The 57,671-nt window shown below is 38.8% G+C and carries 42 protein-coding genes, 3 tRNA genes, 3 rRNA genes and 1 pseudogene (2 of these 49 cut by a window edge); 18 read left to right on the forward strand and 31 right to left on the reverse strand.

Going from position 1 to position 57,671, the window contains the following annotated elements; genetic code table 11:
• Positions 1-167, reverse strand: the beginning of a protein-coding gene (locus A5482_RS07405) for a PEP-CTERM sorting domain-containing protein (RefSeq protein WP_069791572.1). 583 nt of this gene lie to the left of the window's left edge; only the first 167 of its 750 coding nucleotides appear in the window; the start codon lies at positions 165-167; the stop codon falls past the left edge of the window.
• 889 nt (positions 168-1,056) lie between these two features.
• Here A5482_RS07405 and panD point away from each other — a divergent pair.
• Positions 1,057-1,479, forward strand: a complete 423-nt coding sequence (gene panD / locus A5482_RS07410) for an aspartate 1-decarboxylase (RefSeq protein WP_069791571.1) — start codon at positions 1,057-1,059, stop codon at positions 1,477-1,479.
• Positions 1,480-1,611: 132 nt separating this feature from the next.
• Complete coding sequence (locus A5482_RS07415; protein ID WP_069791570.1) at positions 1,612-2,583, forward strand: protochlorophyllide reductase; 972 nt, start codon at positions 1,612-1,614, stop codon at positions 2,581-2,583.
• A 124-nt stretch (positions 2,584-2,707) separates the two neighbouring features.
• On the opposite strand, the gene gltD is transcribed toward A5482_RS07415, so the two are convergent.
• On the reverse strand, positions 2,708-4,192 hold the full coding sequence (gltD, locus tag A5482_RS07420; RefSeq protein ID WP_069791569.1) for a glutamate synthase small subunit: 1,485 nt from the start codon (positions 4,190-4,192) through the stop codon (positions 2,708-2,710).
• Positions 4,193-4,693: 501 nt separating this feature from the next.
• Here gltD and A5482_RS07425 point away from each other — a divergent pair.
• The gene (locus A5482_RS07425; RefSeq protein WP_069791568.1) at positions 4,694-6,703 is read left to right on the forward strand and encodes a ribonuclease catalytic domain-containing protein; all 2,010 of its coding nucleotides are present in this window, start codon (positions 4,694-4,696) and stop codon (positions 6,701-6,703) included.
• A 77-nt stretch (positions 6,704-6,780) separates the two neighbouring features.
• Here A5482_RS07425 and A5482_RS07430 read toward each other — a convergent pair whose 3' ends face one another.
• From A5482_RS07430 to A5482_RS07470, 9 genes are all read right to left on the reverse strand, one after another.
• Complete coding sequence (locus A5482_RS07430; RefSeq protein ID WP_069791567.1) at positions 6,781-8,370, reverse strand: 2-isopropylmalate synthase; 1,590 nt, start codon at positions 8,368-8,370, stop codon at positions 6,781-6,783.
• Between the two features lie 166 nt (positions 8,371-8,536).
• A 5S ribosomal RNA gene (gene rrf, locus A5482_RS07435) occupies positions 8,537-8,654 on the reverse strand.
• A gap of 59 nt (positions 8,655-8,713) precedes the next feature.
• Positions 8,714-11,492 (reverse strand): 23S ribosomal RNA (locus A5482_RS07440).
• Positions 11,493-11,609: 117 nt separating this feature from the next.
• Positions 11,610-11,682: transfer RNA gene (locus A5482_RS07445), tRNA-Ala, on the reverse strand.
• A 5-nt stretch (positions 11,683-11,687) separates the two neighbouring features.
• Positions 11,688-11,761, reverse strand: a tRNA-Ile gene (locus A5482_RS07450).
• A gap of 74 nt (positions 11,762-11,835) precedes the next feature.
• A 16S ribosomal RNA gene (locus A5482_RS07455) occupies positions 11,836-13,325 on the reverse strand.
• Together the 16S, 23S and 5S rRNA genes with 2 tRNA genes alongside form the textbook arrangement of a ribosomal RNA operon.
• A gap of 578 nt (positions 13,326-13,903) precedes the next feature.
• Positions 13,904-14,197, reverse strand: a complete 294-nt coding sequence (locus A5482_RS07460; protein ID WP_069790931.1) for a type II toxin-antitoxin system RelE/ParE family toxin — start codon at positions 14,195-14,197, stop codon at positions 13,904-13,906.
• Positions 14,182-14,370 (reverse strand): hypothetical protein, encoded by a 189-nt coding sequence (locus A5482_RS07465; protein WP_015224124.1) that lies wholly within the window; start codon positions 14,368-14,370, stop codon positions 14,182-14,184. The genes A5482_RS07460 and A5482_RS07465 overlap by 16 nt, the downstream gene beginning before the upstream one ends.
• A gap of 69 nt (positions 14,371-14,439) precedes the next feature.
• A complete protein-coding gene (locus A5482_RS07470; protein ID WP_069790932.1) occupies positions 14,440-14,886 on the reverse strand; it encodes a PPC domain-containing protein in 447 nt (148 codons plus the stop codon).
• Positions 14,887-15,259: 373 nt separating this feature from the next.
• On the opposite strand from A5482_RS07470, the gene A5482_RS07475 reads away from it, so the two are divergent.
• Positions 15,260-15,970 (forward strand): PHP domain-containing protein, encoded by a 711-nt coding sequence (locus A5482_RS07475; protein WP_069790933.1) that lies wholly within the window; start codon positions 15,260-15,262, stop codon positions 15,968-15,970.
• 110 nt (positions 15,971-16,080) lie between these two features.
• Here the strand turns inward: A5482_RS07475 and acsF are convergent, their stop codons facing one another.
• The gene (gene acsF / locus A5482_RS07480) at positions 16,081-17,142 is read right to left on the reverse strand and encodes a magnesium-protoporphyrin IX monomethyl ester (oxidative) cyclase (protein WP_069790934.1); all 1,062 of its coding nucleotides are present in this window, start codon (positions 17,140-17,142) and stop codon (positions 16,081-16,083) included.
• A 365-nt stretch (positions 17,143-17,507) separates the two neighbouring features.
• Between acsF and hemF the strand changes: the two genes are divergently transcribed.
• On the forward strand, positions 17,508-18,533 hold the full coding sequence (gene hemF / locus A5482_RS07485; RefSeq protein WP_069790935.1) for an oxygen-dependent coproporphyrinogen oxidase: 1,026 nt from the start codon (positions 17,508-17,510) through the stop codon (positions 18,531-18,533).
• A 527-nt stretch (positions 18,534-19,060) separates the two neighbouring features.
• Positions 19,061-21,571, forward strand: coding sequence for a phosphoenolpyruvate synthase (ppsA, locus tag A5482_RS07490; protein ID WP_069790936.1), 2,511 nt, complete (start codon positions 19,061-19,063; stop codon positions 21,569-21,571).
• Positions 21,572-21,789: 218 nt separating this feature from the next.
• On the opposite strand, the gene A5482_RS07495 is transcribed toward ppsA, so the two are convergent.
• Complete coding sequence (locus A5482_RS07495; protein WP_446684741.1) at positions 21,790-24,288, reverse strand: DNA gyrase/topoisomerase IV subunit A; 2,499 nt, start codon at positions 24,286-24,288, stop codon at positions 21,790-21,792.
• Positions 24,289-24,801: 513 nt separating this feature from the next.
• Here A5482_RS07495 and A5482_RS07500 point away from each other — a divergent pair.
• Together A5482_RS07500 and A5482_RS07505 are read left to right on the forward strand one after the other, a co-directional pair.
• The gene (locus tag A5482_RS07500; protein ID WP_069790938.1) at positions 24,802-25,545 is read left to right on the forward strand and encodes a PEP-CTERM sorting domain-containing protein; all 744 of its coding nucleotides are present in this window, start codon (positions 24,802-24,804) and stop codon (positions 25,543-25,545) included.
• A gap of 418 nt (positions 25,546-25,963) precedes the next feature.
• The gene (locus tag A5482_RS07505; RefSeq protein ID WP_069790939.1) at positions 25,964-26,344 is read left to right on the forward strand and encodes a hypothetical protein; all 381 of its coding nucleotides are present in this window, start codon (positions 25,964-25,966) and stop codon (positions 26,342-26,344) included.
• 89 nt (positions 26,345-26,433) lie between these two features.
• Here the strand turns inward: A5482_RS07505 and A5482_RS07510 are convergent.
• From A5482_RS07510 to A5482_RS07555, 10 genes are all read right to left on the reverse strand, one after another.
• Positions 26,434-26,506 (reverse strand) — tRNA-Ala (locus tag A5482_RS07510).
• 33 nt (positions 26,507-26,539) lie between these two features.
• Complete coding sequence (locus tag A5482_RS07515; RefSeq protein ID WP_069790940.1) at positions 26,540-27,241, reverse strand: HAD family hydrolase; 702 nt, start codon at positions 27,239-27,241, stop codon at positions 26,540-26,542.
• An 80-nt stretch (positions 27,242-27,321) separates the two neighbouring features.
• On the reverse strand, positions 27,322-27,786 hold the full coding sequence (locus A5482_RS07520; RefSeq protein ID WP_069790941.1) for a phosphoribosyltransferase: 465 nt from the start codon (positions 27,784-27,786) through the stop codon (positions 27,322-27,324).
• A gap of 71 nt (positions 27,787-27,857) precedes the next feature.
• Complete coding sequence (locus tag A5482_RS07525) at positions 27,858-28,499, reverse strand: methyltransferase domain-containing protein (protein WP_201150063.1); 642 nt, start codon at positions 28,497-28,499, stop codon at positions 27,858-27,860.
• 57 nt (positions 28,500-28,556) lie between these two features.
• Complete coding sequence (metH, locus tag A5482_RS07530; RefSeq protein ID WP_069790943.1) at positions 28,557-32,132, reverse strand: methionine synthase; 3,576 nt, start codon at positions 32,130-32,132, stop codon at positions 28,557-28,559.
• 95 nt (positions 32,133-32,227) lie between these two features.
• A complete protein-coding gene (locus tag A5482_RS07535) occupies positions 32,228-32,491 on the reverse strand; it encodes a Txe/YoeB family addiction module toxin (RefSeq protein ID WP_069790944.1) in 264 nt (87 codons plus the stop codon).
• Positions 32,488-32,751, reverse strand: coding sequence for a type II toxin-antitoxin system Phd/YefM family antitoxin (locus tag A5482_RS07540; RefSeq protein ID WP_069790945.1), 264 nt, complete (start codon positions 32,749-32,751; stop codon positions 32,488-32,490). Before A5482_RS07540 ends, A5482_RS07535 begins: the two co-directional genes overlap by 4 nt.
• 332 nt (positions 32,752-33,083) lie before the next feature.
• Positions 33,084-33,929, reverse strand: coding sequence for a hypothetical protein (locus tag A5482_RS07545; RefSeq protein WP_242411950.1), 846 nt, complete (start codon positions 33,927-33,929; stop codon positions 33,084-33,086).
• A gap of 190 nt (positions 33,930-34,119) precedes the next feature.
• A complete protein-coding gene (locus A5482_RS07550) occupies positions 34,120-35,316 on the reverse strand; it encodes a DNA methyltransferase (RefSeq protein WP_242411951.1) in 1,197 nt (398 codons plus the stop codon).
• Positions 35,317-35,538: 222 nt separating this feature from the next.
• Entirely contained in the window at positions 35,539-35,766 is a 228-nt protein-coding gene (locus tag A5482_RS07555) for a type II toxin-antitoxin system HicB family antitoxin (protein ID WP_069790946.1), read from the reverse strand.
• An 84-nt stretch (positions 35,767-35,850) separates the two neighbouring features.
• Here A5482_RS07555 and A5482_RS07560 point away from each other — a divergent pair.
• Positions 35,851-35,946 (forward strand): annotated as a pseudogene (locus A5482_RS07560) (type II toxin-antitoxin system RelE/ParE family toxin); the annotation flags it as partial.
• 26 nt (positions 35,947-35,972) lie between these two features.
• A complete protein-coding gene (locus A5482_RS07565; protein WP_069790947.1) occupies positions 35,973-36,254 on the forward strand; it encodes a HigA family addiction module antitoxin in 282 nt (93 codons plus the stop codon).
• Between the two features lie 123 nt (positions 36,255-36,377).
• Here the strand turns inward: A5482_RS07565 and hemC are convergent, their stop codons facing one another.
• A complete protein-coding gene (gene hemC / locus A5482_RS07570; RefSeq protein WP_069790948.1) occupies positions 36,378-37,340 on the reverse strand; it encodes a hydroxymethylbilane synthase in 963 nt (320 codons plus the stop codon).
• A 165-nt stretch (positions 37,341-37,505) separates the two neighbouring features.
• On the opposite strand from hemC, the gene A5482_RS07575 reads away from it, so the two are divergent.
• Entirely contained in the window at positions 37,506-38,990 is a 1,485-nt protein-coding gene (locus A5482_RS07575) for a SulP family inorganic anion transporter (protein WP_083260432.1), read from the forward strand.
• Positions 38,991-39,091: 101 nt separating this feature from the next.
• Positions 39,092-41,599: a primosomal protein N' gene (priA, locus tag A5482_RS07580; protein WP_069790949.1), complete on the forward strand. Its 2,508-nt coding sequence runs from the start codon at positions 39,092-39,094 to the stop codon at positions 41,597-41,599.
• 83 nt (positions 41,600-41,682) lie between these two features.
• On the opposite strand, the gene A5482_RS07585 is transcribed toward priA, so the two are convergent.
• Positions 41,683-42,582, reverse strand: a complete 900-nt coding sequence (locus tag A5482_RS07585) for an IS5/IS1182 family transposase (RefSeq protein ID WP_069790049.1) — start codon at positions 42,580-42,582, stop codon at positions 41,683-41,685.
• Between the two features lie 239 nt (positions 42,583-42,821).
• Positions 42,822-43,106 carry an HU family DNA-binding protein gene (locus tag A5482_RS07590; RefSeq protein ID WP_069791918.1) on the reverse strand — a complete coding sequence of 95 codons (285 nt, stop codon included), beginning with the start codon at positions 43,104-43,106 and terminating at the stop codon, positions 42,822-42,824.
• 373 nt (positions 43,107-43,479) lie between these two features.
• Between A5482_RS07590 and A5482_RS07595 the strand changes: the two genes are divergently transcribed.
• Positions 43,480-44,595, forward strand: a complete 1,116-nt coding sequence (locus tag A5482_RS07595) for an NAD(P)/FAD-dependent oxidoreductase (protein ID WP_069791930.1) — start codon at positions 43,480-43,482, stop codon at positions 44,593-44,595.
• Positions 44,596-44,609: 14 nt separating this feature from the next.
• Here the strand turns inward: A5482_RS07595 and nadA are convergent, their stop codons facing one another.
• Positions 44,610-45,575 carry a quinolinate synthase NadA gene (gene nadA / locus A5482_RS07600; RefSeq protein WP_446684742.1) on the reverse strand — a complete coding sequence of 322 codons (966 nt, stop codon included), beginning with the start codon at positions 45,573-45,575 and terminating at the stop codon, positions 44,610-44,612.
• A gap of 166 nt (positions 45,576-45,741) precedes the next feature.
• On the opposite strand from nadA, the gene A5482_RS07605 reads away from it, so the two are divergent.
• Entirely contained in the window at positions 45,742-45,912 is a 171-nt protein-coding gene (locus A5482_RS07605) for a hypothetical protein (RefSeq protein ID WP_201150107.1), read from the forward strand.
• A 94-nt stretch (positions 45,913-46,006) separates the two neighbouring features.
• Here A5482_RS07605 and ggpS read toward each other — a convergent pair whose 3' ends face one another.
• Complete coding sequence (gene ggpS / locus A5482_RS07610) at positions 46,007-47,488, reverse strand: glucosylglycerol-phosphate synthase (protein WP_069791916.1); 1,482 nt, start codon at positions 47,486-47,488, stop codon at positions 46,007-46,009.
• A 742-nt stretch (positions 47,489-48,230) separates the two neighbouring features.
• Between ggpS and A5482_RS07615 the strand changes: the two genes are divergently transcribed.
• Positions 48,231-48,554, forward strand: a complete 324-nt coding sequence (locus A5482_RS07615; protein WP_069791915.1) for an ArsR/SmtB family transcription factor — start codon at positions 48,231-48,233, stop codon at positions 48,552-48,554.
• Between the two features lie 197 nt (positions 48,555-48,751).
• On the forward strand, positions 48,752-49,912 hold the full coding sequence (gene arsB, locus A5482_RS07620) for an ACR3 family arsenite efflux transporter (protein WP_069791914.1): 1,161 nt from the start codon (positions 48,752-48,754) through the stop codon (positions 49,910-49,912).
• Here arsB and pgsA read toward each other — a convergent pair.
• The 3 genes from pgsA to A5482_RS07635 form a co-directional block, all read right to left on the reverse strand.
• Complete coding sequence (gene pgsA, locus A5482_RS07625) at positions 49,909-50,427, reverse strand: CDP-diacylglycerol--glycerol-3-phosphate 3-phosphatidyltransferase (RefSeq protein ID WP_069791913.1); 519 nt, start codon at positions 50,425-50,427, stop codon at positions 49,909-49,911. The genes arsB and pgsA overlap by 4 nt on opposite strands.
• A 7-nt stretch (positions 50,428-50,434) precedes the next feature.
• Positions 50,435-51,154 (reverse strand): sugar transferase, encoded by a 720-nt coding sequence (locus A5482_RS07630; RefSeq protein WP_083260501.1) that lies wholly within the window; start codon positions 51,152-51,154, stop codon positions 50,435-50,437.
• A 564-nt stretch (positions 51,155-51,718) separates the two neighbouring features.
• Positions 51,719-53,296, reverse strand: a complete 1,578-nt coding sequence (locus A5482_RS07635) for a cation:proton antiporter (RefSeq protein WP_069791912.1) — start codon at positions 53,294-53,296, stop codon at positions 51,719-51,721.
• A 67-nt stretch (positions 53,297-53,363) separates the two neighbouring features.
• Here A5482_RS07635 and A5482_RS07640 point away from each other — a divergent pair, with 67 nt between their 5' ends.
• Positions 53,364-54,128: a metallophosphoesterase gene (locus A5482_RS07640; protein ID WP_069791911.1), complete on the forward strand. Its 765-nt coding sequence runs from the start codon at positions 53,364-53,366 to the stop codon at positions 54,126-54,128.
• Between the two features lie 313 nt (positions 54,129-54,441).
• Positions 54,442-57,671, forward strand: partial view of a CHAT domain-containing protein gene (locus A5482_RS07645; protein WP_446684743.1) — the 5' portion only. The gene runs 988 nt beyond the window's last position; only the first 3,230 of its 4,218 coding nucleotides appear in the window; its start codon is at positions 54,442-54,444; its stop codon lies beyond the right edge, outside the window.

Here is a 57,671-nt window from a genome sequence, read left to right on the forward strand (position 1 = left end):
TGAGACAATGAGAAAAGACCACATAAATCCTCTCCATTACCCGCCCGACTAAAATCATCAATAACAAAAAAAGCAGCAGCATCAGCGCCCCTAGCCGTTAACCCAATCATAGTAGCGGGGGCAATCAAACCGCCAACTAAAAGAGTTGATAGAGTAGATTTTTTCATAGTATTCTTTTGAGAATTATAAATCTTATTATTTACTAACTTATCCTAGCTAAGTCTCGAGGTTTTGTCAACAGATTTTCCATGAAACTTTGATAAACTTAAAAACACCATAATTTATATTATTTTTTAATTAAGTTTAATTGCTCTGAGGGAGAGTTAAAATTAGTTTTTCTTTCTGCTTAGTGTGAGTAATTATTGATATTTGACTTTAAATTAGTAAAATCAGCTTAGTAGTATGTGGCACAGAGGTTATAGCCTAGCGTTAAACAAAATATATCCTCACTAAAAATCAGTTCTGAGTTAAAAAGTAAAGCTATCTAAACCCTTTATCTGACAAGACATCAGCAACTAAAACTTTTTCAAAATTAGTGATTTCTTCTCTAACCTCCACACAGTGCCAAATTAAGAGATCTTGTAACTAACGTTACATTTTTTATAGTTGTAAAAATAGAACAATTAACCTACAATGATTTAAGTAAAATACTTTAATAATTGTTGTCACGTAAAAGAATATTTTGTGATTAAGATCAGTAGCTATAAACATACTTAAGTATGTAAAATTCACATGAAGTTTCTACTACAAAATTACCTTTTATTGAGTATCTTAAGGAAAATAAAATCTTAACGGATAAAATAATTTTGAAAAGTTATCGGCGAAAAAACACTAAGTTTGACAATTTAAAGCTACCGAATGTCTAAAATTTGGCAACAGATAGTACAATCTTTTCTTTTCTAACTAAATCACTTACGTATAAGTTTGCGACAGTATTAGACTAATTTTGAGAATTTCGAACTTAATTATCCATCTTCTTGGGAAGATTGTCGAGAGACTGTAGCATAGTTATGGATAACTTTTTTATGTTTTGAAGCCAAACTTATACTATTTTTTATGAAAACTATTAAATTAATGCACGCCAAGCTGCATCGAGTGAGGGTGACGGAGGCGAATGTTAATTATGTGGGCAGTATTACCATTGATCCTGAATTAATGGAAATGGTGGGTATTTTACCCCTAGAGGAAGTGGAAATTGCTAATTTGAATAATGCCCAAAGATGGTCAACCTACGCTATTCCGGGTACTAAGGGTAGTGGGGAAATATGCCCTAATGGTGGTGCTGCTTTGTTGTGTGAAAAAGGGGATATTTTAATTATCTATGCTTATGAACAATGTGAGAGAAACTATATCTTAGAAAAAGGACATCAGGCAAAGGTGTTAATCGCTGGAGAAAAGAATGAGGTAGCGGACTTTTTTATTCAAACCTTAAATTATGATAACGGCAAGTTTGAATTTGAACCCCGACTAGAGAAATAAAGAAATATTAAAAAATATGACCCCTAGCTTAAAGAAACTTAGAACAAGAAAATATAGTTCTATGGGATTATTAAAATAATTAATGATTAAAAATTTATAAACTTATCGGCGATCAAATTAAGGCAAATAAATATGGTAGAAGCTCAAAAATCAACAGTTATTATCACTGGGGCATCATCTGGGGTGGGTTTATATGGTGCAAAAGCCCTCGCAAAAACAGGAAAATGGCACGTCATCATGGCTTGTCGTAACCTCGAAAAAACCCAGAAAGTAGCCAAGGAAGTGGGCATCCCCGAAGACAGTTATCAAATTATTCACCTCGATTTGGCTTCCCTCAACAGTGTTCAGAAATTTGTGGAGGATTTTCGGGCTACGGGTAGAAATCTCGATGCTTTGGTGTGTAATGCGGCGGTATATTATCCCCTCCTCAAAGAGCCAATGTATAGCGAAGATGGTTATGAAATCAGCGTGGCAACTAATCATTTAGGGCATTTTCTTCTTTGTAATCTCATGTTAGAGGATCTCAAAAAGGCTGCTAATCCTCACCCACGGTTAGTAATTTTGGGTACTGTTACGGCTAATCCAAAAGAGTTGGGCGGAAAAATTCCTATTCCGGCACCTCCAGATTTAGGAGATTTAAAAGGCATGGAGAAAGGATTTAAAGCCCCTATTTCTATGATTAATGGCAAAAAATTTAAGTCAGGCAAAGCCTATAAAGATAGTAAGCTTTGTAACATTCTCACCATGAAGGAGTTGCACCGTCGCTATCATGATTCTACGGGGATTATTTTCAATTCTTTTTATCCCGGTTGTGTGGCTGAAACAGCTTTATTCCGTAATCACTATTCCCTATTCAAAAAAATATTCCCTGTTTTCCAGAAAAATATCACGAAGGGTTATGTGACTGAGGAGTTGGCAGGAGAAAGACTTGCCATGGTGGTAGGGGAAGAAGATTTTGGTATATCTGGAGTTTACTGGAGTTGGGGTAATCGTCAAAAAGAAGGACGAGAATCTTTTGCTCAGGAGGTTTCTGATGAGGCAAGTGATAAAAGTAAGGCTCTTAAGTTATGGGATTTGAGTGCTAAGTTAGTGGGAATTAATTAGTTAGCGTAAAATAATTGTTTAAGTAGGGGCAAGGGGTTTAAACCCCTTGTTAGTTATTAGTTAGGCGCAAGGTTCAAATTCTTTGTTTAATTTAAAAAAAGTTAAATTAGATAGAATGTGGAACTTACTGAGGTAAATCACTGTAGCCCATTAAGAAGCGATCGCACTTTTGAGCCACTCCACGACCTTCGTTAAAAGCCCAAACCACAAGACTTTGACCCCGACGACAATCCCCAGCAGCAAACACATTGGGAATGCTGGTACTATAATCATCATAGTCAGCTTTGATATTGCTACGGTGATCTTTTTCTAAACCCATTTGCTCTAACAAAAACTGTTCAGGGCCTAAGAAACCCATGGCGAGCAACACCAGTTGGGCAGGGGTTACTTTTTCGGTTCCCTCGATGGGGTTAGGGATAAAACGTCCATCTTCGTTGCGTTGCCACTCCACCTGCACAGTGTGAACAGCTTTTACGTTACCATGGTCATCCCCTTCAAATTTAGTGGCTGTGGTGGTATAAAAACGAGGATCTTCTCCAAACTTGGCGGCGGCTTCCTCCTGTCCATAATCGAGACGATAAATTTTTGGATATTCAGGCCAAGGATTATTTTTTGCCCTCATCTCTGGGGGTTTGGGCATAATTTCTAGTTGAGTTACTGCGTTACAACCATGACGAACGGATGTACCAACACAGTCTGTACCCGTATCACCTCCGCCGATGATAACCACGTCTTTTCCTTGGGCAGAAATCAACCCTTCTGGGTTTGCGTCTAAAAGTGCCTTGGTGTTAGCGGTGAGGAAGTCCATGGCGAAATGAATACCTTTTAAGTCTCTGCCTTCTATGGGTAAATCCCTCGGCTTTCCAGCACCAATACAGAGGATTACCGCATCATTATCCTGCACCAACTGCTCTGCGGTTATATCTTTGCCGATTTCGGTATTACAAACAAATTTGATTCCTTCTTCTTCTAATATCCTAATACGGCGCATTACCACCTTTTCCTTATCGAGCTTCATATTAGGAATACCATACATGAGTAGTCCCCCGGGGCGATCGCCCTTTTCATACACCGTCACCCAATGTCCAGCCCTATTTAACTGAGCAGCAGCACTCAATCCCGCAGGGCCAGAACCCACCACAGCAACCTTTTTCCCAGTCCTTTTTTCAGGGGGATGAGCCGTCACCCAACCTTGCTCCCAACCATGATCGATAATACTACACTCGATATTTTTGATGGTAACAGGGGGGTTATTGATACCTAAAACGCAAGAACCCTCACAGGGAGCAGGACATACCCGCCCCGTAAATTCAGGAAAATTATTAGTTTTGTGAAGACGCTCTAAGGCTTCTTGCCATAAACCACGGTAAATCAAATCATTCCACTCAGGAATTAAATTATTCACAGGACAACCACTAGCCATGCCACTGATTAGCTCTCCTGTATGGCAAAACGGCGTACCGCAATCCATACATCTGGCACCCTGATTTTTTAGGTTTTCTTCGGGTAGGTGCAAATGAAATTCATCCCAATTTTTAATTCTCTCAAGGGGATCTTTATCTACTGGTAATTCCCTTGCAAATTCTAAAAATCCTGTTGGTTTACCCATATTTTTTGTCTTAAATGATATTTTTTCTTAATGATTGAAATAGATGTCAAAGAAAATATTATTAGATTAGTTATTAATAAGAAATAGAAAAATTTAGTTACTTTTAATGAAGAAGGAAATAAAATTAGTTTAGTGATAAATATATTTTTATCTCTTATTTTTCTTCTGTATTCATTTGATAACGACTAACGTTATGTCAAGAAAAGCAAACATTATTTAAATTTTGAATTGTTTTTCCCTTATCTTATTAATTTCATTTTGTTAATAAATTTGCTAGTCTTTTTTCTGTGACAAGTATATTGATCTTACCCTAATGCTAGAGGATTCATTTATATTTAATATTTCTTTAAAGAATATTTTTAATTTTTATTAACTATTCTTAATAATTTTACTTATTTGCATCACCTATTTTCTCTCACAATAGGTTTTACTTTACACATTTGCCTAATAATCTTAAACTTAAGTATGTTGCTGATCAAATCATAGTAAGAAGGGTTCAGGGTGGAAAAAGGAACGCTAGTAGAATTTAAGGTTAATGGCGATCGCCGTTTAGCTGTTATCGAAAAACCAGAGGGAAAAAAAGATTGGATTGCCATTGATAAAAATGGTACTAACCATAAAGTTAGACCCCAAAAAATTGATTACCTTGTAAAGGGAGAATCCTTCAAACCTTCAGATATTGAGAAATTTAGCCAAGAAGTAGAGAAATATTTAGATCCTTCTAGCCTAGAAGTGGCTTGGGAATTGTTGATGGAAGAATCAACCCCCATTACTCCCCCCGAATTAGCAGGGTTAATTTTTTCCGAAGAAACCCCCCTCCTTTGTTACGCATCTTACTTATTATTGTCTGACGATAAAATATACTTCAAGAAGAAAGGAGATGTTTATGAACCTCGCCCCACCACCCAAGTAGAGGAAATTAAGCATCAAATTGATATTGAAACTCAGAAAAGGAAAGAAAAAGAAGAATTTTTTGAACGGTTAAATCAAGCCCTAAGAGGGGAAGATACTACATGGACAAATAACGATTTAATTAAACTGGACTTTGTGGAAAGATGGGTATTACAACCCGATAATCCGCCCAAACAAGCCCAAGAGATTTTAGAAAACATCGGTAGATCAAAAACTGTCCAAGAAGCATGGCAGTTATTGATTGACCTGAAATTATGGAGCGAACATGAGAATTTATTCTTGCGCCGTAGCTCTTATCCTAACAACTTTCCTTTAGAGGTAGCAGAAATGGCTCAGTCAATTATCTATGATATTTCTAAAGGAATAGAAATCCCAGACCTTCAGCCTCGCTTAGATTTGACCGCTCATAAGGTATATACCATCGATGATGAAAGCACCAAGGAAATTGACGATGGTTTGAGTGTGGAAACCCTAGAGGATGGTACTTTACGTTACTGGATTCACATTGCAGATCCCACTAGGTTAATTACTCCCCATGATGATTTAGATTTGGAGGCTCGCAAACGCAGTACCAGTTTATATTTACCCACTGGAATGATCCCCATGTTCCCCCCTGTATTGGCGACAGGCCCTATGAGTTTGGTTCAAGGTCAAATTTGCCCTGCCCTTAGTTTTGGGGTAACTCTTGATGAAGCAGGGGGCATTAAGGACTATGAAATACATTCTACCCATATCAAGCCTACTTACCGTCTCACCTATCATGATGTGGATGAGATGTTACACCTTGATATACAAGCAGAACCAGAAGTTAAGCAGTTGGCGGAGGCTTCTAAGTTGCGATCGCAATGGCGCCGAGATAATGGTTCGGTAATGATTTCCATGCCCGAAGCTATTATTAAAGTAAAAGGGGAGGAGGATGTTACCATCGAATTATTAGATGATTCCTATTCCCGTACCTTGGTAGCCGAAATGATGATTCTCACGGGGGAAGTGGCAGGGCGTTTTTGCCAGGAGCATGATATTCCCGTACCTTTCCGTGGACAACCTCAGCCTGAATTGCCCCCCCATGAAGAATTAATTCTCCTTCCTGCAGGCCCGGTGCGATCGTCTGCTATCCGCCGTTGTATGCCCAAAAGTGAAACTGGTTTATCTCCCATCCGTCATTCCAGTTTGGGGTTAAATACTTATACTCAAGTGACATCTCCCATTCGTCGCTATACGGATTTACTAGCTCATTTTCAAATCAAAGCCCATTTACGGGGTGATGAGTTACCTTTTGCAAGGGATGAGATGCAGTCAATTCTCTTTAATGTCACTTCCACTTCTTCTGAGGCGGTATTAGTAGAAAGACAAACCAACCGTTATTGGACTTTGCAATATCTCAAGCAACATTCTGATGAGGTTTGGGAAGTGTTAATGTTGCGTTGGTTACGGGAAGATGATCGCCTTGCTCTCATTCTTTTTGAAGACATAGGTTTAGAATTTCCCTATAAGTGCGATCGACCCACAAAAGTAGGGGAAACCTTTATGCTAGAAGTGGCATACTGTGACCCCCACCGAGACGAAGTTCGCTTTAAAGAAGTAGTTAACCCCTCATAAACTATTTAATAAAAATCCCTCAGAATTGAGGAATTGCGGGAGTCGGGTGGGCATTACCCACCATTTTCTTTAATAAACTACTTCACCTCAATCAGCTGTTTTGCCTTAATAGTCGCATAAAGACGATTCAAAGCACTAATATAAGCCCGTGCAGAAGCCACAATGACATCCGTATTCGCCGCATAACCAGAATAGGTACGTCCTTCATGTTTAAGGCGAATCGTCACCTCTCCCATGGCATCAATTCCAGCAGTCACAGACTTAACAGAATATTCCGTCAACTCATTGGGAATGTTCACCACTCTATTAATGGCCTTATAAACCGCATCCACAGGACCAGTTCCAATGGCAGCATCGCTCAACTCCTCACCATCAGGATTTCTTAAGGTAATAGTCGCTGTGGGAGAAGAATGATCACCACAAGACACCTGCACCAACTCTAAACGGAATAATTCAGGGGGCTGTTGAATTTCATCATTAACAATTGCCTCCAAATCCCAGTCCGTAATTTCTCGTTTTTTATCAGCTACTTCTTTAAAACGTAAAAACGCCTTATTAAGATCATTCTCTGACAAATCAAAGCCCAATTCATGCAAACGAGAACGAAAAGCATTACGTCCAGATAGTTTACCCAAAACAATCTGATTAGTCGTTAAGCCTATGGACTCCGCATCCATAATTTCATAGGTAAGACGATTTTTCAAAACACCATCTTGATGAATTCCCGACTCATGGGAAAAAGCATTAGCCCCCACAATCGCCTTATTAGGTTGTACCAACATTCCTGTGAGATTAGACACCAAACGAGAGGTTTTGTAAATTTGTTTCGTATCAATATTAGTTAAAGGCTCATTAGACTCAGGAGGTCTGCCCAAAAATGGATTATAGTATTGACGGCGAACGTGGAGAGCCATTACCAACTCCTCTAAAGCCGCATTTCCAGCCCTTTCCCCAATGCCGTTAATGGTACATTCTAATTGTCTTGCACCGTTTTTAACAGCTTCAAGGAAATTTGCCACTGCCAAGCCCAAGTCATTATGACCATGGACAGAAATAATTGCTTGATCAATATTGGGTACATTATTTTTAATACCCCTAATCAAAGCACCATATTCACTAGGAGTGGTGTAACCTACCGTATCAGGAATATTCACTGTGGTAGCCCCAGCCTTAATAGCCAATTCCAACACTTGATACAAAAATTCTGGATCGCTACGCCCTGCATCTTCAGGAGAAAATTCCACATCATCCGTAAAGGTTTTTGCATAGGCAACCATATCAGGAACCATTGCCAATACATCTTCCCTCGTCTTTTTTAGTTTATATTCCAAATGAATATCTGAGGTAGCCAAAAAAGTGTGGATTCTTTTTTTGTAGGCAGGTTGAAGAGCTTCTCCTGCACTTTTAATATCTCTTTCCGTTGCCCTTGCCAAACCACAAATAGTGGGTCCATTTTCTGTCCCTACAGCCTGAGCAATTTTATTGACAGCTTCAAAGTCCCCCAGACTAGCATGGGGAAAACCAGCCTCAATGACATCAACACCTAATTTAGCTAACGCACGAGCAATTTTTAATTTTTCTTCTACGTTTAAACTCGCCCCAGGAGACTGTTCCCCATCACGCAAAGTAGTGTCAAATATAATAATTCTGTCAGGCTGGTTTGTCATATCTTAAAACTGTTCAACTCGATTATTTTGCCAATATGTCTTATTCTATGATATACGAAAAAAAGAGTTTTAGCCTATTTCGAGCTACAAGGTCATATCAAAGTCGAATATAAAATTAAGCAAAAAAAAGCCGCCATGTGATGGGGCGGTTTTTTGTGATTATTAAGGCAGGCATAGAACTATTGTCCCAAGGGGCTACCCCCGTAGTATCGTCGCTGCTGCTGTGTTTCACCCACGAGTTCGGGATGGAGTCGTAGTGGTTCCACAACGCTAGATACACCTGCCAAGATTATGAGGTTAAAAACCCTCAAGACTGCATAGATAATTATAAGTAAGTTTGGAATAGGTCAAGCTGACGGTCTGTTAGTACACTTCGGCTCCATACATTACTGCACTTCCACCTTGTGCCTATTAACGGGTGTTCTTCCCGTGACCTTACACCAGAATACTCATCTTGAGGTGGGCTTCCCACTTAGATGCTTTCAGCGGTTATCCACTCCGTACATGGCTACCCAGCGTTTACTGTTGGCACAATAACTGGTACACCAGCGGTACGTCCTTCCCGGTCCTCTCGTACTAAGGAAGGCTCCTCTCAATATTCTCACGCCTGCACCGGATATGGACCGAACTGTCTCACGACGTTCTGAACCCAGCTCACGTACCGCTTTAATGGGCGAACAGCCCAACCCTTGGGACGTACTTCCGCCCCAGGTTGCGATGAGCCGACATCGAGGTGCCAAACCTCCCCGTCGATGTGAACTCTTGGGGGAGATCAGCCTGTTATCCCTAGAGTAACTTTTATCCGTTGAGCGACGGCCCTTCCACTCAGCACCGTCGGATCACTAAGACCGTGTTTCCACCCTGCTCGACCTGTATGTCTCGCAGTCAAGCTACCTTCTGCCTTTGCACTCTTCGACTGATTTCCAACCAGTCTGAGGTAACCTTTGTACGCCTCCGTTACCTTTTTGGAGGCGACCGCCCCAGTCAAACTACCCACCTGAAACTGTCCTCATTTAAGAGTTAGAATTCTAGCCTTCTGAGAGTGGTATCTCACCATTGACTCTATTATCCCCACAAGGATAATCTCATCGTCTCCCACCTATCCTGCGCACAGCAGGCCCGAACACAATTCCAAGCTATAGTAAAGCTTCATAGGGTCTTTCTGTCCAAGTGCAGGTAGTCCGTATCTTCACAGACAATCCTATTTCGCCGAGCCTCTCTCCGAGACAGCGCCCAGATCGTTACGCCTTTCGTGCGGGTCGGAACTTACCCGACAAGGAATTTCGCTACCTTAGGACCGTTATAGTTACGGCCGCCGTTCACCGGGGCTTCAGTCGCTAGCTTCATCCTAAGACTGACCAACTTCTTTAACCTTCCGGCACTGGGCAGGCGTCAGCCCCTATACCTCCTCTTTCGAGTTTGCAGAGACCTATGTTTTTGCTAAACAGTCGCCTGGGCCTTTTCACTGCAACCACCTCTCGGTGGCACCCCTTCTCCCGAAGTTACGGGGTCATTTTGCCGAGTTCCTTAGAGAGAGTTAACTCGCTCCCCTTAGTATTCTCTACTTGCATACCTGTGTCGGTTTCGGGTACCGGGATTCTACATTCAACACTATTAAAGCTTTTCTTGCCACTATCCTTACACTCTCGCAACCGAGGTTGCTTCCAATCCACTTAGGATGAGTTTATCTTTCATGGGTCCCTTTAATAGCTCCTGTAAAACCACGCAGGAATATTTACCTGCTTGCCATCGACTACGCTATTCGCTTCGCCTTAGGTCCGGGCTAACTCTCCACGGACGAACCTTCTGGAGAAACCCTTATGCTTTCGGGGTTGAAGATTCTCACTTCAATTTTCGCTACTTAAGCCGACATTCTCACTTCTCTATCGTCCACATCTGCTTGCCGCTAATGCTTCTCCCAATAGAGAACGCTCCCCTACCACTCAATATGAGTCCATAGCTTCGGTGAAAGACTTAGCCCCGTTCATTTTCGGCGCAGGAGCGCTTGACCAGTGAGCTATTACGCACTCTTTCAAGGATGGCTGCTTCTAGGCAAACCTCCTGGTTGTCTTTGCACTCCCACCTCCTTTATCACTTAGTCTTTACTTGGGGACCTTAGCTGATGGTCTGGGCTGTTTCCCTTTCGACGATGAAGCTTATCCCCCACCGTCTTACTAGTGCTACAATCATGGGTATTCTGAGTTTGTCTCATCTTGGTACCGCTCTCGCAGCCCGCAACGAAACAGTGCTTTACCCCCCATGACATTCCACACCGCTGCGCCTCAACACATTTCGGGGAGAACCAGCTAGCTCCGGGTTCGATTGGCATTTCACCCCTAACCACACCTCATCCGCCAATTTTTCAACATTGGTCGGTTCGGACCTCCACCACCTGTTACGGGGGTTTCATCCTGGACATGGTTAGATCACCCGGGTTCGGGTCTACAAACAGTGACTAGCGCCCTTTTCAGACTCGATTTCTCTTTGGCTTCGACTTTCCGTCTTAACCTGCCACTGCCTGTAAGTCGCCGGCTCATTCTTCAACAGGCACACGGTCATCCGTTCTATCGGACTCCCATTGCTTGTAAGCTAATGGTTTCATGTTCTATTTCACTCCCCTCCCGGGGTTCTTTTCACCTTTCCCTCGCGGTACTTTTCACTATCGGTCACACTTTGTATTTAGCCTTACCACGTGGTCGTGGCTGATTCACACGGGATTTCTCTTATACCGTGCTACTCGGGATTCACCTACAATTACTTCTGTTTTCGACTACAGGACTTTCACCTTCTTCGGTCTAGTTTTCAGCTAGTTCGTCTAACATCCACTCTTGATATCGATGTCCCACTACCCCAGTATTCGTAAACACTGGTTTAGGCTTCTCCCGTTTCGCTCGCCGCTACTAAGGGAATCACTTTTGTTTTCTCTTCCTCCGGCTACTAAGATGTTTCAGTTCACCGGGTTCGCTCATCATCTCCTAAAAGATGTGTTTTTAGGGTTGCCCCATTCGGACATTCTCGGCTCAATGTTTGCTTCCAACTCCCCGAGACTTTTCGCAGGTTGCTACGTCCTTCTTCGCCTTCGTGTGCCTAGGTATCCACCATTAGCCCTTGATTGCTTGACCTAATTATCTGTTTAATACAGACTTCCTACTTACTTTTTTTTCTATGCAGTTTTCAAGGTTCTTACTGAGACTTTTTCCTCAGCATTTGTTCGCTAAAACAGTGCTAAGTTTTCTCACTGGAGATAAGCGGACTCGAACCGCTGACATCCTGCTTGCAAAGCAGGCGCTCTACCAACTGAGCTATACCCCCACCTATGGGCCATCCTGGACTTGAACCAGGGACCTCACCCTTATCAGGGGTGCGCTCTAACCACCTGAGCTAATAGCCCATGAACCCAATCTCTAGTTTGAAATACCATTTTCCATCACATTCCTTGCTGACCACTATATGTGGTCTCCCTTATAAGGAGGTGATCCAGCCACACCTTCCGGTACGGCTACCTTGTTACGACTTCACCCCAGTCACTAGTCCCACCTTCGGCGTCCTCCCCCCAAAAGGGTTGGAGTAACGACTTCGGATGTTACCAACTTCCATGGTGTGACGGGCGGTGTGTACAAGACCCGGGAACGGATTCACCGCAGTATGCTGACCTGCGATTACTAGCGATTCCTCCTTCACGCCGGCGAGTTTCAGCCGACGATCTGAACTGGGGCTAGGTTTGATGGGTTTCGCTTCACCTTGCGGTTTCGCATCCCTTTGTCCTAACCATTGTAGTACGTGTGTAGCCCAAGACGTAAGGGGCATGCTGACTTGACGTCATCCCCACCTTCCTCCGAGTTCTCCCCGGCGGTCTCCCTAGAGTCCCCAACTTAATGCTGGCAACTAAGGACGAGGGTTGCGCTCGTTGCGGGACTTAACCCAACATCTCACGACACGAGCTGACGACAGCCATGCACCACCTGTCACGATGTTCCCTAAGGCACTCTTTCCTTTCAGAAAAATTCATCGGATGTCAAGTCTTGGTAAGGTTCTTCGCGTTGCATCGAATTAAACCACATACTCCACCGCTTGTGCGGGTCCCCGTCAATTCCTTTGAGTTTCACACTTGCGTGCGTACTCCCCAGGCGGGATACTTAACGCGTTTGCTTCAGCACAGCAGGAGTTTATACCCGCTACACTTAGTATCCATCGTTTACCGCTAAGACTACAGGGGTATCTAATCCCTTTCGCTACCCTAGCTTTCGTCCCTCAGTGTCAGTACATGTCCAGTAGAGCGCCTTCGCCACTGGTGTTCTTCCTAATCTCTACGCATTTCACCGCTACACTAGGAATTCCCTCTACCCCTCCTGTACTCTAGCTCTTCAGTTTCCACACCCTACCCGAGGTTGAGCCTCGGTCTTTAAATGCGGACTTGAAGTGCCACCTACGGACTCTTTACGCCCAATGATTCCGGATAACGCTTGCATCCTCCGTATTACCGCGGCTGCTGGCACGGAGTTAGCCGATGCTTATATTAGGTACCGTCACTTTCTTCTTCCCTAAGTTTTGAGGTTTACAACCCAAGAGCCTTCCTCCCTCACGCGGTATTGCTCCGTCAGGCTTTCGCCCATTGCGGAAAATTCCCCACTGCTGCCTCCCGTAGGAGTCTGGGCCGTGTCTCAGTCCCAGTGTGGCTGCTCATCCTCTCAGACCAGCTACTGATCGTTGCCTTGGTAGGCTTTTACCCCACCAACTAGCTAATCAGCCGCGAGCTCTTCCCTAGGCGATAAATCTTTTACTTTTCAGCTCATCCGGTATTAGCAGTCGTTTCCAACTGTTGTCCCCGACCTAAGGGCAGATTCTCACGTGTTACTCACCCGTCCGCCACTATCACCCTAAGGTGACCGTTCGACTTGCATGTGTTAGGCATACCGCCAGCGTTCATCCTGAGCCAGGATCAAACTCTCCATTGTAAAGTTTCTATCACCCTAAGATGACTTAATCCTTTTAATTTGAAGTAGTTTTACTTGCTCTTTCTTGGCAATGCTTAAACCGAAGTTTAAGACTTTCGTTTTTTTTAAATAAAGTTATTTTGACAAGGATATATGTAATACTTGAAAAATGGCTTTCAAACTATTGAATTGTCGAGGTTCGTGGTGTGTCAGGAGAGTTTGTTGCTCTCAATCGCACATATACTAATATAACTAACCTTTTCTAAAATGGCAACTTTTTCTTCTATCTTTTTTCAAACTTCTGTCACAATCATTACAAAATAAGGCTTTCTGGCTCTTAAACTTTTTTCTTTTTTCTTTTGATTGCTCCTTTTTTGTGTTGGCTTTTGTGTTTTTACCTTCTCAACACTAATGACAAGTACCTTATTAGTGGAGTAAGTGAGTAGGCGTAATTAAATAGATTTGGGTAATGGATAACAAGGGGCTTAAGCCCCTTGCCCCTACTTTGGGTATAAAAGATCAATTTCGCCAACCTACTCAGTAGCGAAGATTCAACCCATATAGTTAATATGATGTAGTAGTGAACTTTGTCTATGTATTTAGTCGGTTAGGTATAAAAGTTTTTTCCCGTGGATGACAGCTACTACTGTATATGTTTCTTTTTCTAGGCGATAGATTAGGCGATAGCTGTAGGCGAATTGTTCGATGATGGTGGATTCTTCAAATTCGGGGATTAATCTGCCTTCTGTGCCGTTTTCTGGGAGTTTTTGGGTGATGGAGATAATTCTTTGTACAACGGCAGCGGCATAGGACGGTGAATCTCTTGCAATGTAAGCGGCGATCGCCTCTACATCCTCTACAGCTTTTAAAGACCAAACTACTCGATAAGCCATTTATTTAACAATCCTTCTACTTCTGCTTGTTGCAAAACCCCTTCGGTATCAGCTACCTGTAAACCTTGGCGAACTTTACCTAATACATACAAATGGTACTGTATATCCTCTACAGTACAATCATCAGGTAATTTTCTCAACATGGACTCTACTTTTTCTTTAGCTGAACTCATAACAATAGACACTATAAAGATAATTAATAATAAAACCATTAACAGATGATGTCACGATTTAATGGATAACTAATTTTTCTCTTGTAATTTTGTGACACGGAGATTAAAGTTTCCACTTCCAGAAAGAGCGAAGGAACGAACTCTTATTATATATTTACCGTCCTCAGCGATACGAGTGAACAGTAATGAATTGGTAGTACCATCGGGCCCATCATCATTTTCGGCGATAGTTGTACCATCTTCTTTCATCAAAACAACGATAGTATCAAATTCATCGGAGGTAAGATCTATCACAATTTGTTCCCCTGCCCTTAAATTAAGATAGTAATCTCGAGCAAATCCTCCTTCCCCTGTGGGAATATCGTTGGGGGAGAGGGTATCTTGAATCATGCGGTTATGTTCAATGGGAATGGGATTATAAACCTGTTGGGATGATTGTGCATTGGCTTTTAGATAAATATTGGGTAACAGCGCCCCTAGCACAAGTAAGTAAACGTATTTGCTTAGATTAACCATAAAAATAGGACGGTAAATGAATAGTAATTTTAACCTATTTTTTATGAGAAAAAACTAAAAATAATTAATAGTTAAGCAAAAAAGCTCTATTTAATATCAAATCTTTACGGGTTACTTTAATCGCTGATAAGCTATATCATAAAGAGCTTCAACAGTTTATTCTTAAGTGTTTTTTAAATTTGTGGTGAACTTAAGATTAATGACTTGTTAATGATTCAACTAACTAATCTGTGTAATAAAAAACAAGCATAAGTAATAATACTTAAATTAGTATTTCTGATGAAAAAAATCAATTATTTGTTCATTTTTTACGGTCAAAACATCGTTTTATTTGTTAAATTAAGTTTAACAATCTGTAACAATTAACCGATTTATGCTATTGAGCAAAGAAAAAAAACCCCTATGGGTTAACAACCAAAGATCTCAAGATACCAAGAAACTAGAACAGGTATGGGCAAATCTTCAACCTAGTAGTTGTCCATTCCAATACAATTTCCATTTACATACCAGTTGTTCGGATGGACAATTAACTCCCGAATCACTTATAGAACAAGCCATTCAAATTGGTTTACAAGGTTTAGCCATTACGGATCATCATAGTATTGATGGTTTTTATCGTGCTTTATCTTGGATGAAACGAAAAAAACAGGTTAACGAATCCATTTTGTTGCCTCATCTTTGGACTGGAGTGGAAATTACTTCTGAGTTGAATGGTACTATCGTACACATACTTGGGTATGGTTTTGATCCCCATGCTCCTGTGATGAGAAAGTATTTAGGAGGATATAAGCCAGAAGGAAATGATGCTCAGGCAAAAGAGGTGATTAATAGTCTTCATAAAGCTGGTGCTTTGGTAGTGTTGGCACATCCTAGCCGTTATCGTCGTCGTGCGGAGGAATTAATTCCTGAAGCAAGTTTGTTGGGTATTGACGGGGTAGAAAGCTATTACGCCTATGGTAATCCTCAACCTTGGGAATGTAGTCGTAAACAGATGAATGTTGTTAAATCGTTGGCGGAAAAATATGATCTTTTATCTACCTGTGGCACAGATACCCATGGTAATAATATTTTGGTTCGTCTTTGATTTTTGTTTTATTTAGTTATTTTTTTTTCATTTCAGGTAATTGGTGATATTTCCCACCATGGTAAGTGGTATGGATTTTTAGTGGGAAATAATTTAGATTTGAGTAATTTTTAAAGAACAATGGTTCTTAATTCTTCGGCATCTTTGGATTTTAGTAAATATAGGCAGAGTAGATTCCAGAAGATTGCTACCATAATAGGCATTTTGCGAAGCATTTTGATAAATTGGGGTTGTTGTGAATCCCCAATTTTTTGTAATTGGATATTGTATTCATTACATTTTTCGAGCCTGGGGAAGAAAGTGGGGTTGTCGGTATCGAGGATGACGGGGAATGCTTTGGCGGCGGTTTGATTGGTTTTGATGATTACTTGACGGTCATATTCTTCGGCATCTAAGCCTACGGATTGATAAAAGTCTTCCCTTTCGTGGACCGTGAGGGTATGAGTGGCAAAAACTGAAAGAAGGAAAAATTTTGCCCATAATTTGGCTTTCCATCCTTGCCACATGGATTTTTGAGAACGAAGGAGGGCGTTAAAGATGTCTCCATGACGGCTTTCGTCTTGACACCAATATTCAAATTTTTTGAAGAGGGGATAAAATTGGTAGTCGGGATTTTTTTCGAGGTGACGATACATTAAGATATAGCGCCAGTAGCCAATTTTTTCGGAGAGGTAAACGGCGTAAATTATCCATTCGGGTTTGAAGAAGGTATAAACTCTATGTTTGGTTAGGTAGCCTAAGTCAAGGGAAATGTTGAAGTCGCTCATGGCTTTGTTTAAAAATCCTGCGTGACGGGCTTCGTCTCTTGCCATTAGGCTGAAAACTTCGGAAACAAGGGGGTTTTTTTCTTTGATACGGCGAGATATTTCTTTGAAAAGAATAAATCCTGAAAATTCGGAGGTGCAGGAGCGTTCTAAAAATTCGATGAAGGCGGCACGGGTTTCGCCGTCCACGTGATCCCATGTTTTTTCAAAGTCCTCGTCTCTGATGAAATGATTACGATTGTAGTCGTTTTTCATCTCGGTTAACATCGCTCTCAATTCTTTTTCCTGACTTGATATGTCCATGGAGGCGATCGCCTCGAAGTCGGTGGTATAGAATCTAGGAGTAAGTAAGGTTTCTTTTATGGCTTTCTTTTTATTGCTTTGAGGTTTAATTGCGGTAGATGTCATATTTAATTACTTAATAGCGATTATATTCATTTGATTTTAGAGTGATTATCTTTTCTTTGCATCAATTTGTTACATTACTTAAAGACTATCTTTATTAACAAAGCACTTAGCCCGCCCTATTTGTATATAACTGACTTTCCTTTAAGCACTTGAGCTTTGCTAGATAAAAAGGAACCAAAAATACTATTACTCTTTCCCTTGTCGCTCTGTGTCCCTAAAGCTGTTATTATCAGCACTCCACTGTTTCATGACACCCTAATTCATTTATTCAAATTGTAAAGTTTTATTTCAAACACTGGCAGATGTTTTATTTATCGCTTTATGGTAATTAATAACTTTACTACTATTTTTTGACAAAAGCTAATATGACCACGGTATTAAATCAAGCATCTAATCAAAAGAAAATAGATATTCCCACCAACTCCAGAGAAAGAGCTAAAAAGTTTGTGATGGAGTTGCAAGACAAAATCTGTCAAGGTTTGGAGGAAATCGATGGCAAAGCTCGTTTTCAGGAAGATAAATGGGAAAGGGAAGAAGGGGGCGGTGGACGCACCAGAGTGATTCGTGATGGGGGTGTTTTTGAGCAAGGGGGAGTGAATTTTTCTGAGGTTTGGGGTGATACTTTGCCTCCTTCTATTCTCATCCAACGTCCTGAAGGGGCTGGTCATGGTTTTTATGCTACGGGTACATCCATGGTGCTTCACCCTCGCAATCCCTATGTGCCTACGGTACATTTAAACTATCGTTATTTTGAGGCTGGCCCTGTTTGGTGGTTTGGGGGCGGTGCTGATTTGACTCCTTATTATCCTTTTGCAGAGGATGCGGTTCATTTTCATAAAACATTGAAAACTGGGTGCGATCGCCATAATTCCGAATATTATCCTGCTTTCAAGGAATGGTGTGACGAATATTTTTATCTCAAACACCGTAAGGAAGCGAGGGGTATTGGGGGTATTTTCTTCGACTATCAAAACAGCGAAGGAAGCCTTTATGGGGGTTCTAACAATCAAGGATTAGCCCATCAATATAGCCAGAAAGTGGGTAAAGTAAATCACAGTTGGGAAGATATATTTGCCTTTGTGCAAAGCTGTGGCAATGCCTTCTTACCGTCTTATTTACCCATTGTAGAGCGTCGTAATTCCATGGAATATGGTGAAAGGGAGCGTAATTTCCAACTGTATCGCCGTGGGCGTTATGTCGAGTTTAACTTGGTTTATGACCGTGGTACTATTTTTGGTTTACAAACCAATGGACGTACAGAATCTATTTTGATGTCTTTACCTCCTCTTACCCGTTGGGAATACGGTTATCAACCTGAAAAAGGAAGTCCTGAAGCACAATTAACGGACTTGTTTCTACAACCTAAAGATTGGGTAAACTTCAAAGCCTAATTTTTCGCAATCCATCTCTTTGTTACATACTACTTTTCTTGTCCTCAACCATCTTAGGGTGGTTGGGGTTTTTTTAGTAGGAAAAATTTGTAAAGTTGCCCCTTCTCTGCCTTGTAAAAACACCTTTGAGAAGGCATCCTACCTAGGATATTTTCTATATACTAAATCAAAGATACGTTAAGTTTTTTGTCGAAGTAGATAACAAGGATTATTTATTTGCTTTAATGAAAGTAGGCTTTTAAATAAACCATTGACTATGTACAAAATCTTCTAGTCAAATTAGAAACATAAATACGTGTCAGTTACTTTTCGGATAAAACTTTCATGAAAACTTTAGAGAGTTTTATTAGAAAAAAATAAAAACTATCAAAGTAATAAAAAATATTTCAAAATAATTGTTAAATATAGCCTTAATTACTAACTATTATTTTAGATTATTTATCAATAAAAATGCTGTTACTTTGAATTAATAGGTCTGTTTCTAAAGTATTGGAAGATAGCAATAATCATAGAGGAGATCAATTATTATGGTAAACACAGCTCCAGAAAAAATTAATTCTGTAACCGAGAAAGAAAATAAATTTGTGTTGTGGTTTGAGGAAGTGGGCATTGAAGATGTTCCCATGGTGGGGGGCAAAAATGCCTCTCTTGGGGAAATGATTCAACAGTTGACGAAAAAAGGGGTAAATGTACCCACTGGATTTGCCACTACAGCCCATGCTTATCGTTACTTTGTGAAAAATGCAGGAATTGAGGCTCAGTTGCGTCAAATCTTTGCTGATTTGGATGTGGATAACCTCGCTAGTTTGCAATCGGTGGGAAAACAGGCAAGGGCGTTGGTTTTAAATACTCCTTTTCCTAAAGAGTTGGAGTTGGCGATCGCCAATGCTTACTTTAAATTGTGCCAAAGATATGGAGCAGATCCTGCTTTGTGTGAACAAAATGAAGAAGTGCAGATGAGAAAGCGGGATTGTGCTTATGATACTGACGTGGCGGTGCGATCTTCTGCGACAGCGGAAGATTTACCCGATGCTAGTTTTGCAGGGCAACAGGAAACTTACCTCAATGTCCATGGAGTAAAAGATGTTCTTGAGTCCTGCCATAAATGTTTTGCTTCTATCTTTACCGATAGGGCGATTTCTTACCGTACCATGAATAAGTTTGATCACTTTGAAGTAGCCCTTTCCGTGGGTGTGCAAAAAATGGTGCGCTCTGATTTAGCATCCTCTGGAGTGATGTTCAGTATTGATACCGAAACAGGCTTTAAAGATGCAGCTTTTGTAACTGCTGCCTATGGCTTAGGAGAAAACGTGGTACAAGGTGCGGTTAACCCCGATGAATTTTTTGTTTTTAAACCTACCCTCAAACAAGGTTTTAAACCCATCCTTAACAAGCGTCTTGGTTCTAAGGAAATTAAGATGGTTTATGACTTGGGCGGTGGTAAACAGGTGAAAAACGTGCCTGTGTCTGAGCCAAAACGAGAACAATATGCCATTACCGATGATGAAGCCCTCCTCCTTGCAAAATGGGCTTGTATTATCGAAGATCATTACAGCGAAAAACGGGGACAGCTCACCCCCATGGATATTGAGTGGGCGAAGGATGGACAAACGGGAGAATTATTCATTGTTCAAGCCCGTCCCGAAACGGTACAATCCCGCAAGGCTGGTAATGTACTAAGAGATTATAAACTTCTTGGCAGTGGTAATGTATTGGTAAGAGGTCGTGCGGTGGGAGAAATGATTGGGCAAGGTTTGGCAAGGGTGATTCTCGATGTCCATGAAATTGCCCAGTTTAAGGAAGGGGAGGTTTTAGTGACTAATAAAACTGATCCAGACTGGGAACCGATTATGAAAAAAGCCAGTGCGATCGTTACTAATCAAGGGGGCAGGACCTGCCACGCCGCAATCATTGCACGGGAAATGGGTATCCCTGCCATCGTGGGTTGTGGTGATGCCACAGCAACCCTCAAAACGGGTCAAGATATTACGGTATCCTGTTCGGAGGGGGAAGAAGGTCGAGTTTATGAAGATTTAATTCCCTTTGATGTCATTGAAACTCCCCTTGATAATTTACCCACCACCAAGACTAAAATTTTGATGAATGTGGGCAACCCAGAGGAAGCGTTTAAGTTATCTTCTATTCCCTGTGATGGGGTTGGTTTGGCTCGGTTAGAGTTTATCATTGCCAATCATATCAAGGCTCATCCCCTCGCTTTGATGAAGTTTGATGAGTTGAAGGATGAGGGGGTAAAAGCAGAAATTACTCACCTGACAAGGGGTTATGAAAATAAAGCTGATTTCTTTGTGGATAAACTAGCTCAAGGGGTAGGGGCGATCGCAGCGGCATTCTATCCTAATCCTGTGGTAGTAAGAATGTCGGACTTTAAAACCAATGAATATGCCAACCTTTTGGGAGGGGAAACCTTTGAACCCCACGAAGAAAACCCCATGATTGGCTGGCGTGGTGCTTCCCGTTACTATGACGAAAATTATCGGGATGCCTATGGCTTGGAATGTAAAGCTCTTAAACGGGTACGGGATGACATGGGCCTAACTAACGTGATTCCTATGATTCCTTTCTGTCGCACTCCCTACGAAGGTCGTCGAGTATTGGCGGAAATGGAAAAACATGGCTTAAAACGGGGCGAAAATGGTTTACAGGTTTACGTGATGTGCGAGATACCTAGTAACGTTATTTTAGCGGATCAATTTAGTGAAATCTTTGATGGTTTTTCCATTGGTTCTAATGATTTAACCCAACTTACCCTCGGATTGGATCGAGATTCTTCCCTCGTCGCTCATATATTTGACGAACGCAACCAGGCTGTTAAGGATATGGTAAGGATGGTAATTGAGAAAGCCCATAAAAATAACCGTAAAATCGGTATTTGTGGACAAGCACCGAGCGATTATCCTGAATTTGCCCGTTTCCTTGTGGAATTAGGCATTGATTCCATTAGTCTTAACCCTGATTCTGTGCTTAAAACCCTCTTAGATATTGCTAAGTTGGAAGAAAGGTTAGATGTTGATAACTGATGTTACGCAAAAATATATAGTTATTTCAATTCTGGAGGAATTAGGCAAGGGGCTTAAGCCCCTTGTTACGAATAATAATGAATAAGTGCGTAATATCAGTTAATAAATAAATTATTTTTTCCTTATGCGCTAGAGAGAAGGAAGCATTAAAATTTGATTTACCCTGACAATCTCTTGATTGCAGGGTTTTTTTGTGGGGATTTGTTACCCCAATTTAATTAACTCCTTCCCCACCAATTAACGGCAAAAGTTACTTTTTCTTGATCCGCTAACTTGGCGATCGCCTTTTCACCATCATTATTAAATAATTTATTAACGTCAATAATCAATCGTTTATCTAAATCAGTGGTAGCAATAACGGTTTTATGGTCATTGGGTACTAACATTGTCACCAAATTATCTTCCTTTTGTTTAAAACGGAAACTTTGATTTCCTAAACCCCCTCCCTTACCTGTACCAAGAGGACGTAAATTATTAATAGGAACTATTTTTCCATAACCCATCTCAGAAATTAACAATACATTTTCCTTTTTATCAACCAATACCGAACCAATAATACTCTCCCCAAACCTCACTTTAACGGCAATATTACCCTGAGCAGATTTACCCATAATCGCCATATTGTCATCATTCACCGTATGACGAAGTAAACGCCCCCCAGTGGTAGCGGTAACTAATTCTTGCCCTTCTTGGGCGATAAAGAGGGAGTGAAGACTATCTTTTGGTTTTAATTTGATGAGGGTAAAGCCCCTATTTCCGATGTTGTCTAATTCACTGATGGCAATACGTTTTATAAATCCCCCTGCGGTGAGTAACACTAGGCTGAGGTGTTGATTTTCGGGGGTAATGGTAATGTAGTTGATGGGTTGATGGTTGTCTTTGGTGGCACTCTCGGAAATAAGTCGGCTGATGGTTTGTTTGGTGGGATGGCGAGGAATATCACTGACGCTGAGGGGATAGGCTTTTCCGCTATCGAGGATAACGATTATTTCTTTTTTGTCTTTGATTAACTCCTGATGGGTAATTAAATCAGTGTTTTTCTTGATCATGGGGGTAGAGGCGATCGCACTTTGGGGTTGCCAATAAATTTTCCCTTTGGCACTAATTTGTACCACGGCATCATCGGTTAATTCCTGACTGGTAATGAGAGGAAGGGCGGGAGTTTGAGATTTAGTTTTACTGTCAGAAGTTTTAGTATCCTTTTCAGGAGTAGTGACGGTAATAATTTTGGTACGACGATTATCGCCAAATTTCCGTTTATAACTACGTAATTCTTTTTTGAGGGCTTTTAGAAATTCCTTTCTATCTGCTAGTAACTCTTTCAATTGATTAATACGACTTTCTAAATCTTGATATTCCTGCTCTATTTTCTTTCTCTCTAACCCCGTAAGACGACGAAGGGGCATGGCAAGGATGGAATTTGCTTGAGCATCGTTAATATCGAGGGCTGATTTGAGGGTAGTTTTGGCAGTAGTGCCATCGGGGGCATGGCGTAAAATGTCGATAACTACATCTAGGTTATCTAGGGCTTTGATTAACCCTGCTAAAAGGTTGGTTTTATCTTCTTTATCTTCTAATTCGTAGTTATATTGTCTGGTGAGGGTTTGTTCTCGAAACTGTATAAATTCTTGTAATATTTCTTTGAGGGAAAGTTGACAAGGTTTTTTGTTCACTAAACCAAGCAAAATTACGCCAAAGTTACTTTGGAGGGCAGTTTGTCGATAAAGTTGGTTAAGGATGGCTTGGGGGTTAGCATCTCTTTTTAATTCTATCACTACCCTAATCCCAGTGCGATCGCTCTCATCCCGTATATCGGAAATATCGTTTATTTTGCCTTGATTAACTAAATGAGCAACCTTTTCAATCCATCCTGCTTTATTTACCTGAAAGGGCAACTCGGTAATGATAATGGCAGTTTTGGTACGACTACGTTTTTTCTGAGTTTTCAATTCTTCGATGGTGGCTAGTCCACGCACAGGAATAATACCTTTCCCTGTGGAATAGGCATCTTTTATGCCTTTGGTGTCAATAATTTCTCCCCCTGTGGGAAAATCAGGGCCTGGGATTAATTTAATTAGTTTCTCATCACTAATATCAGGTTGATCGATGAGGGCAATTAAACCATCTACAATTTCATTCAGGTTATGGGGGGGAATATTAGTTGCCATGCCTACGGCAATGCCAGAGCAACCGTTAAGGAGCAAAATAGGCAGTTTTGCAGGTAACACCACGGGTTCTTGCTGAGAGTTATCAAAATTGGAGCTAAAGTCCACCGTGGACTCGTTTACTTCTTCCAGCATGGTTTCAAAGGCGATCGCCCCTAGCTTCGTCTCAGTGTAACGCATGGCAGCGGCTGGATCGTTATCCACACTCCCAAAATTTCCATGACCTGCCAACAGGGGATAACGACTAGAAAAGTCCTGTATCAGCCGTACCATGGCATCATACACCGCCTGATCTCCATGGGGGTGGTATTTCCCTAAAACATCCCCCACTACCCTTGCACACTTGCGAAAAGGGCGATCGGGGCTTAATCCTAATTCGTACATGGCATACAAAATGCGCCGATGCACAGGTTTTAATCCATCCCGCACATCAGGTAAAGCCCGTCCCACAATCACACTCATGGCATATTCTAAATATGAGCGTTCCATTTCAGTATGTAGTGCCGTGGGAATAACTTGACCTTGATTCAGTAAATTTAATTGTTCAACCATGAGTATTTTTGCTCAGTTAATACGCTATGAGTGTAATATGACTATTTTTTAGACATTAGCAAACAAATGGCAAGTTACACATTTTTTTCTGAAAAATTACTATGAACCTACCGCAGATTCTTTTCTTAACATATTACGTACGTATGTTAAATCTATCAAGAATTATTGTTAAATACTTTTAACAAAAAATACAGACTATTTAACTATTTGATAGTCTATTAGTCAAAAAAAGTAGTATTTTGAAAAATGTTTAATGTCATTGGCTATAGGTTTAAGCAGCACACAAATATCTTCATTCGTTAGATATAGCTATTATTTACTCAAAATAATTTTGTCCATAAAAATAAAGCTAAAAGCTTCTAATCAACTTTACAAAATCTTATTTTAAAAATATTGATCTTTTTTAGAAAATAATGTTAATCTTATACTTACTTATACTTAGGTAAGTCATAGGGAACAAATAAAAAAATAATTAGTAAACAAAGACATTGATAAATAACAAAACTAAAGATAATGAAAACAGGATATAAACAAATACTTGGAGCGAGTTTACTGAGTTTGGGGCTAAGCTTGTCCCTTGCGAATCGGTCTAATGTTCAAGCCGCTAGCTTATCATCAACAGCTCTTGATTGTAGTGCCGCAGCGGAAGTTTTTCAACCTGCTTATAGTGATTGTAGAGGAGCCTATAACTCTAACAGTAGCACTTCAAGACAAGATAGTAATTCTCCAGAACGTTTGGCAACTAATTTATTAAATGAGGACAAAATTTTTGGCTCAGGAGGTTGGATTTCTTTAGGAAAACAAGACTTAGGAAAAGAAGATGAGGTTGACTCTCGTTTCAGTATTTTAACTGATGATAAAAATAGAACAACGGGAAGTATATCATTTGACATTGATAAAATTAATGCTTTTATTGAAGCAGATTACAAAGAAAAGGGTCTTCCATTCGATAATTTAACTTTTACCCGAAACTTTAATGTTGTAGTTAGTTTGAAATCCTCAACAGCCATCAGCTTATATAAATGGGATGCACCTATTTGGGGTGATGTTGTAACTGAACCTAGCACAATAAAATGGGCAACAGCAGGAGTAAGTGTCAATAACAATCCCGATCCCAATAAACGTCAACCCCAAGGTTTATCCAATGTTACGGTCTTTATTCAGCAAAAAGAAATTCCTGAACCAAGTATGATGTTAGGCTTAGGATTTATGTCTGTTGGTTTATTGATAAAGAAAAATAAGCTCTCTAAAAGCTAAATATTGGCTCAACGTCTTTTTTGTTATTAATCAATGGTTTTTAAATTATCATCTCCGTAATTCCACGGAGTTTTTTTGTGTTTACTTTTGTATGTAAAGTTCATGTAAAGGCGAAAGGGATGACTTTTCAGACCAATCCTGAGAAAAATTAGTTACAAAGTAAAGAAATGTAACAATTAAACTTCTCAAACTTAAAAAAGTTCCAGAAATTAATGGGGATCAAGGAATTATCGATTTTCATACCACAGTTTTTAGAGAAAGATGTAACAAAATATTGCAAAAACCTTCATTTCCATTTTAGTTATCTTATACTGACAATATAGAAAAAAACTTTAAAAGTTTCCGACTTTTCCAATCGGAGAAGTAAAGTTTAAAAAAAATCTTTGTTGTCTTTAATAAATAGAAGGAGTACCATATAATGCAAATATCTCAACGAGACGGTTGGCAAAATAATTATTTTGTAACGATCGCCAAAAGTTTTCTACTCTGGACGTTCACTCTCACAGTATGCTTTTTGGTTGTAGGATTTCCTGTGGTAGTCATTTTAATGACCGTGGGAATTTTAGGAGCGATTATATTACAATCAATTTTACCAGCCAGCGCTATTTTAGTAGTAACAGGCAGTATTTTAGGATCTATGGCAGTAACAATTCTTCTTAGTTCTTTACTATTAACCTTGAAAGGAATTGATCCTCGTGACGTAAGATGGCTTGGTTGGCTCCATGACAGTGAAATCAATCAACAAATATTGCCTTTGTATGCTTCTTGCCCTCTCACTTGTGATGTTGAGCATATTTAATTCTCATTTAAATTAAATAAATTCTTATTAATTCATGATGATAAAAAACTGAACCCGACTATCCATCGGGTTTTTTTCTGTTATTTTTATGGAGCATAGGGGAATCGAACCCCTCACCTCTGCGGTGCGATCGCAGCACTCTACCAAATGAGCTAATGCCCCAGATCGAAACCATATACAAGTATAGATCAAAAATCAATCTCGTGCTAATACCTGACTAACTAAATCTAAGTCTAACTCTGCTAGATAATCAACACACCAATCAGCCTTACGGTGAAGCATATGGAAAGGATAAGTATGGGTAATACCAACCACCTGCATTTGAGCTTTTTTTGCCCCTTCAATTCCTGCGGGAGTATCTTCTATTACCAAGCAGTTGTTAGGTTTTAATTGTAAATCAGGATATTTTGCGTTTAACTTATACATCGCTAAAAGATAAGCATCGGGCTGAGGTTGACGGGCTTTGACATCTTCCCCCGTAACAATAACATCAAAATATTCTGCTATTTTTGCTCTATCCAATATAAACTCTACCTCATCCTTAGAAGCTCCTGTGACGAGGGCAAGATGTAAGCATTTTTCAGGCATCTGACGAATAAAGCCGATGACGGTTTCATAGAGAGGGATTGTTTCCATGCCCTCAATCATTAAACGATAGTCCTGAGCTTTTTTGATGGACAATCTATCCAAATAATCACTACTAACGACACGTCCTTTTTTTTCTAGTATATCTTTTAGGCAAAAACGATCGCACCTACCAAAACATAAATTATAATAATCATCCCCTGAAGGTCTTAAATTTTCACCTATTAATAAATCATTAATCAATTGACGATGAATATTTTCGTCATTAATGATAACACCACTAAAATCGAATAAAATTGCCTTCAAAGTCATTTATATTAATTTATGATTAAAATTTACGAGCAGTGATCAAAATAAAAAATGCTATTGTTAACCGAGATTTAAAATTGCAATTAATTTTCAAAGGGTTGGATAATCCAAGAGTCTGAAGGAGTAATACTATGATAGTAGTCTGGGGTAAATTGACTATGGGATTTTTGCCAAATCACCGCTGTATCTACTTCCACTTTATATTCTTGAATTAGTTTTTCTTTGATGGCTTTTAGGGTGACACCACTATCCACCAAGTCATCAACTAATAAGATTTTACCACAGGGCTTTTCTACCCACGAAAATTCTCCGATGGTCAATTTTTGTTGTTTATGGTTAACGTCAGAGTAACTTTTGGTAGCAATGACTCCTAAAGGTATATTGAGACGGCGAGAAATATAATCTCCTAAATAATACCCTCCTCGTATAATGGCGATCGCCTGAGTATAAGATTTATTATTATTAATAATACCTTGAGTTACTGTCTCACAATAACCCCAGAACTCTTCCCAGTCACAAATTAATTGCTTTTCTTGATTTGTCTTCATATCAAATAGCCAAAACTTAGCTTCAAGGATTAATCTTTATCTGAAAAAATATAAATTTAGAATGTTAAAAATTACTGTCTTTGAAATAAAGCATATATATAAGGGCGTGAATTACCCGAAGGGTTAATAAATGTGTAATTTTCATAATTTAACAATTTAAAATCAATTCCCATTCTTTCAGTCATTTCCTCTAAAGAATAACGATGTAATTCTAAACCTGCACATTTACTCGCCCCATCAACAGAAAACTCCGCCAGTAATACATAGCTTTTTGACTTAACGAAAGAATGTAAATTTTGAAAATAACCGTTAATATCATCTTCTGTGAGCAAAAAATGAAGTACGGCTCTATCTATCCATACGTCACATAAAGGAATATTTATTGGTAGTGGTTGAGCAATGTTATGATGTAACCAATGAATTTTATTTTTGTCATTACTAATTTTATTAATTCTAATTTTTAATTTATTTAAGGCTTCTTCACTAATATCATTTAAAACTAAATTTGCTCCTCGCATAATTAGTTCATCCACTAAAAGAGAAGTTCCAGCACCTGGTAAAAAAACAGTGTGATTAGAGACTGAAAAATTAATGGTTGTGTCAATAAATTTTAGAGTTTGATTTATATCCTTTTCGTACCAACCTAATTGATGATCTTTTTTGTCAGCAAAAATAGAATCCCAGTGTTTATTTAACATTTTTGATCTTTCCATCTCTATCTTGGATTGTAATTTTTAGGGTGAGCAAAAAGCCCACCATTTTTTAAGAAATTAAGCACTAAAATACTTTGCCACAGGATGATAACAAATAATAGCACTTGTGGACTGTTCGGGGTATATTTGTTCAGACTCATCCATATACATATCAATACGCTTAGTATCCAACAAATCCAACTGCACATATTGATCCAACATATTAGGACAAGCAGGATAACCAAAACTATACCGTGAGCCCTGATAACGTTGCTTAAACATCTCTCTGATATTATCAGGCTCTAAATCTCCAAAACCCAACTCCCGACGAATCCTCGCATGGCACCATTCCGCCATCGCCTCCGCTGTTTGTACAGCCATCCCATGATAATAGAGGTAGTTGGTATATTCATCATTGGCAAAGAGTTTTTGAGCGTATTCTGTGGCAATTTCGCCCACCGTTACCGCCTGCATGGGGAAAACATCAATTACCCCTGAATCCTTCGAGGCGAAAAAGTCGGCAATACATAACCGTTTACCAGACTTTTGACGGGGAAAATCAAACTTAGCAATTTCTTCCTTAGCTTCTGGATTTTCAGGATTATAAATATATAAAGTATTCCCCTCTGATTGACAAGGAAAATAACCATAGATAAGGGTAGGATGTAACAAATTTTCTGCTTTTATTTTAGCCTTCCATTCCTCCAAAATAGGATGTACTTTTTCTGCTAAAAACTCATTATATTCCTCCCTTGCTTGCCCTTGAGGTTTACGAAATTGCCACTGCCCTGCAAACAATGCTTGTAAATCTAAATACCAGAAAAGATCATCAAAATCAAACTCCTTGGGATAGATAATTTTTGTACCCCAGAAAGGAGGAGTAGGACGTTCAATATTAGGATCAATAGCTTCACTTCTACGGGTATCAACTACCTTAATATCTTCTGTTTCTTCTTCTTTTTTCTCCTCCATTTTAACCTCTCCAGAGTCATCAAAATTACGACCTTTAAAGAGATTATTTTCTTCCTCAAATTTTCCTAAAAAGCCCTGTAAATTATCCCACAGCTCACTTTTTTTAGCAGGCATTAACTTATCCATAAAATGTAAATCAGCAAAGGCATCTTTACCGTAAACCACTTTCCCTCCATAAACGTTTTGACAATCTTCATAGACGAATTTAGGAGTTAAGGCTGCTCCTCCCAAAATAACAGGAACATTAATTCCTTCTTGGTTGAAAGTTTCTAAATTATCTTTCATAAAAGCAGTAGATTTTACCAACAAACCACTCATAGCGATACAGTCAGCATTACACTCTCGATAGGCTTGAATGATATTTTCTACAGGTTGTTTAATACCAATATTGACCACTTTATAACCATTATTAGAAAGAATAATATCTACTAAATTTTTACCAATATCGTGAACATCTCCCTTCACCGTAGCAATTAAAAATGTACCTTTCCCACTGCCATCACTATCTGCCTTATCCATAAAAGGTTCAAGGAAAGCCACCGCAGATTTCATGGTTTGAGCAGATTGTAAAACGAAAGGTAATTGCATTTGTCCATTACCAAATAATTCTCCTACAACTTTCATTCCATCTAACAAAAAGACATTAATAACATCGAGGGGAGGATATTTTTCTAGGGCTAAATTGAGAGCATCTTCTAAGCCGATTCTTTCCCCTTCAATAATATGTTGTTTTAATCTTTCTTCTATGGGTAAATCAGCAACATTTTTTTTATTACTTTTGGTAGTTTTACCCTGAAATAAAGTAGTTAATTCTCCTAATGGATCATAGCTACAAATATCTCCATCAAATTCTCTGTTATCGTAGATTAAATCTGTGCATATTTTTAAAGATTTTTCGTCTATTTTAGCTAATGGTAATATTTTATTAGGAGAAACGATCGCACCGTCCATCCCTACCTGCATCGCCTCGTGGAGAAACACCGAATTTAACACCTGACGGGCAGCAGGATTTAACCCAAAGGAAATATTAGAAACCCCCAACATAAAATGACATTCAGGGAAATCTGCATGAATGCGCTTGATAGATTCGATAGTTGCTTTACCATTTTCCCTGTCTTCCTCAATCCCTGTGGAAATAGGCAAAGCGAGGGTATCAAAAAAGATTTCGTGGGCAGGAATGCCAAAATTAACCACATCATGGTAAGCCCGTTTAGCAATCTCATATTTCTTGTCTGCCGTGCGCCCCATACCATCCTCATCAATGGTACCAATTACCACCCCAGCGCCGTATTGTTTTGCCAATTCCAACACCTTAAAAAATCTTTCTTCCCCATCTTCATAGTTAGTGGAGTTGAGGATACATTTACCCCCCACCACCTTTAAACCTGCCTCCATTTTTTGCCATTCCGTGGAGTCTAACATGAGGGGAAGGGTGACATTATTCACTAGACGGGAAGCCAATTCGTGCATATCTTTTTCCCCGTCACGCCCTACATAATCCACGTTAACATCGAGGATATGCGCCCCTTCTTTTACCTGATTTTTGGCAAGGGATACCAAACCATCCCAATCCTCGGCATTGAGCATATCACGGCATTTTTTCGAGCCACTGGCATTGAGTCTTTCTCCCACAATCAAGAAGGAGTTGTCTTGATGATAGGGTTGAGTGCCATAGATAGAAGCCGCGCAAGGCTCATAATTGTAATGACGCTCTTTTGCTTTAAGGGTACTAGCAATTTCCGCCAATGCTTTGATATGATCAGGGCGAGTACCGCAACAACCTCCAATTATTTGCACTCCCAAGTCTTCGATAAAGTGCATCAAGTGCATTTTTAATTCGATGGGAGATAGTTTGTAGTGCGCTTGTCCGCCCACATTCTCAGGTAAACCAGCGTTTGGCACACAGGAGACGATGAAGGGAGAATTTTCGCTTAAATATTTGATGTGAGGTTTCATCAAGTCTGGGCCTGTGGCACAGTTTAGCCCTAAAATGTCGATGGGATAAGGCTCAAGGATGGCAAGGGCGGCGCTGATTTCTGTACCTACCAACATGGTACCCATGGTTTCCATGGTGACGGATACCATCAGGGGTAGTCTTTCTCCTTTTTCTTTAAATACTTCTTCGATGGCGTTGAGGACGGCTTTGATTTGTAGTACGTCTTGACAGGTTTCTACTAATAGTAAATCTGCACCTCCATCGTACAAACCATGGATTTGGGTTACATAGGCATCTCTTAGGCTATCGTAGTCGATATGTCCAAGGGTGGGTAGTTTTGTTCCAGGCCCGATGCTTCCTGCCACAAAACGAGGTTTTTCGGGGGTAGAATATTCTTGGGCTAGTTTTTTGGCTAATTCGGTGGCGGTTTTGTTGAGGTAATAGGATTGATCGGCGAGGTCATATTCTGCTAATACTAAGGGGGTACCCCCAAAGGTGTCGGTTTCGATGACATCAGCACCTGCTTCGAGGAATTGTCTATGGACGATTTCTACGGCTTCTGGTTTGGTATGGACTAAATATTCGTTACAGCCTTCGTATTCTGCCCCGCCAAAGTCTTCGGCGGTGAGGTTTTGCACTTGTAGATTTGTACCCATGGCACCATCTAATACTAGCACGGGGCGATCGCCCTTAGATCCGTTTTGGGATGTTCCGCTATGGAGTCTTTCTAAAAATAGGCTTTTCATGGAGTAGTTATTTATTTATTATTGCTTCTATAAGTTATATATATTAACTACTTTAGCTTATTTAAGGGCAATGATTAGATAGATAAGACTTAGATTCATTTTCGATAGTGATAACGACAACTCACTACTCTGATATAGTCGTCTTTTACTTCATAAACTAGGCGATGTTCTTGAGTAATACGTCTTGACCAAAAACCTGATAGATTAAAGCGTAACATTTCAGGTTTTCCTTTTCCCGTAAAAGGATTGTCTGGCAATGTTTCAATTAATTCCATAGTTTTTAAAGCAATTCGTTTATCTTGTTGAATCCACCATTTCAAATCTTCCACGGCTTGTATATCCAGTAAAATATTTCTCATCCCATTAATTCATTTTTGACTTGTTGCCATGGGGTAGCGGAGTCTGGAGTACGATTCACAGCTTGTAGTAATTTTTCTGCGTTGACTGGATTACTTAACAAATATAATGTTTCTACCATGCTATTGTAATCTTCTTCCGAAAGTACGATCGCCTTTACAGAGTCGGATAGTTGAAGACATACGGGTTGATGTTTTTCACTAATTTCATCGATAACGGTAGTTAAATTTTCTTTGAGGTGACGATGATCAATTATTTGCATTATTCAACATTCAATCTTTACTCTGATAATAGCTTATTCCATGGTATGAAGACTTGTATCCATGGCATCATCAAATACTAGCATGGGGCGATCGCCCTTAGATCCGTTTTGGGATGTTCCGCTATGGAGTCTTTCTAAAAATAGGCTTTTCATGGAGTAGTTATTTATTTATTATTGCTTCTATAAGTTATATATATTAACTACTTTAGCTTATTTAAGGGCGATCAAAATAATCTATGGTGCTAACAAGTCCATAGGCTATTTTCTCACGAACTAATTTTGCCCATTCATTTTTTTAGGAAAACTATATCAAAGAGTTATTTCTCCTCATTTTAAAATAAATTTAATTGTTGTCCTTCTTTTTGTTTCAAGCGCCAACTATTTTCCCCCACTTTATCGGCAATGTCTTCTAAGACTGTTGAAATTGTCTGGTTTTCGGGAGTTGTACCATTTTTTAATAATGGTAAAATATTCAAGACAATTTCATCAAAAGTCGGTTTTTTCTTTTCTCTTTCCATTCTTCTTAAATAACTGATTAAATAATATTTGATTCGCAGTTTAACGTCAATATGTGACTTAAATTTACTATTATTTTTAATAGTATATAATTCTGTTTTATCATCATAATCAAAATTTTCTAATAAAATTGGTGTTAGGTCTGAATATTCTTTTGCCAATAAATCTAAAAAGCCCAATTCTAAACCCTTAATAATTAATTCATCATTAATTTGCTCTAAAGTCGCTCCATCATTTTTGGCAATTATGCCTTCAATAGTTTGAATAATAATTTCTGCCATATCCATACCTAAATTAGCTTTCATAACTGCTTTTGGAGTGTGCACTTTTCGAAAGTTAATGATTAGTTGACCTGATAAAACTGTGAAGGGATTTTGACGTTTTTTGAAGCTAGTTTGTCCGTTTTTTTGTGGCACTGCGCCGATATATTCAAAACCGCAATTCTCGGCAGTATCGAGAATTAAATGCCAAAATTCTGGGTCTTTGTGCGCAAAAACAAATGATAACCAGCGATCAAATTTTAACACTCGATACATTTCTTTGATGCTTTCTGCGATTAATTGATTATATTCTTGTTTACTTTTTTTCCGTTCTCCTCCTTCGATTGCTTCTAATTTTTTATCTTCTTCTGTTACTTCTAAATCTAGCCACGCATTCCACATTATTGATAAGTCTAAGTAGCGAAGTTTTTTGCCATAGGGTGGGTCGGTATAAATATAATCGATACTTTCATCAGCTATGAAATTTAAGTCTGTTGCTGTACCTTTTATAATTTTAGCGTTATTAATAGTCTTTTCATTAATGTTATATTCTATTTCTTTTTTAGCCGAAATTAACTTTTTAAATTTAGTTTTATATATATATCTGCATCAAAGGCATTTCACCAGGGTTAGGTGCGATTCTATAACGAGTATATCTAAACATAGAACTATCACCTCCCCCATCTGTTCTTGTATAATGAAAAGTTAGATTATACTTATTTATAGTACTTGAAAAAACTAACATTAAACAGTCTAAAATATATTTATTTTTTTCCTGCTTAATAATATGTTTAAGTAATGATAATTGTGCTAACTGTTTATCACTAAATAGTTTTTCGATGGTGTCAACATCTGAACCTGTTGGCAAAACAAAACCTTGAGGATAAGGATATTTTTTAATGGCTTTTTTGATGTCTTTTTCTGTTTTCGGTTCTAACTCTTGATAGGCTAATTTTACTCGCTCAAAAGCATCACTTAATTCTGCTAAATTAATAGGGTTAATTAAGGTATTTCCCCAAAAAATCACCATAGGATTAATATCAATACTAATGGCTTGACGGTTATTCATTAAAGCCTCAATGGCTGTCACACTGGTACCACCAAAAGGGTCTAAAATAATGTCATTAGGTTGACTATAGTTTTTTATATATTCTGCGACAACATTCCAAGTTTGTTTAGTAAAATAACCATGTACACCAAAATGTCTTTTTGCTTGTTGTTTTCTGGGAGTAATTGGTTCTAATAAAGGGCGATTGTTATAGTCAAAAGTAGCTTTTGGTTTAGCGGTAGCGGTGGTAGATTCATAGGTGATAGTTTTGCCAAATTGAAATCTATCGATGGCTAAATATTGTTTTAAATCATATTCATAATAACTAAATTGATCGAGACTAAAATATAAAATGGGGGTATCTGTAGCAAGGGTTTTAAATAAACTAAATTCTATACCGTTACAAAGGGCAAAATAATTACTTCTGATTTCGGGATGGGTGGCATAACTGTAAACTTGTTCGATATTATCACCCGTTTTGATATTTTCGGAGGGCGCTTTTGCATCTAATACCCAACCATAACTATTTTCTATTTTTAACACATAGTCAGGGATAAGGTTGATCGGGCGTTTTTTACTACCAATTTTTAAGAAGGGATGTTGTAGAGTTTTACTTCTAATAATATTTTTTTCGTCATAACCTAAATATTTGAGGAGAGGTAAAATAATCACTTCTCTGACGCTATCTTCTTTGAAGTCGGGGTTATTTTTGATGCCTTGAAAGTCAATTTGATGAAACATTAATTTGAATTAGGTAGTTTTTTTGTACTAATATTTTTAGTCATTGAGAATCTTTGGACAAACAATGAAGGTAAGGATTCAAAGGGCTTTTTTATCTTAGGTAACCATAGCGAAATACATTGGTTTTTACAAATTAATTAAACAAATTCTAAACTCTCTCTGAGTATAAACTAATACCAATAATCTTAAAAATAGAATATTATTACTGATTCAATGTTTTAGTTAAGAAAAAGCCAATTGACGAGGTGCAATGGGAATTTCTAATCCTTTGACAATAAAATCTTCTTTCACCATTTCCCATGCTGTTTGTAATTCCATTAATGCTTCCTCTGGAGTATCTCCGAAAGCAGAGATATTGGGCATTTCCACAAAATGACATAACCAATCGTTATTCTCATCTACATAAAGATTAATAGTAAATTTATCAAAATCATAATTATTGATACTCATAGTTATATTTCCTTTTGATATTTTAAAAACTGTTTGATTTGATAAATTTTAGCTTTACTATCTTTTTAAGGAAGTTTCAAAGGCTTTTATAGTATGCGCATTAATAGTCAATGGCGAATCATTTTTCAATGGCATAATGGTAATGTTAGCCAAGTCCAAATAATTGACTATCACGATTAATTACTTATTAAAATTATAAATAAATTATGATACCTACTAATCGCATTCCCACTCATGCGGGGATAATTTTATTGGAGGAATTTCTCGAACCCATGAATATTACTCAAGTAGCTTTAGCTAGGCATTTGAATATTCCAGTGCAAAGAATCAATGAAATTATTAGGGGTAAACGTGGTATTACTCCAGAAACGGCATGGTTATTATCTCAGGCTTTTAATACTACTCCTCAATTTTGGATGAATTTACAGACTAATTATGATTTAGCGGTAAATAAACCAAAAGAAAGAAAAAAAGCCTTAATAATTTAACTACCTTAATAATTTAACTATAAGACAATTTGCAAAGTGCGATCGCCACTATACAAGATTTATAAATAAGAGAGATGATGAATTAGAGAATGTAGAGACGAAATCGCCCCTACAAAATAAAAATTAGCGATCTATTTCTGCAAGGATAGCGGCTAAAATTTCTCCTGCACCCTGACTTTTTAGTTTTTCGGCTAATTCTTGACCTATTTTTTCAGGGTTTGTACGATCGCCCGTTACACTATCTTTAAGTAACTGTTGACCATCCAAACTTGCAACCATACCTATCAAAGTTAACTGATTCCCTTCAATGGAAGTGTTTACCCCAATAGGCACTTGACAACCCCCTTCTAATACCCGTAAAAAGGAACGCTCGGCGAGGGTACAATCAAGGGTATCTTGATCTTGAATTGCCTTAATAATTTCTAAAACAGCTTCATCGCCCGTGCGACACTCAATGCCCAAAGCCCCTTGCCCCACGGCATGGAGGGAGATTTCGCTAGGGATAACTTGGTGAATGCGATCGCTCATATCCAACCTTTCTAACCCTGCCACGGCCAAGATAATGGCATCATATTCCCCTGCGTCCAACTTCGCCAAGCGAGTGTTAACATTTCCACGGACATCCTTAAAAGTAAGATGAGGATAATGGTGACGCAACTGGGCAAGACGACGTAGAGAAGAAGTACCAATGACGGCACCTTCGGGAAGGGTATCCAACTGTTTATCCTTGTGCTTTTCATTCACCACCAAAGCATCAGCAGGGTTTACCCTTTTGCTGACGCAACCCAACATTAATCCATCGGGTAAATTAGTAGGTAAATCTTTCAATGAATGCACAGCAAAATCAACTTCATTGTTAATCATGCCCAACTCTAATTCCTTGGTGAATAAACCCTTGTCGCCAATTTTAGCCAAGGCAACATCAAGGATTTTATCCCCTTGGGTACTCATTTTTTCCACTTCAAAATCCACATGGGGGAAATGACTTTCTAACTCTTTTTTTACCCAGTAGGTTTGAACCAAAGCCAAATTACTTTTACGAGTACCAATTACAATAGTACGTTCATTATCACTAGATGCGGTCATATAAATAGTTTATATAGAAATTTTTAACGACTCGATCTAGGTTATCAGAAAAAAGGGTCTAAAACCGCTCTCTGTTACCGTAGGTTAGTCATAAAGGCTGTTTCTTTTTGTAAAGTTTTGTGATATGATTTGTGTTTTAAAAGGCGAAAATACCGAGAGGAGGAGATGATTAACACTTTTACCCTACAAAGGGAATGGTTTTCCAATGTCAAAGAAGATCTTTTAGCTGGTGCTGTGGTAGGTTTGGCTTTGATTCCAGAGGCGATCGCCTTTTCTATCATTGCAGGGGTTGATCCCAAAGTAGGCTTATACGCTTCATTCATCATAGCAGTAACTACCGCCTTTTTGGGGGGAAGACCAGGTTCTATTTCTGCCGCCACAGGAGCGATCGCCCTTTTAACGGTAGGCTTAGTAAGAGAGTATGGGGTAGAATATCTTTTTGCCGCTACCCTCCTCACAGGTATTTTTCAACTAATATTTGGACTGCTGAAACTAGGAAAACAGATGAAATACGTTCCTAGAGCAGTAATGATGGGCTATATCAACGCCCTGGGAGTATTAATTTTCCTTGCCCAGTTACCTCAATTAACCAATGTCCCTTCCGCCGTATATGCCATTACCATTGGTTCATTATTAATTATTTACATCTTACCAAGGTTTACCCAAGTGGTACCCTCTCCCCTCGTTGCCCTATTGGTTACCACCGTTATCACAGTGGTTTTTGATTTGGATGTAAACTTAGGAGTGCCTACGGTGGGAGATATGGGGGAATTACCCGCCACATTACCTTTTTTCCGTTTACCCGATGTACCTTTTAATTTAGAAACCTTACAAATTATCTTGCCTTTTTCCCTAACCATGGCATTGGTGGGTTTATTAGCTTCATTTTTAACCGCTGCCTTAGTGGATGAATTAACTGATACGCCCAGCAACAAAAATCAGGAAGCCAAAGGGCAGGGCATCGCCAATATTATTACCTCTTTCTTTGGGGGTATGGCAGGATGTGGCATGATTGGGCAATCAGTGATTAATGTGCAGTCGGGGGGTAGGGGCAGACTTTCTACTTTTTCAGCAGGAATGTTTTTATTATTTGCCATTTTGGTGCTACAACAGTGGGTACAGAGGATGCCCATGGGTGCATTGGTGGCGGTGATGATTATGGTATCGGTAGGTACCATTCGTTGGTCATCTTTTAAGAATATTAAACGCACTCCTCCCAATGAAACCATTGTGATGTTGACTACCATGACTGTCACGGTGGTTACCAGTAACTTTGCCCTTGGGGTGATTACAGGGATTATTTTACGGACTATCTTTTTTTCCCGTCAAATTGCGGAGTTGGTATTTGTGGAAAAGGTGTTGGATGAGGAAAATTCTTTGTGTACTTATAATGTGTCAGGTCAAATTTTCTTTGTTTCCATTGAGGAGTTTTATAGTAAATTTGATTTTGATGATTTGGTGACTAAGGTAGTTATTAATTTAACCCATGCTCATCTTTGGGATCAAGGGGCGATCGCAGCTTTGGACAAAGTGATGATCAAATTTCGTCGTAATGGCGCGGATGTAGAATTAATCGGCTTAAATGAAGCTAGTGCCACCCTCTTAAAAAATCTTGGTACTTTCCAAGAAGCTAAACTGATGGACAGTTAAGGCAATGGGTGGCGGATAACAAACCATGGTAAATTAATCGACTCATAACTCTCAGCCATGAGCCTATAATTAATGTAAATGTTATTGTTTATGTAATCTTTATGTATCCCCTATCTTCATCCACCCTTACTTTAGCAGAGCCTAAAACAGAATATGGCTCAAAAAACTATCAGTGGGTAGAGGTGTTGGTGGATTGTCCCTATGCTGAGGGTTTATATACCTATGCCATCGGTGATGAAATGGAGGTAAAAGCAGGGGATATTTTAAGTGTGCCTTTTGGTAATTCGGTGGTAGGTGCGATCGCCCTTAAACTGGTATCAAAACCCCCAGAAACATTAGAAATTGACCAGATTAAAACAGTAGAAGATGTCATTACATCGGGCTTTTTTCCTCCTCGTTATTGGGAATTATTAACTAAGGTTTCGGAATATTATTTAACTGACTTAATTTATGTAATTAAGTGTGCTTTACCACCCAAATTATTAGGCAAATCGCAAAAAAGAGTTAGGCTTTTATTTGATAACATTCCTCAGGGTGCAGAAAACTTTTGTCCTCCCATGGCATGGCGAGTTTTGCAACTATTACAAAATAGTAAAAATGGTGATTATACTTTTAGTTACATCAATCAAAAGGTAAAAGGGGCAAGGAGGGGCATTAATGATTTAGTCAAAAGAGATTGGGTGCAAACCTATCTACAACCCCCTGCCAAAGCTAAACCAAAATATCTGAAAGTGGTTACTTTTATTAGTGAAAATTCCGCCACTACCATCACCCAAAAACAAAGGGATGTTTTAGCCATTCTCAAGACAAACGGGGGAGAATTATCCCAACCAGATTTAATGCAAAAATGCGAATTAAATAGTAATTCTGTTATTAACAGTTTGGCGAAAAAAGGTTGTGTGGTAATCCAAGAAAGAGAGAGTTTACGGCTGTTACAAAACTCCGCCCCTAAAAAAGATTTACCAAAAGTATTGACAGAAGAGCAACAATGTGCGTTTGAAAAAATCAGCGGTTTACAAGGGTTTAATATTAGCCTACTCCATGGGGTGACAGGATCAGGGAAAACAGAAGTATATCTGAGGGCGATCGCCCCTATCCTCGCAGAAAAAAAATCAGCCCTTGTTTTAGTACCCGAAATCGGCTTAACCCCCCAACTCACTGACCGATTTCGAGCCAGATTTGGACAACAAGTTTGCGTCTATCACAGCGGCCTGAGTGACGGAGAAAGGTATGATACATGGCGCCAAATGCTCACAGGAGAACCCCAAGTGGTTATCGGCACTCGCAGCGCCATATTTGCACCCCTCCCTAATCTGGGCATGATAATCCTCGATGAAGAACATGACACCAGCTTTAAACAAAGTCAACCCGCCCCCCCCTACCACGCCAAAACCGTCGCCCAGTGGCGTGCAGAATTGGTAAATTGCCCTCTAATTTTAGGGTCAGCTACCCCCTCCCTTGAATCATGGCAACTCGCCACACAGGGGCAAAATTCCCCAGAATCCGAACAAAAAAAATATTACCTATCCCTGCCCAATCGAGTTTATAACCGCCCTTTACCTCCAGTGCAAATTGTGGATATGCGCCATGAATTGCGCAAGGGCAACCGCAGCATCTTTAGTCATGCCCTCGGTAACGCCTTGGGTAATCTTAAGGAAGAAGGAAAACAAGCCATCCTATTTATTTCCCGTCGGGGGCATAGTACTTTTGTATCTTGTCGCAGTTGTGGTTATGTGATGGAATGCCCCCATTGTGATGTTTCCTTGTCTTACCATTATCCCAAGGAAGGGGCTACCCAACTGTTACGCTGTCACTATTGCAACCATACCCAAATTCATCCGAAAAACTGCCCCGAATGTGGTTCGCCCTATCTCAAGTTTTTTGGCACAGGTACTCAAAAGGTATTATTAGAATTACAAAAAGCCTTCCCTGAGTTGAAAATATTACGGTTTGATAGTGATACCACCAGCACCAAAAATGCCCATCGTCGTATTTTAGAAGATTTTGAAGCAGGAAAAGCGGATGTATTAATTGGTACGCAAATGTTAACTAAGGGCATCGATTTGGCTCAAGTAACCCTCGTGGGGGTAGTATCTGCCGATGGTTTACTATTCCATTCTGATTATCGCGCTAGTGAGAGGGCTTTTCAAACCTTAACCCAAGTGGCTGGAAGGGCAGGAAGGGGAGATGACCCCGGACAGGTTATAATACAAACCTACTCCCCTGAGCATCCCGTTATCGGGGCGGTACAAACTCACAACTATTCTGCATTCATTGCCACAGAATTGGAACAAAGGGAAGCCCTAGATTATCCTCCCTATGGTAGTTTAATTTTGCTCAAGTGTACAGGAGCGGATGGAAACAAGGTAAGGGAAGCGGTAGAGGCGATCGCCGATGTTTGTGAACAAATACTCCCCGATGATGTAGAAATTTTAGGGCCGGCCCCTGCCAATGTGATGAGGGTAGCAAGGCGTTATCGTTGGCAAATTTTACTCAAATCCCTCGAGCCTTTTTCCCATGAGTTAAAACAACAATTATTAACCCTAAAACAATATTGTCCTAGTATGGTTTCCTTTAATATTGATGTCGATCCCATTAGAATTGAATAGAGTTGTTGCGAAATAGTAGGAGATAGCTTTAATGTTGAATATTAAATAAAGTTAATGGGATTTTTCTTATTCCTGATTTTATTTTATGCTACTTCCAAATATAAATTCCATAATCCACAAGCTGTTACCATTAGTTTGTCATCAAATTCTGGCGTTCTATTTCTATAAACTGATGATACAGCATAGTATCTTTTTACCCCTGCAAAAGCGTTCTCACATCCTACTCTTTCCCTTGATAATTCTCTATTTTCCTCTTTTTGTTCCACCGTCAACTCTCCCCCTCTCGGTTTTTTTTGAGGTAAAAAGACATTATCATACATTTTTTGCACTCCTTGAAATCCCGAATCTGCTTGTACTTTCACCATATCTGGTATTCCCCCAATCAAGTCAAATTGATCATGGATTTTTTTATCATGAATTTTGCCATTACAGGTGGGTGTTAACTGTAATATCTTTTTTTCTGGGCTTACTACCGCTAGATTTTTACGGGTGTGTCTTTTCTTTTTTCCTGAGTAATTTTCTTTTTGTTTTTTCTTGTCTTGTGGTCGATTAATCGGTCTTTCCACCCCGTCAATCATCACTCTTTCCACATCGGGAAAATATTCCCTGAACTCTTGAATTGTGCTAATTTTCCTTTTTGGCAATACCTGTTTTTCATTTAATGTTTTTTCTAAAACCTCTTGTAGTTTATGACTCCATCGATAAGCTTGACTTCGGTCACAATCAAAGAGAATAGCAGCTAAATCAAATGTTGGATAACATTTTAAATAAAATAGAATATAGAAAAGTTTCTGCTCAATGGTTTTGAGATGAGATTTTCGACCTCCGCCAAAGCGTCTCTGACGAGAAGAGTCACTTTTTTGTGATAATGAAAGATAAACCGACTCAAAACTGACTAATAAATCATCAAATGCCTTGCGATTCAATCCTGTGGTGGCTCTGAGGAGTCGATCTTGATTAAGTATTTTGTCAATATTTAACATTCTACTTCTTTTTACTTAGTCAGTTTTCTTTATTATCTCCTATTTCGCAACAACTCTAATAATTAAGGTATTACTGAATTTAGATAGGATTTTCAGTTTAAGGGGAAAATGTAATAGTGTTTTAATGATTGAACGTTATTATCCATAGAATGAGACTGTTCCCCCCTTTGAAAATCAAAAGGGGGCAGAAAGAGGATTTATTCTTTTTACCCCTCTGGAAAAATCAACCTAGGGATTAACTAGGATTTAGGAGGGGCAACTCTTTCCTTGAATAATTTACCAGCAGAAAAAGCAGGAACTTTAGTAGCTGGAATATTCATTTTTTCACCAGTTTTAGGATTACGACCTTCACGTGCTTTTCTGTCACGGCTTTCAAAGGAGCCAAAACCAACGAGGGTTACTTTTTCTCCGCTCGAAACTGCTTCCATGATTGCTTCTACCGTGGCACTGATTACGGAATCAGCTTGTTTTTTGGTAACGGAAGCCTTTTCTGCTACTGCATCAACTAATTCACCTTTGTTCATAGAATATACTCCTATTTTATTTGTATTTGTATTTTTAACACCTAACCATGATCATCAGATTCTAATATTTAATTAGCTGAAATAACCATCGAATAAGTGTTTGACTGTTTTTAACACTAGATCTGATATTACCTGATTAATTGCTGAAATGTTTAAAAAATATCGTTTTTCCCGTTTTTTCTAAATTTTTACTGATTTTTGTAAAGAAAGGTAACGATTTTGAGCCGTTTTAGCCGATAAATGGGGCAAAATCTCATAATAGTGGGGAAAATTAAACCTATTGTTTTTGATTTTTTTTGAAGGAAATAAAACGAATTCTTCGCTGGGTAGTATCTTGGGTTATACTCAAAAAGTTAGCGTTAGGAATAAGTCACTGGATAAAATTGTAATTATTGGTGCGGGGATTGTGGGCAGTGCGATCGCCTTTGAACTAAGTCAAGATCCTCAGTTTAATATTACTTTAATAGATAAAAAAGCCCCAGCTAGTGGTTCATCGGGAGCTGCGTTAGGCTTGTTGATGGGGGTAATGAGTCAAAAGATAAAAGGAAGGGCATGGCGACTAAGAGAGAATAGCTTAACGAGATACAAAACCCTTTTACCCGAATTGAAACAGTTAACGGGGTTAGAAATCCCTTATAACCGCCATGGCATCGTCAAATTATTATTGGCAGGGGATGACCTCGAAAAATGGCGTAAATTGGCCGAAAAAAGGGCAGAGCAAGGGTATCGTCTCAAGGTTTGGAATCGTTCTCAATTACAATCTTTTTGCCCAGAGGTGCAAGGAGAAGAAATAATTGGGGCGGTTTCTTCCCCCGATGATTTACAAATCAATCCCACTCCCCTCGTGGAGGCTTTGGTTGAAGGTGCGAAGATAAAAGGGGTAAAGTGTATTTTTGGTCAAAAAGTTGATAATTTTAAAATTAGTTCTTCAAATGAAGATAATAAAAGGGTCTGTGAGTCTTTACAGGTGAGGGGTGCATCCCTAGACGCAGACTTAGTTATTGTCTGTGGTGGTTTGGGTTCTACTCCTTTAACTGAGGAGTTGGGAAAGACGGTAAAAATTAAGCCCGTATTAGGACAAGCCATGGTGATGAGTTATGATGGGTGGCAAAAATTGCCTGATTTTAACCCAGTGATTACGGGGGATGATGTGCATATCGTACCTCTGAATGATAATCGTTTTTGGGTGGGGGCTACCCTTGAATTTGCCCATGAAGATGGACAGGTAATGGAGGATAAACAATTACTTACTAATTTACATCAAAGGGCGATCGCCTTTTGTCCTGCTCTCAAATCGGCTTCTATTATCTCCCAATGGTCAGGGAAACGACCTCGCCCCGAAGGGCGCCCAGCCCCCATCATAGAATGGTTAGAGGGTTACGATAATGTTATTTTAGCCACCGCCCATTACCGCAACGGAATTTTACTCGCCCCCGCCACAGCAATGGAAGTAAAAGAATTAATAATGGAGAGGGCTAAGCAAACATAAAAAACAAAAACTTATTACTTAGACATTTCCAACATTCTTTGTATGGGTTGTAAAGCCTTACTTCTAGTGGGTTCAGGAATAATAATTTCGGGGGTTTTATTTTTGAGGGCAAGATAGACTTTTTCGAGGGTATTTAGCCTCATGTAAGGACATTCATTGCAGTTACAATTAGTGGTAGAAGGGGCAGGAATAAACACCTTGTTGGGGGCTTGTTTTTGCATTTGGTGGATGATTCCTGGTTCGGTGGCGATAATGAATTTGTCGCATTCACTACTCTGAGAATATTTTAAAAGGGCGGTAGTTGAGCCAATATAATCAGCGTGACGTAGCACGGAGGTTTCACATTCTGGGTGAGCTAAAATTTGGGCTTCAGGGTTTGTTACTTTTAGTTCAACAATTCTTTTTTCTGAAAAGGTTTCATGAACGATGCAGCTACCATCCCACAATACTAAATCTCGTCCTGTTTGTTGGCTCACATAACGCCCTAAGTTTTTGTCAGGGGCGAAAATAATTTTTTGCTCTGGGGGAATTTGATTAACAATAGAAACGGCATTGGAACTAGTACAGATAATATCGCTAAGGGCTTTTATTTCTGCGGTACAATTGATGTAGGAAATAACAATATGATCTGGATGTTGGGCTTTAAATTTGGCAAAGGCATCGGGAGGGCAACTGTCCGCAAGGGAACATCCCGCTTCTAAGTCGGGTAATAATACTAATTTATGGGGATTTAGAATTTTTGCGGTTTCTGCCATGAAGTGCACCCCTGCAAAAAGGATTACATCGGCGGTGGTGTTCGCAGCCTGTTGAGATAAACCGAGGGAGTCGCCGATATAGTCGGCTATATCTTGGATGTCTCCTTCTTGGTAGTAGTGGGCGAGAATTACAGCGTTTAGTTCTTTTTTCAAAAGTGCGATCGCACTGAACAAATCATCGGGAATATTATTTTCAATCTTACGGGGGGGAGTAGCAGTAAACATATTCAACAACCGTCGGGGATTTAGTAAAAGTTAGTAACTATCATATCGTGAATTATCAAAATTTGAAAATCCACAAAAACAGGATGAAATTAATAAACGGGTATTGATTTTGGTGGTTTAATATATAATTTGAAGGGAATTACCTTAGTACAAATCAATAAATTTTATGGCACTTACCGATTTTTCTGCTTATATATTCGCTCAAATGATCGAAGATCCTGATATTATTGGTCAAATTACCGATGCGTGGAATAATTTTGTAGAATCTGGACAAGTTTGGGCAATGGTAATTGGTGTGGTTTTGGGGTATATGTTTGCTAGTTTTACCCGTTTCTAAGACTGATGTATGAATTAATCAGGTTATTTATTGCAAAAAAATAGGGGAAATATTATCCCCCCATTCTATATCTGTCAATTAATTCAGTAAATACTTATTTTTTAGGAATTTTACCAAATACATCTAAAAGGCGATCGCCCCAATACTTAACATCATAAGTGGAAACAGTCTTATACATCGCATCCATGCGTTCTCTTTGTTCATCTTCAGGCATTCCCAAAGCCTTATCAATAGCCGTATCCATACGAGTTACAGAATAAGGATTAGTCAAAAGAGCCTCGGGTAATTCCACCGCCGCCCCTACAAACTCAGAGAGGATTAATACGCCACTCTCATCCTTATGGGCAGAAATATATTCCTTTGCAACTAAGTTTAAGCCATCGCGTAAAGGAGTAGTCCAACAAATATCCGCCGCCCGATAATACGCCAACAAATCAGTAAAAGGAATAGGTTTAGTAAACAGAATAATAGGAGTCCAATCCAAACGGGCAAACTTACCATTAATTTGTCCTACCAACTGCTCAATTTTATTTTGGGTAGTCTTATATACCCTCATTCCAGCAGCCGCAGACACGCAACTAACAATAAAATTAACCTTACCATGTAGCTCTGGACGGCGTTCCAATAAACGACCAAAAGCTTCCAACATCTCCTGATTACCCTTCACATAATCAATTCTACCAGCGGCAATAATTAACTTACGTCCATTCAACTCCTCTTTGATTTCCTCATATTTTTTCTGGGATTCTGCCGTGGCCAACACAGAAGTAATGTAATCGGGGTTAGTACCCACAGGGAAAGCATCAACAGTTACATCCTGCCCGTTATAACGTAACTTAGTTACCATTTCAGGCTCAGCCAAAGCAGTTCCACATTTAGTAAAATGTCCTTGTACAGGTTGTCTTTCCACTACCTCCACAGGTAATAAACTACGGGTTACATTGACAAAGTTTTCCGAATAACGAGGAATATGGAAACCTACCACATCACAACACAACAGACTTTTAATAATTTCCTCACGCCAAGGCAGAATGTTAAATACATCCACCGAGGGGAAAGGAGTGTGGTGGAAGAAAGCAATTCTCGCATTAGGTTTCATTTCCCTAATATATTTAGGGGCTAACCATAGGTTATAGTCGTGTACCCAAATAAGAGCATCATCAGCCGCTTCCTTACAGGCTGCTTCGGCAAATAATCGGTTAATTTCTTTAAAATTTTCCCACTCAGAAGACTCAGAAGTGAAGTGATAAGGGAAGGAATGAAGAATAGGCCAGAAGGCTTCTTTTGAAGTGATATGATAAAATTCCTTTACCTGATTTGGAGAGAGGGGAATACGTAAAACGCTGTAATTAGAGCTTTCTTCCTCTACCTGTACCCTTTCTTGGAAAGTAGATTGTTCTTTTTTAGCAACCTGTCGCCAAGCAATCCAAGTTCCTTTATCAACACTATTAAAGAAACTTCTTAGGGTTGGTACGATACCATTAGGGCTTTTTTTATCACGATAAAAAGTTTTTCCGTTTTCAATTACTTCGTCATAGGGTTGACGGTGATAGAGAATGACTAGAGATGATTTCATTGTTTTTTATGATTTATGAATAATTACAGTATTTTGCCTTCGATTATATATTGAGATCTATTTATCGAATTACAATTTTTGAGTGGGATAGTTATTTTTACTTTTTAAAAATATAAAACTATCAGCTATCTATTAGAATTGCATTAGATTTACTCATGTTTTAGTATGTTAAACTTAATTTAATCTATACTTAAAAAATAAAATAATTACAATAGTATTAGATATTTTATGTTGAAAATAACATTAAAAACTACTTTTAGCTACTAGGCTTTTTCTGAGAAATAGAACAATGTATTATAAGCTACCTTCATATTAGGGAGTTTTAATTACATAATAAATTCAGCAATTAAACTAGATTTAATCATAGCATAATGATTAATATTGAGTCAAATTTTATGGAGCAAGCCATCATAAAAAGTAAATAATTAGATTGCGTTACTTTGTTAAGCCCTATGAATATTCTGATTTTCTCACACACAAATCAACGAGAGACACTATGCATAAACTACGGAAGATAATTACTTCGCTAGTGCTTCTTTTACAAGCATTGCTCTTGTTTTTTTGATGGTAATGGCAATAAGATGTACAATTAATAGTAACGTGGACGTTAAAAAACAAGATGAGAACTTTAAATACTTAGTTTTTGGGCAACAAGTGACACAGGATTACCTACTTCGTTAGGTGAAAACTTCCGAAGGGTAAGTATCAAAGTTGAATTTTGTACCTTAATACTATAATTTTAATGAGCATTGCAGAAGTAGAAGAAAAAACTAACATAAAAAAAGGATTTCATGCGTTATCTGATTCTATTCGGATTGAAGTATTAAATTTGTTGAGAAATCAAGAGTTGTGCGTATGTGAGTTGTTGGAGGTTTTAAATATCAGTCAATCAAAGTTATCTTTTCACCTCAAAACTTTGAAGGAAGCTGGTTTGGTCCGTACCCGTCAGGAGGGGCGATGGGTTTATTATAGTTTAAACTTATCTCAGATGGTGATATTGGAGCAGTATTTGGCAGATTTTCGTCTCACGGTTTCTTTGACACCTTCTCGAAAATGTTGCGATTAGGAAGCGATATATATACCAATTTTTACTGTTATAATTGTTTTGCAGGTTATGATTTGAAATTAAGATTTGAAAAGAATTTTCTGTTGTCGAAATTTAACGGTTAATTTCTTAAGGGACTTTAATCATATCTTGAGAATAAAGATAGATAATTTTCATTACTTACTTGCCTAAAATATACCAATAAAAATTGTTTTATTATGACAGTAAATATAAATCCTAAGGCCATAAAAGCAGGGGGAAATTTAAGTTTCTTCGAGAAATATTTAACTCTCTGGGTTTTTATTTGTATCATCGTTGGCATTAGTTTGGGAAGAGTTTTCCCTGATATTGCTCAAAGTTTGGATAGTATCAGTATCTATAATGTTTCGATTCCCATTGCTATCTGTTTATTTTTTATGATGTATCCCATCATGGTTAAGATAGATTTTTCTCAGGCGGTTAAGGCGGTTAAAACTCCTAAGCCTGTGTTTTTAACCTTGGCGGTTAATTGGTTGGTTAAACCTTTTTCCATGGTGATTTTTGCTCAATTTTTTCTTGGTTATCTTTTTTCAGGGTTGTTATCTGATACGGAGATAATTCGGGGGGTTGAGGTTTCTTTGGCTGATTCTTATATTGCTGGTTGTATTTTGCTGGGAATCGCTCCTTGCACGGCAATGGTGTTGATGTGGGGCTATCTTTCTTATAGTAATCAGGGAATTACTTTGGTTATGGTGGCGGTTAATTCTTTGGCGATGTTATTTTTGTATGCACCGTTGGGGCAATGGTTGTTATCGGCTAATAATTTGAGTGTGCCTTGGCAAACTATTGTTTTTTCTGTGTTGATATATGTGGGTTTACCTTTGATTACGGGGATTTTTAGTCGATATTGGATTTTTAAGTATAAGGGTAGGGCTTGGTTTGAGTCGAAGTTTTTACATTATCTCTCTCCTGTGGCTATTATTGCTCTGTTGGCGACTTTGATTTTATTGTTTGCTTTTAAGGGGGAGTTGATTGTTAATAATCCTTTGCATATTCTTTTGATTGCGATTCCTTTGTTTATTCAAACTAATTTTATTTTCTTTATTACTTATGTAATTGCACTGAAGATGAATTTATCCTATGAGGATTCGGCACCTGCTTCTTTGATTGGGGCTAGTAATCATTTTGAAGTGGCGATCGCAACGGCGGTGATGTTATTCGGCTTAAATTCGGGGGCCGCATTGACTACTGTGGTGGGGGTATTAATAGAAGTACCTGTGATGTTGGTATTGGTGGAATTTTGTAAAAAGACGGCTTCTTGGTTCCCCAGAGAGCCTGAAAAGGCTACTTTAATCGATCCTCGGTGCATTGAAACTCTTAGGGCAAGGGAGGAGTATTAGGCTGTTTCTTGTTGGGGAATGAGGTAAATTAACCCTGAAACGATGGTTAGTGTTACCGACACCCAAAATATAATTATTCCTATTTCTAATGCCCAAGGGTATCTAGGTAAAAGTAAAATGGCGATCGCACTTATCTGGCTAACAGTCTTAAACTTACCCCAAAGATTAGCACCTGAAATAGTCTTTTGTTGAGGACTTACCCGCCAACCTGCGATCGCAATTTCTCGCAACAAAATCAAAAAAACCCCCCAACTGGGGATTATTTGACGCTCAACCAAAACCAATAAAGGAGCAACTACCAAAATCTTGTCCGTCAAAGGATCCAAAAACTTACCTAAATCCGTAACTTGATTTAAACGCCTTGCTAAATAACCATCCAACCAATCCGTAAGAGAAGCCAGTAAAAATAAACCCCAAGCCCACCATTGATAAATTTCCATTGGCTGATATAAACACCAGAGAATAGGAACTATCAAAACAATGCGACTAAAAGTAATAGTATTGGGAAGATTCATTCAATAATTAACAAGCACCTTCGCGCTTAACAACAACCTCAACGGTTTTAAAAATCAAATATAAATCATACCATACTGTCCATTTTTTCTGGTAATCCAAATCCATTGCCACCACTTGATTAAAATCAAGACATTTAGAACGTCCTTTTACCTGCCACTCTCCCGTCAAACCAGGTTTCACCTTAAGGCGTAATAAATGATAGTCATTATATTTTGACACTTCATTGGGAGTAGGAGGACGAGTCCCAACTAAACTCATATCTCCCGTTAAAACATTCCAAAACTGGGGAAATTCATCCAAACTAGTGGATCTTAAAAATTTCCCAACCCTTGTAATACGAGGATCCTCTGGATTTTTAAAAATAAAACCATCAGCATGATTTTTTACTAAATGTTGTTTTCTTTCCGCATCCACCGTCATAGAGCGGAATTTCCAAATAGTAAATTTTTTCCCATTAAACCCGCACCGAGTTTGGGAGTAGAAAATAGGACCGGGATTATCTTTGTAAATCCAAATAGCTAAAGGAATAAAAATGATGGCAGTGATCATTAAACCGACTAAAGCCCCAATAATATCAATCAAACGTTTTAATTTACTATTAATAGAGCGATGAACCCTATTAGATTCAGTGTAGTGATTATTATTTAGTATTTTTTTTGTATTAGATAGTTTGTCTTCGAGCTTTAAAGATGACTTCTTTATCTTTCTAGGATTGATGAGCATCATGGGCTTATCTTGGTTGTTTTTACTATTAAGGTTATAATATCCGATTTTTAATAAAATGTATGTATTGTAACTGACTTTTTTAGCTTTTTTTACAAAGTTTGGTAAAAACACTTGTACTTTACTGTGTATTTATTAACGAAGTATAAAACAGCTTTACATATTCTTTATATAACTGATAACAACTTCACCATATCTTTATAGATTGTTTTATGACATTTTCAAACTCCTATTAATTACAAATGACTCTATTTTACCCATGTATTACCATAACATAAATATCTTATTGTACTCCTCAATCATTAGTAAAATATCAATGATACCTAAGACATCTATGGTTTTTTTACTAAACAAAGGGTTTAACCCCTTTGCTGTTGTATTTTGATGATTATTCTAGTTATACCTATTACAAAAGATTTTCTTTACCAAAAAATTGATAACAAAAAGATTAAAGACGATCAATTCTTTTAATAAATATCTTTTTAATATGATGTTAGTGTACATTTTCAAAGATATTTTCATAAAAAAATAATGTTTATTAGTTATCACAAAATAAAAAATAAAAAATTATTCTCCCTTCTGTTTGGCAATAATTTCTTGAACCATAGGAGATAAATTTTCGTTTAATTCTCCAGATAAAATCAGGTCTGCGTAAGTATCCGCTTCTATGGAAATGAGATTATCTCTCAATTTTTGCATAGATACATTTTTAAACTCAGGATTAAAATTTTGTAAATCGATAATTTTTTCCTGAATGGAGTTTAATTGTCCTTGAATTAAATTTTTTTCATAGTTATAAAAATCAGGTTCAATTTCAGGCATTGTACTAAGAGGGATACCATTCATATAAGCCAATACCTTGTTTAAAGCAGTCCTTCTCGCTAACAACTCAGTGTATTCTTGTTTAACATTTTGATCCCCTATTAAATTTAGTTTTTGTAAGAAAGTCTTTGTGGTTAATCCTTGTACTAAAAGGGTAAATAATACTACCCCAAAAACTGTGCCTATGACCTCTTGGCGATCGCTCAATATCACTGGTACACTAAGAGCTAGAGCAACTGAAACAGAACCTCTTAACCCACCCCACCAGAGAATTAATTGTTCTTGCCAACTCACCTTCTCTTTAGTGATTAAATTACTAATAGCACATAGTAAAAATACCGCTACAAAGCGACTTCCTATGAGGGAAACAATAGCGACTAAAATAAGTTTCCAGCTATTTAATAACACGGGAAAATCAATCTGATCTCCTATCAATAAAAAGACGATAGAATTAACAAAAAATGCTAAAAATTCCCAAAACTCAGACACACTCAATCGGGTACGAGGATTCATGCCAATTCTTGAGCCAAAATTACCCAGTATTAAACCTACAGTAACTACTCCAATTACCCCAGAGCCGCCCAAATTTTCAGTAATTAAATAAGCACCATAGGCAGAAACAAGGGTTAAAGACTGCTCAACCAAAGGTAAATCAAATCTTTGAGTCAAATAAGAAATACCAAAACCAATGACAAAACCGACAGCTATGCCCACGCCGACAAAGGTTCCAAATTTAACAATAGATTCGGTGATAGAAATACTCTCGTTGCCCAAAGGAATACCCACCAACAAAACAAAAGCAACTACTGCCACCCCATCATTAAATAAACTTTCTCCTTCCATGATGGTGGTAAGTTTTTTGCCCGTGCCTAACTCTCGAAATAGGGCAATGACAGAAACAGGGTCACTAGCTGATAAACTAGCACCTACTAGCAATGCCGTACCCAAAGAGATAGTCGTAAAATAACTGAGAGCAAAGGAGACACTAGCTACCGAAATAATAACCCCAACCACCGCCAAAAGAATGATGGGAGTGAGATTATTTTTCAAATCTTTCCAGCGAATATTCCAAGCCGCTTCAAATAATAATGGGGGCAAGAATATTTCTAAAATTAACTCTGGAGAGAGGTTAACTAATCTAATATCAACTAGGGCTAAACCTAAACCTACTATTACTAAGAGTAAGGTGTAGGGAATTTGTTTAAACCAGATAAATACTCTCGATATGGTAGCAACGGCAAGAGAAACAGATAAAACAATGAGAAATTGCTCTAGGTTTCTTTCGATAGATATTTCTGCAAGGGTTAATAATTCTAAACTCATAGTATATGTTAACTTTTATCCATCTCATAATACTCACAAATCTTAATTTTATTAATTTAACTTTCATATGACAAAAAACTTTACCCTGATTCAAATTACAGATACTCACCTTTTGGACAACCCAGAAGAATTTTTGCGCGGGCAAAATCCTTGGTACAATTTGCAAGCTGTTTTAGAACAAGTAAAATCCAGACAACCCGATGGATTGTTATTAACAGGGGATTTGGCTGATGGTGGTAGTAGGGTTGCCTATGAATATTTACTAAAAGCGATGGGTGAGTTTAGCTGTCCTATTTATTGGTTACACGGTAATCATGATAACGTTAACCTTTTGGGGCAGATGTTACCTTCTTCCAAGGGTTTAGGTTATCAAGCCATTGATTTGGGATTTTGGCGACTATTGTTACTCGATTCTGTGTTGGTGGGAGCAAAATTTGGGGGAGGTTATATAGAAAAAGCACAATTGGAATGGTTAAGGCAAGAGTTGGGGCAACAGACTGATAAGGTTACAATCATAGCGCTCCATCATCATCCAATTCCCACGGGTATCGATTGGGTTGATCAAATTGGGGTGGAAAATGGCAATGATTTAATAAGTTTATTGCACTCATTTCCTCAAGTGCGATTAGTATTATTTGGACATATTCATCATGCTTTACATCACTGCCATGTTAATGCTATGGGTGACAACATTGATTTTTTTGGATGTCCTTCAACTTTTTCTCAAGTTATTCCCTCTCACCCTACTATCGATTCTCATTTATCGGGGTTTCGTGTCATTCGGTTATGGGAAGATGGTAGTTATGACACCTATGTGCAAAGAGTAGGTTAAGTTACTGTTTCCATTAATTCCACTGCCTCGAAGGACAGTGACTCAACTGCATGGGGTTGATGTTGTCGCCATAAAGAGAGTTTTGGTTTCCATTAATTCCACTGTCCCGAAAGACAGCGATCCTCTTATCTTAACCCCTTGCTCTGCTTACTGTCCAGCGACCCTTTGCGAACCTCATTGGAAAAAAGATAAAAAGGGAGAAACAATTTATCTAATACAAAGCAAGGAAGTTAATATAATAATGATGGTTAGTTTTTTTGGACTGGGTGATTTGACAATTACAATCTAATATTATTTTTTAGGGGCTAAGATTATGGTGGCTAAAACATGGGGTTTGATAGTTTCTCTTTTGTCGGGGGCGGTGATATTCAATCCCCATTTGGTTTATGGTCAAGAAATAAGAATCGATCGCACCACAGATACTACTATTACGGTAGATGGTAATAATATCTTAATCAATGGTCAAACCCTGTCAGCAGATGGCAAAAATTTATTTCATAGCTTCCAAGAATTTGGCTTAACTAGCGACCAAATCGTCACCTTTTTTACTAACCCTCACATTCAAAATATTCTCACTCGCATTACAGGGGGTAATCCTTCCCAAATCAATGGTTTATTGCAGGTGGTGGGGGGCAATTCTAATCTGTTTTTGATGAATCCTGCGGGGATTATTTTTGGACAAGGGGCGAGTTTGAATGTACCTGCGGATTTTACCGCCACTACTGCCACTGGCATGGGTTTTGATGGGGGTGTCTTTAGTGCCATTGGCTCTAATGATTATCAAAATTTATTGGGTAATCCCCATAGCTTTGTGTTCAGTCAGGATAATATCGGCAGTATTATCAATCAAGGTAATTTAACCCTCAGCACTGGACAAAATCTCAGTTTAGTAGGTGGCAACGTGATCAACACTGGCACCATAGAAACCTCTGGGGGCAAAATCAATATACAGGCAGTGGAAGGAACTTCAAGGATAAAAATTACTCCCGAAGGTAGTTTGTTGAGTTTAGAGGTTGATTTTCCCAAGGATGAGCAAGGAAATATCGTGGGATTCACCCCCCAAGATTTGCCCTCCTTGTTGACAGGAAGCAATATTGAAGGAGTAACGGTAGATGATGGGGAGGTGAGGGTAAATAATAGTTTGATTCCCCAAGGACAAGGAAATGCGATCGCCTCTGGCACCATATCCACCGCTAATGATGGGGGTATGGGAGGGGAAATTACTATTTTAGGAAAAAATGTAGGGGTGATCGCATCTACCATCACCGCCGATGGACAAACGGGGGGCGGTAACATCAAAATAGGGGGAGATGTCATGGGGCAAGGTACCATCCCCAATGCCTCCGTTACCTACATCAGCCCTGACTCCTTTGTCTCCGCCAACGCCACCACCCAAGGGGATGGGGGTAATGTAATTATCTTTGCCCAAGACTTTGCAAGGATTAATGGCAACCTCAGCGCCACAGGAGGCACCATAGCAGGGGATGGAGGCTTTATTGAAACCAGCGGTTTAAAAAGTTTTAGTATCACATCAGTTCCCGACATTAAAGCCTTTAATGGACAGGGGGGAGAATGGTTAATTGATCCTTTTAATGTGGAAATTGTTGATGGTGGAATTTTAACTAATATTAACGATGATGATAATTCTTTTGTTGCAGAAGGAGATAGCGCTATCTTGCCAGTGCAATCTATTAAAAGTGCTTTGGGTAGTGGAGATGTGAAAATTTCTACAGGGGTTGGCGGAACGCAGCAAGGAAATATCACATGGAATGATACAGCAATACTATCTTATGAAACAGATGATAATAATACCCTAACCCTTGAGGCATCAGGTAATATCAATTTCAACGGCTCTATTCAACCCTCTTCAACTACTGATTTTCTCAATATAGTTTTTAATGCTGATGTTGATGGAAATGATCTTGGTGATATAAATATTAATACTGGGTCATCCATAGTCACCGCTGGAGGTTCAATTACTCTAACAGGGGAAAATATTAAAATAAATCCCCCTTTGAATAGTTCAGGAGGAAATATTTTTGTTAATGCTAATAATGCCATATTGGCAGAGGAAATTAACTCTTCAGGACTTCTTTTAGGAGGAAATATTGAACTAACCGCAGGGGGGAATATAACCACCACCCAAATAACCGCCAATAGCCTTTCATCCGCTGGAAATGGGGGTAACATTACCATTAGTTCTGGAAAAAACGTCGAAACATCAGATATTGAAAGTAAAACTGATGGTGTCATGGGTAACTCAGGAATAATCACTATTGAGGCAGAAGAAAATATCTTAACGGGTAATATTATCTCTGAAGCATCTGATGGAGATGCTGGGGGTATTAGTATTACTTCCTTTACTCAAAACATTGAAACTCAAGACATTATTTCATCATCATTGAATGGCGATGCAGATGGCATTAGCATCAATGCTTCTAAGGGCAACATAACCACAGAAAATATCGTTTCAGGTTCTTTAGTAAGTTCTGGTAATATTATTCTCAATGGGGGGGGTAGTATTGTTGTTAATACGATTGATGCTAGTTCAGATCTTTCTGCTGGGAATATATCTATTACTACGGGAAATAAATTTAGGGCTTTGGGAGAAATTGAGCCTAGTAATGTTAGTTTGCAAAGCAATGGTGCTAGTGGCGGCGGTGGTAATATTTCCATAACATATACCGAACTATTATCCTCTGATTTCACCTTTGATGTTAATGTGGGTGCTTTGATTTTTGATACTGCTAATGGTACAAGGGGAACTATTGAAGCCGGTTCTGCCAGAATTCCCGAAGGTGGTGATGATCCGGAAAGTTTCACTGAGCCTGTTACTATAAGCGGATCTACTGGTGGTTCAATTACGACTTCTTTTGATGTTGAACCACTAAATCCCCAAACCCCTCCAACTCCCCCCCCAACAACTACCCCCATACCAGACCCTGAACCCATACCAGAACCAGAACCAGACCCTGAACCCATACCAGAACCAGAACCAGAACCCATACCAGAACCAGAATCTGAACCCATACCAGAACCAGAACCAGAACCCATACCAGAACCAGACCCTGAACCCATACCAGAACCAGAACCAGAACCCATACCAGAACCTATTGATCCTCAGAGTGAATTACTGTCTTCTTTAATTCAATCGAATCAGAGTGATCCTAGCAATAGTCAAACATCTTATGGTCCCACGGTGGGAGAAAATATTCCGATCAACGGGGAGGAAAGTTTATTAATATTGAGTATTGATCAGGCTAAGGAAATATTGACCACCATTGAAAATAAAACAGGAGTCAAGAGTGGGTTTATTTATGTTAGTTTCAGTCCTCGCAACTATCAACCCATCAGCTTAGATGATGATATGGCAAGGCGAGAGGCTCAGAAAACTAATGAGTTTAGCCTAGTTCTGAATGATGTTCCTAATATTGATCCTGTGACGGATGTTCAAGAGTTAGATGATACTGAGTTGGATATTTTAATTATCACCGCTGAGGGTAATCCCTTGAGGGTTACAGTTCCTGTGAGTCGGGAGGACGT

The sequence above is a fragment of the Cyanobacterium sp. IPPAS B-1200 genome (assembly GCF_001747005.2).
In the GTDB taxonomy this organism is placed as follows: Bacteria; Cyanobacteriota; Cyanobacteriia; order Cyanobacteriales; family Cyanobacteriaceae; genus Cyanobacterium.

Bases quoted from the DNA above. Each gene is read 5' to 3' on its own strand.
- panD (WP_069791571.1), top strand. From the start codon at position 1,057: ATGAAAACTATTAAATTAATGCACGCCAAGCTGCATCGAGTGAGGGTG.
- A5482_RS07415 (WP_069791570.1), top strand. From the start codon at position 1,612: ATGGTAGAAGCTCAAAAATCAACAGTTATTATCACTGGGGCATCATCT.
- gltD (WP_069791569.1), bottom strand. From the start codon at position 4,192: ATGGGTAAACCAACAGGATTTTTAGAATTTGCAAGGGAATTACCAGTA.
- A5482_RS07430 (WP_069791567.1), bottom strand. From the start codon at position 8,370: ATGACAAACCAGCCTGACAGAATTATTATATTTGACACTACTTTGCGT.
- A5482_RS07460 (WP_069790931.1), bottom strand. From the start codon at position 14,197: ATGGCTTATCGAGTAGTTTGGTCTTTAAAAGCTGTAGAGGATGTAGAG.
- A5482_RS07465 (WP_015224124.1), bottom strand. From the start codon at position 14,370: ATGAGTTCAGCTAAAGAAAAAGTAGAGTCCATGTTGAGAAAATTACCT.
- A5482_RS07470 (WP_069790932.1), bottom strand. From the start codon at position 14,886: ATGGTTAATCTAAGCAAATACGTTTACTTACTTGTGCTAGGGGCGCTG.
- A5482_RS07475 (WP_069790933.1), top strand. From the start codon at position 15,260: ATGCTATTGAGCAAAGAAAAAAAACCCCTATGGGTTAACAACCAAAGA.
- acsF (WP_069790934.1), bottom strand. From the start codon at position 17,142: ATGACATCTACCGCAATTAAACCTCAAAGCAATAAAAAGAAAGCCATA.
- hemF (WP_069790935.1), top strand. From the start codon at position 17,508: ATGACCACGGTATTAAATCAAGCATCTAATCAAAAGAAAATAGATATT.
- ppsA (WP_069790936.1), top strand. From the start codon at position 19,061: ATGGTAAACACAGCTCCAGAAAAAATTAATTCTGTAACCGAGAAAGAA.
- A5482_RS07495 (WP_446684741.1), bottom strand. From the start codon at position 24,288: ATGGTTGAACAATTAAATTTACTGAATCAAGGTCAAGTTATTCCCACG.
- A5482_RS07500 (WP_069790938.1), top strand. From the start codon at position 24,802: ATGAAAACAGGATATAAACAAATACTTGGAGCGAGTTTACTGAGTTTG.
- A5482_RS07505 (WP_069790939.1), top strand. From the start codon at position 25,964: ATGCAAATATCTCAACGAGACGGTTGGCAAAATAATTATTTTGTAACG.
- A5482_RS07515 (WP_069790940.1), bottom strand. From the start codon at position 27,241: ATGACTTTGAAGGCAATTTTATTCGATTTTAGTGGTGTTATCATTAAT.
- A5482_RS07520 (WP_069790941.1), bottom strand. From the start codon at position 27,786: ATGAAGACAAATCAAGAAAAGCAATTAATTTGTGACTGGGAAGAGTTC.
- A5482_RS07525 (WP_201150063.1), bottom strand. From the start codon at position 28,499: ATGGAAAGATCAAAAATGTTAAATAAACACTGGGATTCTATTTTTGCT.
- metH (WP_069790943.1), bottom strand. From the start codon at position 32,132: ATGAAAAGCCTATTTTTAGAAAGACTCCATAGCGGAACATCCCAAAAC.
- A5482_RS07535 (WP_069790944.1), bottom strand. From the start codon at position 32,491: ATGAGAAATATTTTACTGGATATACAAGCCGTGGAAGATTTGAAATGG.
- A5482_RS07540 (WP_069790945.1), bottom strand. From the start codon at position 32,751: ATGCAAATAATTGATCATCGTCACCTCAAAGAAAATTTAACTACCGTT.
- A5482_RS07545 (WP_242411950.1), bottom strand. From the start codon at position 33,929: ATGTGGAATGCGTGGCTAGATTTAGAAGTAACAGAAGAAGATAAAAAA.
- A5482_RS07550 (WP_242411951.1), bottom strand. From the start codon at position 35,316: ATGTTTCATCAAATTGACTTTCAAGGCATCAAAAATAACCCCGACTTC.
- A5482_RS07555 (WP_069790946.1), bottom strand. From the start codon at position 35,766: ATGAGTATCAATAATTATGATTTTGATAAATTTACTATTAATCTTTAT.
- A5482_RS07565 (WP_069790947.1), top strand. From the start codon at position 35,973: ATGATACCTACTAATCGCATTCCCACTCATGCGGGGATAATTTTATTG.
- hemC (WP_069790948.1), bottom strand. From the start codon at position 37,340: ATGACCGCATCTAGTGATAATGAACGTACTATTGTAATTGGTACTCGT.
- A5482_RS07575 (WP_083260432.1), top strand. From the start codon at position 37,506: ATGATTAACACTTTTACCCTACAAAGGGAATGGTTTTCCAATGTCAAA.
- priA (WP_069790949.1), top strand. From the start codon at position 39,092: ATGTATCCCCTATCTTCATCCACCCTTACTTTAGCAGAGCCTAAAACA.
- A5482_RS07585 (WP_069790049.1), bottom strand. From the start codon at position 42,582: ATGTTAAATATTGACAAAATACTTAATCAAGATCGACTCCTCAGAGCC.
- A5482_RS07590 (WP_069791918.1), bottom strand. From the start codon at position 43,106: ATGAACAAAGGTGAATTAGTTGATGCAGTAGCAGAAAAGGCTTCCGTT.
- nadA (WP_446684742.1), bottom strand. From the start codon at position 45,575: ATGTTTACTGCTACTCCCCCCCGTAAGATTGAAAATAATATTCCCGAT.
- A5482_RS07605 (WP_201150107.1), top strand. From the start codon at position 45,742: ATGGCACTTACCGATTTTTCTGCTTATATATTCGCTCAAATGATCGAA.
- ggpS (WP_069791916.1), bottom strand. From the start codon at position 47,488: ATGAAATCATCTCTAGTCATTCTCTATCACCGTCAACCCTATGACGAA.
- A5482_RS07615 (WP_069791915.1), top strand. From the start codon at position 48,231: ATGAGCATTGCAGAAGTAGAAGAAAAAACTAACATAAAAAAAGGATTT.
- arsB (WP_069791914.1), top strand. From the start codon at position 48,752: ATGACAGTAAATATAAATCCTAAGGCCATAAAAGCAGGGGGAAATTTA.
- pgsA (WP_069791913.1), bottom strand. From the start codon at position 50,427: ATGAATCTTCCCAATACTATTACTTTTAGTCGCATTGTTTTGATAGTT.
- A5482_RS07630 (WP_083260501.1), bottom strand. From the start codon at position 51,154: ATGATGCTCATCAATCCTAGAAAGATAAAGAAGTCATCTTTAAAGCTC.
- A5482_RS07635 (WP_069791912.1), bottom strand. From the start codon at position 53,296: ATGAGTTTAGAATTATTAACCCTTGCAGAAATATCTATCGAAAGAAAC.
- A5482_RS07640 (WP_069791911.1), top strand. From the start codon at position 53,364: ATGACAAAAAACTTTACCCTGATTCAAATTACAGATACTCACCTTTTG.